The sequence below is a fragment of the Streptomyces sp. NPDC101132 genome (assembly GCF_044759225.1).
In the GTDB taxonomy this organism is placed as follows: domain Bacteria; phylum Actinomycetota; class Actinomycetes; order Streptomycetales; family Streptomycetaceae; genus Streptomyces.
The window spans coordinates 419,963-475,772 of record NZ_JBIVYX010000004.1; the positions used below are offsets into that span (position 1 = coordinate 419,963).

Annotated in this window: 51 protein-coding genes; 25 read left to right on the top strand and 26 right to left on the bottom strand. The window is 73.4% G+C overall.

The genetic code is table 11. The features are described 5' to 3' along the window. The first annotated feature begins 155 nt into the window (after positions 1-155). Positions 156-614: a hypothetical protein gene (locus ACIQUR_RS12310; protein WP_403662376.1), complete on the top strand. Its 459-nt coding sequence runs from the start codon at positions 156-158 to the stop codon at positions 612-614. A 414-nt stretch (positions 615-1,028) separates the two neighbouring features. Here the strand turns inward: ACIQUR_RS12310 and ACIQUR_RS12315 are convergent, their stop codons facing one another. Then, positions 1,029-1,742, bottom strand: coding sequence for a TetR/AcrR family transcriptional regulator (locus tag ACIQUR_RS12315; protein ID WP_403662379.1), 714 nt, complete (start codon positions 1,740-1,742; stop codon positions 1,029-1,031). A 504-nt stretch (positions 1,743-2,246) separates the two neighbouring features. Here ACIQUR_RS12315 and surE point away from each other — a divergent pair. From surE to ACIQUR_RS12340, 5 genes are all read left to right on the top strand, one after another. Continuing rightward, positions 2,247-3,311 (top strand): 5'/3'-nucleotidase SurE, encoded by a 1,065-nt coding sequence (gene surE, locus ACIQUR_RS12320; RefSeq protein WP_403662382.1) that lies wholly within the window; start codon positions 2,247-2,249, stop codon positions 3,309-3,311. 234 nt (positions 3,312-3,545) lie between these two features. After that, positions 3,546-4,214, top strand: coding sequence for a spermidine synthase (locus tag ACIQUR_RS12325; RefSeq protein ID WP_403662385.1), 669 nt, complete (start codon positions 3,546-3,548; stop codon positions 4,212-4,214). A 76-nt stretch (positions 4,215-4,290) separates the two neighbouring features. Beyond that, on the top strand, positions 4,291-5,028 hold the full coding sequence (locus tag ACIQUR_RS12330; RefSeq protein ID WP_403662388.1) for a response regulator transcription factor: 738 nt from the start codon (positions 4,291-4,293) through the stop codon (positions 5,026-5,028). Continuing rightward, the gene (locus tag ACIQUR_RS12335) at positions 5,025-6,089 is read left to right on the top strand and encodes an ATP-binding protein (protein ID WP_403662391.1); all 1,065 of its coding nucleotides are present in this window, start codon (positions 5,025-5,027) and stop codon (positions 6,087-6,089) included. The genes ACIQUR_RS12330 and ACIQUR_RS12335 overlap by 4 nt, the downstream gene beginning before the upstream one ends. Positions 6,090-6,349: 260 nt before the next feature. Next, the gene (locus ACIQUR_RS12340) at positions 6,350-10,234 is read left to right on the top strand and encodes a multifunctional oxoglutarate decarboxylase/oxoglutarate dehydrogenase thiamine pyrophosphate-binding subunit/dihydrolipoyllysine-residue succinyltransferase subunit (protein ID WP_403662394.1); all 3,885 of its coding nucleotides are present in this window, start codon (positions 6,350-6,352) and stop codon (positions 10,232-10,234) included. A gap of 79 nt (positions 10,235-10,313) precedes the next feature. Here ACIQUR_RS12340 and fxsT read toward each other — a convergent pair whose 3' ends face one another. The 8 genes from fxsT to ACIQUR_RS12380 all read right to left on the bottom strand — a co-directional run bounded on the left by fxsT (position 10,314) and on the right by ACIQUR_RS12380 (position 24,349). Beyond that, positions 10,314-13,307, bottom strand: a complete 2,994-nt coding sequence (fxsT, locus tag ACIQUR_RS12345; protein WP_403662396.1) for an FxSxx-COOH system tetratricopeptide repeat protein — start codon at positions 13,305-13,307, stop codon at positions 10,314-10,316. 86 nt (positions 13,308-13,393) lie between these two features. Further along, entirely contained in the window at positions 13,394-14,647 is a 1,254-nt protein-coding gene (locus ACIQUR_RS12350) for an HEXXH motif domain-containing protein (RefSeq protein WP_403662399.1), read from the bottom strand. Further along, entirely contained in the window at positions 14,644-15,855 is a 1,212-nt protein-coding gene (locus ACIQUR_RS12355) for an FxsB family cyclophane-forming radical SAM/SPASM peptide maturase (RefSeq protein WP_403662402.1), read from the bottom strand. Before ACIQUR_RS12355 ends, ACIQUR_RS12350 begins: the two co-directional genes overlap by 4 nt. A gap of 541 nt (positions 15,856-16,396) precedes the next feature. Further along, positions 16,397-16,585 (bottom strand): FxSxx-COOH cyclophane-containing RiPP peptide, encoded by a 189-nt coding sequence (gene fxsA, locus ACIQUR_RS12360; protein WP_403662405.1) that lies wholly within the window; start codon positions 16,583-16,585, stop codon positions 16,397-16,399. A gap of 83 nt (positions 16,586-16,668) precedes the next feature. Then, a complete protein-coding gene (locus tag ACIQUR_RS12365; protein ID WP_403662409.1) occupies positions 16,669-19,980 on the bottom strand; it encodes an SAV_2336 N-terminal domain-related protein in 3,312 nt (1,103 codons plus the stop codon). A gap of 6 nt (positions 19,981-19,986) precedes the next feature. After that, positions 19,987-20,976: an AAA family ATPase gene (locus ACIQUR_RS12370; protein WP_403662412.1), complete on the bottom strand. Its 990-nt coding sequence runs from the start codon at positions 20,974-20,976 to the stop codon at positions 19,987-19,989. Between the two features lie 575 nt (positions 20,977-21,551). Continuing rightward, positions 21,552-23,855, bottom strand: a complete 2,304-nt coding sequence (locus ACIQUR_RS12375) for a trypsin-like peptidase domain-containing protein (protein WP_403662415.1) — start codon at positions 23,853-23,855, stop codon at positions 21,552-21,554. Next, positions 23,852-24,349 (bottom strand): CU044_2847 family protein, encoded by a 498-nt coding sequence (locus tag ACIQUR_RS12380; RefSeq protein ID WP_403662418.1) that lies wholly within the window; start codon positions 24,347-24,349, stop codon positions 23,852-23,854. Before ACIQUR_RS12380 ends, ACIQUR_RS12375 begins: the two co-directional genes overlap by 4 nt. Positions 24,350-24,500: 151 nt before the next feature. On the opposite strand from ACIQUR_RS12380, the gene ACIQUR_RS12385 reads away from it, so the two are divergent. Next, positions 24,501-24,683, top strand: a complete 183-nt coding sequence (locus ACIQUR_RS12385; protein ID WP_014176503.1) for a DUF6104 family protein — start codon at positions 24,501-24,503, stop codon at positions 24,681-24,683. Positions 24,684-24,914: 231 nt separating this feature from the next. Here the strand turns inward: ACIQUR_RS12385 and sodN are convergent, their stop codons facing one another. Beyond that, positions 24,915-25,310 carry a superoxide dismutase, Ni gene (sodN, locus tag ACIQUR_RS12390; RefSeq protein WP_030209807.1) on the bottom strand — a complete coding sequence of 132 codons (396 nt, stop codon included), beginning with the start codon at positions 25,308-25,310 and terminating at the stop codon, positions 24,915-24,917. Between the two features lie 231 nt (positions 25,311-25,541). On the opposite strand from sodN, the gene sodX reads away from it, so the two are divergent. Further along, positions 25,542-25,982 carry a nickel-type superoxide dismutase maturation protease gene (sodX, locus tag ACIQUR_RS12395; RefSeq protein ID WP_403662702.1) on the top strand — a complete coding sequence of 147 codons (441 nt, stop codon included), beginning with the start codon at positions 25,542-25,544 and terminating at the stop codon, positions 25,980-25,982. Here the strand turns inward: sodX and ACIQUR_RS12400 are convergent. Then, the gene (locus ACIQUR_RS12400) at positions 25,886-26,515 is read right to left on the bottom strand and encodes a CGNR zinc finger domain-containing protein (RefSeq protein WP_403662422.1); all 630 of its coding nucleotides are present in this window, start codon (positions 26,513-26,515) and stop codon (positions 25,886-25,888) included. The genes sodX and ACIQUR_RS12400 overlap by 97 nt on opposite strands. Positions 26,516-26,595: 80 nt before the next feature. Here ACIQUR_RS12400 and ACIQUR_RS12405 point away from each other — a divergent pair, with 80 nt between their 5' ends. Next, a complete protein-coding gene (locus ACIQUR_RS12405; protein WP_403662425.1) occupies positions 26,596-27,357 on the top strand; it encodes a class I SAM-dependent methyltransferase in 762 nt (253 codons plus the stop codon). A gap of 117 nt (positions 27,358-27,474) precedes the next feature. Here the strand turns inward: ACIQUR_RS12405 and ACIQUR_RS12410 are convergent, their stop codons facing one another. Genes ACIQUR_RS12410 through ACIQUR_RS12420 form a run of 3 tightly spaced genes read right to left on the bottom strand, consistent with a single transcriptional unit; the run spans position 27,475 to position 30,169 of the window. Beyond that, a complete protein-coding gene (locus tag ACIQUR_RS12410) occupies positions 27,475-28,242 on the bottom strand; it encodes an amino acid ABC transporter ATP-binding protein (RefSeq protein ID WP_403662428.1) in 768 nt (255 codons plus the stop codon). Beyond that, the gene (locus ACIQUR_RS12415; protein ID WP_403662431.1) at positions 28,239-29,186 is read right to left on the bottom strand and encodes an amino acid ABC transporter permease; all 948 of its coding nucleotides are present in this window, start codon (positions 29,184-29,186) and stop codon (positions 28,239-28,241) included. The genes ACIQUR_RS12410 and ACIQUR_RS12415 overlap by 4 nt, the downstream gene beginning before the upstream one ends. Positions 29,187-29,215: 29 nt before the next feature. Then, complete coding sequence (locus ACIQUR_RS12420; protein WP_403662434.1) at positions 29,216-30,169, bottom strand: ABC transporter substrate-binding protein; 954 nt, start codon at positions 30,167-30,169, stop codon at positions 29,216-29,218. 529 nt (positions 30,170-30,698) lie between these two features. On the opposite strand from ACIQUR_RS12420, the gene ACIQUR_RS12425 reads away from it, so the two are divergent. The 4 genes from ACIQUR_RS12425 (at position 30,699) to ACIQUR_RS12440 (ending at position 33,843) form a co-directional block, all read left to right on the top strand. Beyond that, entirely contained in the window at positions 30,699-31,898 is a 1,200-nt protein-coding gene (locus ACIQUR_RS12425) for an NADP-dependent malic enzyme (protein ID WP_403662437.1), read from the top strand. A gap of 174 nt (positions 31,899-32,072) precedes the next feature. Then, positions 32,073-33,035 (top strand): zinc-binding dehydrogenase, encoded by a 963-nt coding sequence (locus ACIQUR_RS12430; protein WP_403662440.1) that lies wholly within the window; start codon positions 32,073-32,075, stop codon positions 33,033-33,035. Between the two features lie 71 nt (positions 33,036-33,106). Further along, on the top strand, positions 33,107-33,316 hold the full coding sequence (locus tag ACIQUR_RS12435; protein ID WP_037851906.1) for a helix-turn-helix domain-containing protein: 210 nt from the start codon (positions 33,107-33,109) through the stop codon (positions 33,314-33,316). Next, the gene (locus tag ACIQUR_RS12440) at positions 33,316-33,843 is read left to right on the top strand and encodes a Clp protease N-terminal domain-containing protein (protein ID WP_403662444.1); all 528 of its coding nucleotides are present in this window, start codon (positions 33,316-33,318) and stop codon (positions 33,841-33,843) included. The genes ACIQUR_RS12435 and ACIQUR_RS12440 overlap by 1 nt, the downstream gene beginning before the upstream one ends. 72 nt (positions 33,844-33,915) lie before the next feature. Here ACIQUR_RS12440 and ACIQUR_RS12445 read toward each other — a convergent pair whose 3' ends face one another. Both ACIQUR_RS12445 and ACIQUR_RS12450 read right to left on the bottom strand, forming a co-directional pair. Next, positions 33,916-34,878, bottom strand: coding sequence for a helix-turn-helix transcriptional regulator (locus ACIQUR_RS12445; protein ID WP_403662447.1), 963 nt, complete (start codon positions 34,876-34,878; stop codon positions 33,916-33,918). 1 nt (position 34,879) lies between these two features. Next, positions 34,880-35,767, bottom strand: coding sequence for a DUF4097 family beta strand repeat-containing protein (locus tag ACIQUR_RS12450; RefSeq protein WP_403662450.1), 888 nt, complete (start codon positions 35,765-35,767; stop codon positions 34,880-34,882). Between the two features lie 131 nt (positions 35,768-35,898). Between ACIQUR_RS12450 and ACIQUR_RS12455 the strand changes: the two genes are divergently transcribed. Beyond that, entirely contained in the window at positions 35,899-36,675 is a 777-nt protein-coding gene (locus ACIQUR_RS12455; protein ID WP_403662453.1) for a hypothetical protein, read from the top strand. Between the two features lie 18 nt (positions 36,676-36,693). Here ACIQUR_RS12455 and ACIQUR_RS12460 read toward each other — a convergent pair whose 3' ends face one another. After that, positions 36,694-37,629: a LysR family transcriptional regulator gene (locus ACIQUR_RS12460; protein WP_403662456.1), complete on the bottom strand. Its 936-nt coding sequence runs from the start codon at positions 37,627-37,629 to the stop codon at positions 36,694-36,696. Between the two features lie 239 nt (positions 37,630-37,868). Between ACIQUR_RS12460 and snpA the strand changes: the two genes are divergently transcribed. Next, a complete protein-coding gene (snpA, locus tag ACIQUR_RS12465; protein ID WP_403662459.1) occupies positions 37,869-38,528 on the top strand; it encodes a snapalysin in 660 nt (219 codons plus the stop codon). Between the two features lie 61 nt (positions 38,529-38,589). Here snpA and ACIQUR_RS12470 read toward each other — a convergent pair whose 3' ends face one another. The 5 genes from ACIQUR_RS12470 to ACIQUR_RS12490 all read right to left on the bottom strand — a co-directional run bounded on the left by ACIQUR_RS12470 (position 38,590) and on the right by ACIQUR_RS12490 (position 42,774). Further along, on the bottom strand, positions 38,590-38,802 hold the full coding sequence (locus ACIQUR_RS12470; protein WP_403662462.1) for a hypothetical protein: 213 nt from the start codon (positions 38,800-38,802) through the stop codon (positions 38,590-38,592). Positions 38,803-38,842: 40 nt separating this feature from the next. Continuing rightward, on the bottom strand, positions 38,843-39,427 hold the full coding sequence (locus ACIQUR_RS12475) for a dihydrofolate reductase family protein (RefSeq protein WP_403662465.1): 585 nt from the start codon (positions 39,425-39,427) through the stop codon (positions 38,843-38,845). Positions 39,428-39,538: 111 nt separating this feature from the next. After that, on the bottom strand, positions 39,539-40,132 hold the full coding sequence (locus tag ACIQUR_RS12480; protein WP_403662468.1) for a GNAT family N-acetyltransferase: 594 nt from the start codon (positions 40,130-40,132) through the stop codon (positions 39,539-39,541). Between the two features lie 168 nt (positions 40,133-40,300). Beyond that, positions 40,301-41,338, bottom strand: coding sequence for a family 2 encapsulin nanocompartment cargo protein polyprenyl transferase (locus ACIQUR_RS12485; RefSeq protein WP_403662471.1), 1,038 nt, complete (start codon positions 41,336-41,338; stop codon positions 40,301-40,303). Positions 41,339-41,361: 23 nt separating this feature from the next. Further along, positions 41,362-42,774 (bottom strand): family 2B encapsulin nanocompartment shell protein, encoded by a 1,413-nt coding sequence (locus ACIQUR_RS12490; protein ID WP_403662474.1) that lies wholly within the window; start codon positions 42,772-42,774, stop codon positions 41,362-41,364. A 272-nt stretch (positions 42,775-43,046) separates the two neighbouring features. Here ACIQUR_RS12490 and ACIQUR_RS12495 point away from each other — a divergent pair, with 272 nt between their 5' ends. From ACIQUR_RS12495 to ACIQUR_RS12510, 4 genes are all read left to right on the top strand, one after another. Further along, positions 43,047-43,508, top strand: coding sequence for an RrF2 family transcriptional regulator (locus ACIQUR_RS12495; protein WP_403662477.1), 462 nt, complete (start codon positions 43,047-43,049; stop codon positions 43,506-43,508). A gap of 144 nt (positions 43,509-43,652) precedes the next feature. Continuing rightward, a complete protein-coding gene (locus ACIQUR_RS12500) occupies positions 43,653-44,852 on the top strand; it encodes a globin domain-containing protein (protein WP_403662480.1) in 1,200 nt (399 codons plus the stop codon). A gap of 172 nt (positions 44,853-45,024) precedes the next feature. After that, a complete protein-coding gene (locus tag ACIQUR_RS12505; RefSeq protein ID WP_403662483.1) occupies positions 45,025-45,615 on the top strand; it encodes an N-acetylmuramoyl-L-alanine amidase in 591 nt (196 codons plus the stop codon). 22 nt (positions 45,616-45,637) lie between these two features. Beyond that, entirely contained in the window at positions 45,638-46,552 is a 915-nt protein-coding gene (locus tag ACIQUR_RS12510) for a 1-aminocyclopropane-1-carboxylate deaminase/D-cysteine desulfhydrase (RefSeq protein WP_403662486.1), read from the top strand. Positions 46,553-46,644: 92 nt separating this feature from the next. Here ACIQUR_RS12510 and ACIQUR_RS12515 read toward each other — a convergent pair whose 3' ends face one another. Then, positions 46,645-48,249, bottom strand: coding sequence for a Na+/H+ antiporter (locus ACIQUR_RS12515; RefSeq protein ID WP_403662489.1), 1,605 nt, complete (start codon positions 48,247-48,249; stop codon positions 46,645-46,647). Between the two features lie 62 nt (positions 48,250-48,311). Between ACIQUR_RS12515 and ACIQUR_RS12520 the strand changes: the two genes are divergently transcribed. From ACIQUR_RS12520 to ACIQUR_RS12530, 3 genes are all read left to right on the top strand, one after another. Next, positions 48,312-48,572, top strand: a complete 261-nt coding sequence (locus tag ACIQUR_RS12520) for a UBP-type zinc finger domain-containing protein (protein WP_403662492.1) — start codon at positions 48,312-48,314, stop codon at positions 48,570-48,572. A 189-nt stretch (positions 48,573-48,761) separates the two neighbouring features. Further along, positions 48,762-49,175 carry an anti-sigma regulatory factor gene (locus ACIQUR_RS12525; RefSeq protein WP_399945296.1) on the top strand — a complete coding sequence of 138 codons (414 nt, stop codon included), beginning with the start codon at positions 48,762-48,764 and terminating at the stop codon, positions 49,173-49,175. 26 nt (positions 49,176-49,201) lie between these two features. Beyond that, on the top strand, positions 49,202-50,143 hold the full coding sequence (locus ACIQUR_RS12530) for an RNA polymerase sigma factor SigF (RefSeq protein ID WP_403662705.1): 942 nt from the start codon (positions 49,202-49,204) through the stop codon (positions 50,141-50,143). Between the two features lie 64 nt (positions 50,144-50,207). Here ACIQUR_RS12530 and ACIQUR_RS12535 read toward each other — a convergent pair whose 3' ends face one another. Continuing rightward, positions 50,208-50,651, bottom strand: a complete 444-nt coding sequence (locus ACIQUR_RS12535) for a hypothetical protein (protein WP_403662495.1) — start codon at positions 50,649-50,651, stop codon at positions 50,208-50,210. 75 nt (positions 50,652-50,726) lie between these two features. Here ACIQUR_RS12535 and ACIQUR_RS12540 point away from each other — a divergent pair, with 75 nt between their 5' ends. Next, on the top strand, positions 50,727-51,695 hold the full coding sequence (locus ACIQUR_RS12540; RefSeq protein ID WP_403662498.1) for a diacylglycerol/lipid kinase family protein: 969 nt from the start codon (positions 50,727-50,729) through the stop codon (positions 51,693-51,695). 316 nt (positions 51,696-52,011) lie between these two features. After that, on the top strand, positions 52,012-52,269 hold the full coding sequence (locus tag ACIQUR_RS12545; RefSeq protein WP_003953983.1) for a WhiB family transcriptional regulator: 258 nt from the start codon (positions 52,012-52,014) through the stop codon (positions 52,267-52,269). Between the two features lie 197 nt (positions 52,270-52,466). On the opposite strand, the gene ACIQUR_RS12550 is transcribed toward ACIQUR_RS12545, so the two are convergent. Together ACIQUR_RS12550 and ACIQUR_RS12555 are read right to left on the bottom strand one after the other, a co-directional pair. After that, positions 52,467-53,936: a sensor histidine kinase gene (locus ACIQUR_RS12550; RefSeq protein ID WP_403662708.1), complete on the bottom strand. Its 1,470-nt coding sequence runs from the start codon at positions 53,934-53,936 to the stop codon at positions 52,467-52,469. A 409-nt stretch (positions 53,937-54,345) separates the two neighbouring features. Continuing rightward, complete coding sequence (locus tag ACIQUR_RS12555; protein ID WP_403662501.1) at positions 54,346-54,936, bottom strand: TetR/AcrR family transcriptional regulator; 591 nt, start codon at positions 54,934-54,936, stop codon at positions 54,346-54,348. Between the two features lie 80 nt (positions 54,937-55,016). Between ACIQUR_RS12555 and ACIQUR_RS12560 the strand changes: the two genes are divergently transcribed. Beyond that, positions 55,017-55,778, top strand: coding sequence for an SDR family oxidoreductase (locus ACIQUR_RS12560; RefSeq protein ID WP_403662504.1), 762 nt, complete (start codon positions 55,017-55,019; stop codon positions 55,776-55,778). Positions 55,779-55,810 lie beyond the last annotated feature (32 nt).

Genomic DNA, 55,810 nt, shown 5'->3' on the forward strand with positions numbered 1-55,810 from the left:
TTCTGGGTGGGGGGCTTGTTCCCTGGTGGGGGGGGGGGGGGTGGCGGGGGGGGGGGGGGGGGGGGCGGGTTGGGGGTGGGGGGGGGGGGGGCCCGGCGGGGGCGGGGGGGGGCGGGGGGGTGGGCGGGTGCGGGCCCGGGGACCAGGGTGCCGCCATGTCCCCTTCCGCGTCGGCCGGTTCGGGCGGCTCGCCCTCCGCGGACGCCTCCCGGCCGCCGTCCGGGCCGTCGTCCGCGGCACCGTCCGGGTCGCCGTCCGGTGAGCCGTCCGCCTCCCCGGCCGAGGCCGCCGAGCGGCTGGTGTCCGTCACCCGTACCGGGGGGTTCGCGGGCGTGCACGAGAGCGTGCTGGTGAAGGAGGACGGGTCCTACCAGCGGCTCGCCAGGGCCAAGGCCACCGGCGGGGGCCGGATGACGCCCGCCGCGCTCGCCCGCCTGCGGGCCGCCCTCGCGGCGGCCGACTTCCCCCGCCAGGAGCGCGTCCAGTTCCCGGAACAGCCGGTGCGGGACGGGTTCACGTACCAGATCGTGCACGGCGGGTACGAGATCGGCGCCGCCGACCCGCTGTCGCCGTCCCTGACCCGAGTGGTCGAGGCCCTCCCCCCGTTCTCCTGACACCCGCCCCATCGCGCCGGCGCCCCATGCGGCGGCCCCGCCCCCACGTCCCGTCCGCACGCCGCCCGACGCCCCCCGGGGGTCTGCCGGGGGGAGGTCGCCCGAAGCGGTCACCCGGACCCGGTCTCCTCGGCGCCCGCGCGCCGGGGCGCTGCGGCGGGGCGGGCCACCCGGACGCGGTCGCCCGACGGGCCGCTCGGGTGGAGTTGCCGGGCGGGCCGCTCGGGTGGGGTCTCCCGGCGGCGGTCGCCGGGACGGGCTTCCGGGGCGCGGGACCCGCCGCCCGCACGCCGCCCGCTCGGCGCGTGAGGCCCCGGCCGCTGCCCGGATTCCCGGATTCCCGCGTCGGCCCCGTACCCGTGACCCCGCGCCACGGCCCCCGCCCGCGGCCCCGGACCGCCGCGGCGCGGCGCCTCAGGTCGGGGGGAGTCCCGTACCGGTCGCGGAGATCGACCGGAGTCGGAGGTCGAGGTACGACCGGAGGCGCTGCGGCATGTCGGGGAGGGCGGCCGGATCCAGGATCCACTGGATCTGGAGGCCGTCCATCATCGCGAGCAGCTCGCGGCCGACGCCCTCGCAGTCCGTGTCGGGGCGCAGCTCACCGCTCGCGATCCCGGACTCCAGCAGCTCGACGGTGTCGCCGAGCACCCGCGCGTACCGCTGCCTGAAGTAGTCGTGGGCCGGGTGGGCGGGGTCGCCCGACTCCCCCACGAGGTTGTTGAACATCCGGACGATGCCGGGGCGCCGGGTGTTGTCGCCGGCCAGCTCGACCACCCGGAGGAAGTGCTCGGCGACGGAGGCGGGCGGTTCCGTGAACAGCCGCTCGACGTCGTGCTGTTCACTCAGCTCCAGCACGGACAGCAGCAGGTCCTCCTTGCCGCGGAAGTGGTGCAGCAGCCCGCCCTGGGTGATCCCGCAGTCGCTCGCGATGCGCGCCAGGGACGAGGCGTGGAACCCGTAGCGCGCGAAGTGCTCCACCGCGGTGTCGAGGATCTTCCGGCGGCGGGCGTCGCCCACCGCGTAGGTCCCCCGGCCCCCGCCCGCCGCGCCCGCCCCGGCTGGCCGGGCCTTCGCGGCCGGCGTCGCCGTCCGGGCCGTGCGCGGCGTCCGCCCCTTGTCCTGTGCCATGCGCGACACCTTAAGCGGTGCCGGAAACGCCCCTCACCCATACCTATTCACCCGATTCACGGCGTGACTTGGATCACTTTTCCAAAACCTAGCACCTACTCGGTTTTCGCCCTTAGCCTGTGGCCCCGGTCGATCCGCCCGGCCGCTCCGGCACCCCCGGCACCCCCGGCACCCCAGACCGTCCCGGCACCCCCGGTCACCCCGGCACCCTCCGGACCCGGGCCACCCCCGCCGCGTCCGCCGCCTCCGCCACCCCGCCGCGCCCTCACCCCCGCCGCGCCCGCCGCCCCGCCAGCCCAGGAGGTACGCCCATGACCACCCCCGCCCACCGGGACGTCCCCGTCGACCGGCGCGTCGAGGACCTGCCCTCCCGCATGACGCCGGAGACACCGCGGACCCGGGCTTCCCCCACGGCCACGGCCTCCGCCCCTGACCGCCCCAGCCCAGCCCAGCCCAGCCGCAGCGTCCCACCCCACCCACACCTCCCGAAGGGACCGCCATCCCATGCCCACCAGAACCACCGCCCTCACCGCCGCCGCCGCACTGATCGCCGGACTCGGCACCACCGCCTACGCGACCCCGCCCTCCCCCACCCCTCCCGCCCCCGCAGCCGCCCGCCCCCTCGCCGGCATGCGCATCCTGATCTCGAACGACGACTCCATGCAGGCCGCCAAGGCCTCGAACTCCGACGGCCTCGGCCTCTACGAGCTCCGCCGCGCCATCTGCGCCGCGGGCGCGGACGTGGTCGTGATGGCGCCCTGGCAGGTGCAGAGCGGCCGCGGCACCGCCGTCACCAACGGCGGCGTCCTCCACGTCCAGCAGCGCACCGAGCTGCCCGCCGCCTACCGCGGCGACTGCTCGGGCGCCCCCTCGGGCGGCAGGGTCTACGGCGTCTGCCTCGCCGACGGGCCCTGCGGGCCGGACACCCCGAGCGCCACCCCCGCCGACACCGTCAAGCTGGCGCTGCGCGGCGGTCTGGCGGCCAAGGCCGGCTGGACCGAGGGCCCCGACCTCGTCCTGACGGGCATCAACTCGGGCTGGAACGTCAGCGCGTCGGTCAACGACTCCGGCACCGTCGGCGCGGCCGTGGCCGCCATCGACGCGGGCGTCCCGGCCGTGGCCTTCAGCTCCTCCGGCGACCGGGACTTCACCTCCTTCCCCCTGGTCAACTACCGCGCGCACGCCGAGTTCGGCGCCCGCTTCGTGGCGGGACTGAAGGAGAAGGGGCTGCTCACGGACGAGTTCGCGGTCAAGGTCGACTACCCCGATGTCAGCGAGGGGCAGCGGGCCAGGCCGCCGGTGTGGACCCGCGTCGGCGACGGGGCCGTCGCCTTCCACGCGTACGAGCAGCAGGGGGCCGGCGACGCCTTCCGGATCGTGCTCGGGCTGTGCGACGGCACCGGCGAGTGCGCCGAGACCCGGCGGGACGCGGACTCCACCTGGGTGCAGCGCGGCCACATCACCGTCGCGCCGCTCACCTGGGACCGCACCTACGGCACCTCCGTCGAGGGCCGCGGGGAACTGAGGCGCCTGGAGCGGTACGTCGAACGGGACGCCCCGCGCTCCTGACCCGGCCGGGGCACGCACCGCGCCGGTGCCCCCGCCACCCGCACGACGCCACCCGCCACCCCACCACCCGCACGACGCGCCCCCGCCACCCGCCACCCGCGCCCGCGGCCCCGCCGCCGGAACCCCCGGCGGCGGGGCCGCGTTGTGCCTGGTGTGCCTGGTTCCGGCCCGGGAGGACGAGGGAGCCCGCCGGGCCGGTCCGGACGAGGACCCAGCCCACACGGAGGAGCAGACATGACGACGGCGGTGACGCTGGACCGGCGCGAGGGCCCGTACGGGGAGGTCGTCCTGCGCAGACACGACGGCCGGTACGAGATCATCGCGAACGGCTGCTTCCTCATGGACACCTCCGACGGCCGCTCGGAGCGCCTGCTGGTGGACGCCGCCCTGACCGGGCTCGGCCCGTCCGTGACCGACCCCGCGGTGCTGATCGGAGGGCTCGGCGTCGGCTTCTCCCTGGTCCACGCCGCCGGCCAGGAGCGCTGGGGGCGGATCGCCGTCGCCGAGCGGGAGGCCGCGATCATCGACTGGCACCGCGCCGGCCCCCTCGCCGAGCTGACCGCGGGGGCGCTCGCCGACCCCCGTGTCGTGATCCTGCACACGGACCTGGTGGCCCACCTGCACACCTCCGCCGACCGGTACGACGCACTCTGCCTGGACATCGACAACGGGCCGGACTGGACGGTCACCGACGACAACCAGAGCCTCTACGGCCCCGCGGGACTGGCGGCCTGCCGGGCCCGGCTGAACCCCGGGGGGGTACTGGCGGTGTGGTCGGCCCAGCCGTCCCCCGCCTTCGAGGAAGCCTTGCGGAATGCCGGATTCCAGCAGGTACGGACGGAAGAGGTGCCGGTTGCCCGAGGCGTCCCGGACGTGGTGCATCTCGGACGCAACCCCGCATAGCCCCAGGCCGACGGGTCCTCTACGCTGCTCACCGAACACGCCGGATCATTGCTAGGCAACTCCCAGGGGCGGGGCGATGGAACACACACAGACCACCCAGAACGGCGTTGCGGCGACTCCCGGCGCCCAGCGGCGCGTCCTGGTCGTCGAGGACGACCAGACGATCGCCGACGCGATCGCGGCCCGGCTGCGGGCCGAGGGTTTCCAGGTGCAGACGGCCGGTGACGGCCCGGCCGCCGTCACGGCCGCCGAGAGCTGGCAGCCCGACCTGCTGGTCCTCGACGTGATGCTGCCCGGCTTCGACGGGCTGGAGGTCTGCCGCCGCGTGCAGGCCCAGCGCCCGCTGCCGGTCCTCATGCTCACGGCGCGCGACGACGAGACCGACATGCTGGTCGGCCTCGGCGTCGGCGCCGACGACTACATGACCAAGCCGTTCTCCATGCGCGAGCTGGCCGCCCGGGTGCACGTCCTGCTGCGCCGCGTCGAGCGGGCCACGCTGGCCGCCCACACGCCGAGAGGCGGCACGCTCCGCCTGGGCGACCTGGAGATCGACCACGCCCAGCGCCGGGTGCGGGTCTCCGCCGAGGACGTCCACCTCACCCCCACCGAGTTCGACCTGCTGGTCTGCCTGGCCGGCACCCCACGCGCGGTCCTCTCGCGTGAGCAGCTGCTCGCCGAGGTGTGGGACTGGGCCGACGCCTCCGGCACGCGGACCGTGGACAGCCACATCAAGGCCCTGCGCCGGAAGATCGGCGCCGAGCGGATCCGCACGGTGCACGGCGTGGGCTACGCCCTGGAGACCCCGGCGTCATGACGCCCCGGCCCGGGGCGGGGCTCCGCCCCTTCTCGATCAAGACCAAGCTCGGCACCCTCGTGGTCGTCTCGGTCTTCATCACCACGGGCCTGCTGATGGTGGCCCTGCGCACCGAGACCGAGCTGCGGTTCATCACCGTCTTCTCGGTGATCGCCTCGATGCTGATCACCCAGTTCGTGGCGCACGGCCTCACCGCGCCCCTGGACGAGATGAACACGGTCGCCCGGGCCATCTCCCACGGCGACTACACCCGCCGGGTCAGCGGAGCGGGCCGCCGCGACGAGCTGGGCGACCTGGCCGTGACGATCAACAGCATGGCGGACGACCTGGAGGCGGTGGACCGGCACCGCAAGGAGCTGGTCGCGAACGTCTCCCACGAGCTGCGCACCCCGATCGCCGCCCTGCGCGCGGTGCTGGAGAACGTGGTGGACGGCGTCTCCGCGGCCGATCCCGAGACCATGCGGACGGCGCTGAAGCAGACCGAGCGGCTGGGCGGCCTGGTCGAGACCCTGCTGGACCTGTCCCGGCTGGACAACGGGGTCGTCCCGCTGCGGGCCCGCCGCTTCGAGGTGTGGCCGTACCTGTCCGGCGTGCTGAAGGAGGCGGGGCTGGCCGCCGGGCGGCGCGCGCTGGCGTCGGGCTCCGGGAACCACGCGCGGGCCGACGTACACCTGCACCTGGACGTGTTCCCGCCCGAGCTGACCGCGCACGCGGACGCCGAGCGGCTGCACCAGGTGGTGGCGAACCTGGTCGACAACGCGATCAAGCACAGCCCCCCGCACGGCCGGGTCACCGTCCGGGCCCGGCGCGGCGAGCGGCCCGGCAGCCTGACGCTGGAGGTGCTGGACGAGGGCCCCGGCATCCCCGAGTCCGAGCGGCACCGGGTTTTCGAGAGGTTCAACCGGGGCAGCGCCACGGGCAGCGACGGGGGCACGGGGCTGGGTCTGGCGATCGCCCGCTGGGCGGTCGGGCTGCACGGTGGTGACATAGGCGTGGCCGAGAGCTCGCGCGGATGCCGGATCCGGGTCACCCTTCCGGGAGTACCCAAAGCCGCAGGTTGACGTAGGGTTCGAACAGGGAAGCTCATGATCTCGGCCACATCGTGCCGGGGATCAGGTCAAGGGTGCGGCCAGATGGCCGCAACCTCGATCGCGCGTACGCAAACCAGGCTTGTTTCCCGCCATTTCCAGCGGTGAAACCCGCCGTTCGATGTGACTTGCACGACGTAAGTCCCGCCCGGCCTGCATGACCCCGCGGGGGAGGCGTAGCCTTTATTCCCGCTGTCCACCACCTTGTGAAGCGGAAGAGGGCGGTTGCCGCCGTGTCGCCACAGTCCCCGAGTAACCCGAGCACCACGTCCGAACCAGAGGGCGGGAAGAACCCCGCCTCGGGCTTCGGCGCGAATGAGTGGCTCGTCGACGAGATCTACCAGCAGTACCTCCAGGACCCGAATTCGGTCGACCGTGCCTGGTGGGACTTCTTCGCCGATTACAAGCCCGGTGGGGGCGCCTCCGCACAGGCCGCTCCCGCGCAGGCTGCACCCGCCCCCGCTGCGGGCACCGGCTCCACCGGACCGGCCGGCACCGCGCCCCTGGACGGCGCCGCCGCCACGGGGCCGGCCGGCGCCGTGACCACGACGGTGACCTCCCAGGAGCCCGCGTCCGTGCCGGCCCCTGCTTCTGTTTCAGCTCCTGCCTCTGCTCCTGCCACCCCCTCTGGTGCTCCCGCTGTGACTGTCACGTCTCAGGCCCCGGCCGCCGCACCGGCCGCGCCTGCCCAGGCCACCCCTGCTCCCGCCGCCGCCCCGAAGGCCGCGCCCGCCACCGAGGCCCCCGCAGGCCCCGAACTGGTGACGCTCCGCGGCCCGGCCGCGGCCGTGGCGAAGAACATGAACGCCTCCCTGGAGGTGCCGACGGCCACGTCCGTCCGCGCCGTCCCGGTCAAGCTGCTGTTCGACAACCGGATCGTCATCAACAACCACCTCAAGCGCGCCCGGGGCGGGAAGATCTCCTTCACGCACCTGATCGGCTACGCGATGGTGCAGGCGATCAAGGCCATGCCGTCGATGAACTACTCCTTCCAGGAGAAGGACGGCAAGCCGACCCTGGTCAAGCCGGAGCACGTGAACTTCGGCCTGGCGATCGACCTGGTGAAGCCGAACGGCGACCGCCAGCTCGTCGTCGCCGGCATCAAGAAGGCCGAGACCCTGAACTTCTTCGAGTTCTGGCAGGCCTACGAGGACATCGTCCGCCGCGCCCGCGTCGGCAAGCTGACGATGGACGACTTCACCGGCGTGACGGTCTCCCTGACCAACCCCGGCGGCCTCGGCACCGTCCACTCCGTGCCCCGCCTGATGCCCGGTCAGTCGGTCATCATGGGCGTCGGCTCCATGGACTACCCCGCCGAGTTCCAGGGCACCTCCCAGGACACCCTGAACAAGCTGGGCATCTCCAAGGTCATGACCCTGACCTCGACCTACGACCACCGGGTCATCCAGGGCGCGGCCTCCGGCGAGTTCCTCCGCATCGTCGCCAACCTCCTGCTCGGCGAGGACGGCTTCTACGACGGCATCTTCGAGTCGCTGCGCATCCCGTACGAGCCGGTCCGCTGGCTCCGGGACATCGACGCCTCGCACGACGACGACGTCACGAAGGCCGCCCGCGTCTTCGAGCTGATCCACTCCTACCGGGTCCGCGGCCACGTCATGGCCGACACCGACCCGCTGGAGTACAAGCAGCGCAAGCACCCCGACCTGGACATCACCGAGCACGGCCTCACCCTGTGGGACCTGGAGCGCGAGTTCGCGGTCGGCGGCTTCGCCGGCAAGTCGATGATGAAGCTGCGCGACATCCTCGGCGTGCTGCGCGACTCGTACTGCCGCACCACCGGCGTCGAGTTCATGCACATCCAGGACCCCAAGCAGCGCAAGTGGATCCAGGACCGCATCGAGCGCCCGCACACCAAGCCGGAGCGCGAGGAGCAGCTGCGCATCCTGCGCCGCCTGAACGCCGCCGAGGCCTTCGAGACCTTCCTGCAGACGAAGTACGTCGGCCAGAAGCGCTTCTCCCTGGAGGGCGGCGAGTCCGTCATCCCGCTGCTGGACGCGGTCATCGACTCCGCGGCCGAGGCCCGCCTCGACGAGGTCGCCATCGGCATGGCCCACCGCGGCCGCCTGAACGTGCTGGCGAACATCGTCGGCAAGTCGTACGCGCAGATCTTCCGCGAGTTCGAGGGCAACCTCGACCCGAAGTCGATGCACGGCTCCGGCGACGTGAAGTACCACCTGGGCGCCGAGGGCACCTTCACGGGCCTCGACGGCGAGCAGATCAAGGTCTCGCTGGTCGCCAACCCCTCCCACCTGGAGGCCGTCGACCCGGTCCTGGAGGGTGTCGTCCGCGCCAAGCAGGACGTCATCGGCAAGGCCGGCACGGACTTCACCGTCCTGCCCGTCGCCCTGCACGGCGACGCCGCGTTCGCGGGCCAGGGCGTGGTCGCCGAGACGCTGAACATGTCGCAGCTGCGCGGCTACCGCACCGGCGGCACGGTCCACATCGTCATCAACAACCAGGTCGGCTTCACCGCCGCCCCGACGTCCTCGCGCTCCTCGATGTACGCCACCGACGTGGCCCGCATGATCGAGGCGCCGATCTTCCACGTCAACGGCGACGACCCGGAGGCCGTGGTCCGCGTCGCGCGGCTCGCCTTCGAGTTCCGCCAGGCGTTCAACAAGGACGTCGTCATCGACCTCATCTGCTACCGCCGCCGCGGTCACAACGAGGCCGACAACCCGTCCTTCACGCAGCCGCTGATGTACGACCTGATCGACAAGAAGCGCTCGGTGCGCAAGCTCTACACCGAGTCCCTGATCGGTCGCGGCGACATCACGCTGGAAGAGGCCGAGCAGGCGCTCCAGGACTTCCAGGGCCAGCTGGAGAAGGTGTTCGCGGAGGTCCGCGAGGCCGCCGCCAACCCGGCCGTCGCAGCGCCGCTGCCGGTCACCCAGCCGGAGTTCCCGACCGCGGTGCCCACCGCGATCTCCCAGGAGGTCGTGAAGCGGATCGCGGAGTCGCAGGTCAACATCCCGGACCGGATCACCGTCCACCCGCGTCTGCTGCCGCAGATCCAGCGCCGTGCGGCCATGATCGACGAGGGCACGATCGACTGGGCGATGGGCGAGACGCTGGCCTTCGGTTCGCTGCTGCTGGAGGGCACCCCGGTCCGGCTGTCCGGCCAGGACTCCCGCCGCGGCACCTTCGGCCAGCGCCACGCGGTGCTGGTGGACCGGGAGACCGGCGAGGACTACACCCCGCTGCTCTACCTCTCCGAGGACCAGGCGCGGTACAACGTCTACGACTCGCTGCTCTCCGAGTACGCGGCCATGGGCTTCGAGTACGGCTACTCGCTGGCCCGCCCCGAGGCGCTGGTCCTCTGGGAGGCGCAGTTCGGTGACTTCGTCAACGGCGCGCAGACCGTCGTGGACGAGTTCATCTCCTCGGCCGAGCAGAAGTGGGGCCAGACCTCCGGCGTCACGCTGCTCCTGCCGCACGGCTACGAGGGCCAGGGCCCGGACCACTCGTCCGCCCGCCCGGAGCGCTTCCTCCAGCTCTGCGCGCAGAACAACATGACGGTCGCGATGCCGACCCTGCCGTCGAACTACTTCCACCTGCTGCGCTGGCAGGTGCACAACCCGCACCACAAGCCGCTCATCGTCTTCACCCCGAAGTCGATGCTGCGTCTGAAGGCCGCGGCGTCGAAGGCGGAGGAGTTCACCTCGGGTTCGTTCCGTCCGGTCATCGGCGACTCCTCGGTGGACCCGAACGCGGTCCGCAAGGTCGTCTTCACCTCCGGCAAGGTCTACTACGACCTGGAGGCCGAGCGGCAGAAGCGCGGCGTCACGGACACCGCGATCATCCGCCTCGAGCGCCTGTACCCGCTGCCGGGTGCGGAGCTCCAGGCCGAGATCGCGAAGTACCCGAACGCCGAGAAGTACATCTGGGCGCAGGAGGAGCCGGCGAACCAGGGTGCGTGGCCGTTCATCGCGCTGAACCTGATCGACCACCTCGACCTGGCGGTCGGCGCGGACATCCCGGCCGGCGAGCGGCTGCGGCGCGTCTCGCGTCCGCACTCCTCGTCCCCGGCCGTCGGTTCCGCCAAGCGTCACCAGGCGGAGCAGGCGCAGCTGGTCGCCGAGGTCTTCGAGGCCTAGGCAGTACGTGCGGAAGGCCCGGTCCCCCGAGGGGGCCGGGCCTTCCGGCGTTTCCGGACCGGGCCGGAGGGGGGCCGGCCTACGGCTGCGGTTCGAAGTCCCAGTACGGACGCACCCGCTGGCGGGCGGAGACGGTGTGGACGTGCTGGGTGCCCAGCGTCCGCGTCAGCATCCGCAGCGCGTCGTCCTCGTGCTTGCCGGCCTCCTCCATGCGGCCGAGCAGGCGCAGGTCGGCGGCGAGGGCGATCTGGGCGCTGAGCACCATGGGGTGTTCGCTGCCGAGTACGGATTCGGCGGTGCGCAGGGTGTCGCGGCTGAGGTCGAGGGCGTCCTCCAGGCGGCCGGTGATGTTGCGGCAGCCGGCGGCGTTGATGGCGCAGCCCAGGGTCCACGGGTGGCGTTCGCCGAGGGCGCCCCGCATGCCGACGAGGGCCTGTTCGCTGAGGCTGAGGGCCTCTTCGCGCTCGCCCTGGGCGCGCAGCACGAGTCCGAGGTTGCCGACGGTGCCGATGCTGAACGGGTGGGCGAGGCCGAGTTGGCTCTGGTAGCCGCGTACGACGTCCTCGGAGATCCGCCGGGCCTCCTCGACGTCCCCGTACTCGCGCAGGTAGGTGGCGTAGTCGGAGGCGACCATCAGGGTCCACGGGTAGTCGGAGCCGAACACCCGGGTGGAGCGTTCGAGGACGCTCCTGAGGCGGGCCCCGGCCCCGGCGATGTCGCCGGAACGGCGCAGGCACAGGCCGAGGTTGTGCTCGGCGCGCAGGGTCTGGGGGTGGTTGGAGCCGAGGACCTGGACGTTGAGGCGCAGTCCCTGTTCCAGGCGGCTGAGGGCCTCGCGGTAGCGCCCGGTGAGGCGCAGGTTCATGGCGCAGGCGATGCCGGAGCTGAGGGTGGCGATGTGCCGTGGCTTCAGGACGCGTTCGCGGCGGCGCAGGGTGTCGAGGTCGAGGTCGTAGGCCTCCTGGTAGCGGCCCAGGAGGCGCAGGGCGGAGGCCAGGTTGCTCTGTTCGTTGAGGGTGGTGGAGTCGTCCTCGCCGAGGAGTTCGCGGTAGGTGTCGAGGATGCCGGCGAAGAGTTCGCGGGCCTTCTCGTACCGGGCCATGCGCAGCATCACGGCACCGTGGGAGCTGAGGGCGCGCAGGGTCTCCAGGTCGCGGTCGCCGCGTTCGGCGGTGAGGTGCTCGACGCGGGCGCGGCTGAGGGCCTCGGCCCGCTTGACGTGGCCGAGCATGCGCAGGGCGCCGCCGTAGTGGTAGCTGAGTTCGCGGACCTGGTCGTGTTCGTCGCCGAGCATCGCCCGCCAGACGCCGTCGGCGAGTTCGGACAGGCGCAGGCAGGTGCGGTACTCGCCGGCGAGGAGCAGGTAGCGCAGGCAGTGCAGGAAGAAGGTCTGGATCCGCGGGTTGGTGCTGCTGATGACGCCGGAGGGTTCGAGGTGCGGGATGAGTTCGGCGTACCGGGGCCAGCGGCGGGAGTCGGAGGGCCGGCCGGGGTCGGCGGCGGCCAGCACCTGGCGCACGGCGCGGGAGAGGGGTACGGACTCCTCCTCGCCGAGGTTCTCGCGGACGATCGTGTGGACCATGCGGTGCAGCTGGACGCTCTCCAGGCCGCCGCCGCCCTCGTCGACGGCGAGGTCGGAGTATTCGAGGCGGACCACGGAGAACTGCACGAGCTTGTTGAGGGCGGCGTTCCAGCGGATCTGGTCGTTGATGAGGCCGGAGAGCTCTTCGGGGACGTCGTCGGCGGTGAACTCGCGCAGCAGGCGCAGGGGCACCGGGCCGGGGGCGAAGAAGACGAAGAGCCGGAGCAGGGCGAGGGCGTCCGGGTAGTTCTCGCGGACGTTGTTGAGGAGTATGGCCAGCGCCGTGGGGAACGGCAGCGGGTAGTCCTCGGAGAGGGTGACGGCCTCGGGCGAGTCCAGGCGCCGCTGGAGGAGGGTGAGGTAGTCCCCGACGGTGAGCGGTGAGGCGGCGAGCCAGCCGGCGGTCTGGTCGAGGGCGAGGGGGTAGTCCTCCAGGGCCTCGGCGAGCTGGTCGGCCTCGTCCGGGCTGAGGCGCTGGGCGCGGCGGCGGATGAAGGTGATGGACTCGGGCCGGGCGTAGAGGGGGACCTCGACGAGGCTGGTGTGCCGGGCGGCCCAGTCGCGGTTGCGCGAGGTGATGATGACGTGGCCGGGGCCGCTGGGCAGCAGGTCGGTGAGGTCGTCGGGGTTGTCGCAGCCGTCGAAGACGATGAGCCAGCGGCCGTACGGGCTGCCGCGGCGGAGTGCTTCGAGGGTGGCGCGGATCTGCTCGCCGTAGCTGCCGGTGCCGAGCGGCAGGTCGAGGGCGGGGGCGAGGTCGGCGAGGCGTTCGCGGAGGGTGGGGCGGTCCTCGGCGGGGACCCACCAGACGATGTCGTACTCGGAGGCGAAGCGGTAGGCGTACTCGGTGGCGACCTGGGTCTTGCCGACGCCGGAGAGGCCGAGGAGGGTGACGGCGGCGGCGCCGGACGGGGCCTGGACGAGGGCGTTGCGGAGGTTGCCGATGACGTCGTTGCGGCCGGTGAAGCGGGGGTTGCGGCGCGGGACGCGGCCCCAGACCTCGGGCGGGTCGTTGGGGAAGCGGGGGCCGCGGCGGCCGGACTCGGTGCCGATGCGGTCGGTCGGCAGGTCGAGGCGGCGCAGGACGCGGTACTCGGCCTCGTAGGCGTCGATGCCCCAGAGTTCGACGTGTTCGAGGGCCGCGGTGGCGGCGGGGAGCTGGGCGTCGGTGAGGCTGACGGCGGCGAAGCGGTCGGGGTGGTTGCCGGTGACGGTGCGCAGGGCGGCGTTCCACTCCTCGACGGTGTGGGTGCCGACGGAGAAGTAGCGCTCGCTGAGCACGATCAGGACGCGGCCGCTGGCGCGGGCGAGGTCTTCGAGGGCCTCGGTGAGTCCGGGGCTGCGCTGCGGGTCCCAGCGCTGGAGGGTCGCGCGGTGGCCGTGTTCCTCCAGCCGGTGGGCGATCCACGCGGCCCAGGGGCGGTTGAAGCCCGCGAAGCTGATGACGAAGTGCTGGGGTGCGCCTTCGCGGTCCTGCCGACTACCAGTCATGCGACCGTCTCCAAGTGGGGTTCCCCCGGACGGTGGTGCGGGGGAGGGGCCTGGACGGGGGGAAAGATACCGCAGGTCACGGGAGGTCAACCCGGTGTGACGGCGGCGAGTTGGGGGTGGGCGTCCGCCCACCCCCGTCGCTCGCGGGCGAGGGCGGCGCGGGCTGTGGCGTACTGGTCGCCCGGGGGCGGCAGCTCGTCCATGGCGGCCTCGGCCTCGGCCATGGCGCGGGTGAACTCGCGTCCGGCGGGCGTGAGTTGCGGGGAGCGCTGGAGTCCGGGGAGGACTGCGGCCACCTGGGCGCGGTGGCGGGCGTGGGCGGCCCAGGCGCCGCGGGCGCCGTAGAGGGCGGCGCGCTGCCAGTAGCGGGCCAGGGCCAGGTGGGCGTACGTGCCGTGCAGAAGTCCCTCGAACGGGCGGGGATCGCTGCGCCAGGGGGCCCAGTGGCGGGGGGTGCGGTCGGCGGTGTGCAGGGTGACCAGGTCGCCGAGGGCGGTGAGTTTCCCGTGCTGGAGTTCGTGGACCAGCGTGGCGGCGAGGGCGGGCGGCGACTGGACCCGGACGAGGACGGTGCCGGGCGCGGCGGGCAGGGTGGCGCCGCTGGAGCGGGAGGCGCCGGCGAGCGGCACGATCGAGCGGAGCAGTCCGGCGGCCTCGGCGGCCCGGGCGGGGTCGTACCGGTCGAGGAGGGTGAGGGCGGCGGACCACTGGGTGTCCCAGCGGCGGTGGCCGCGGGGGGTGAGCCGGCGGGCGGGCTGGGTGGCGTGGTGCCCGGCGGGCGCCCGGTACGGGTCGAGGTCGTCCAGGACGGTCCGGCCGCCCGGCAGTGCGTGCAGGGGCAGGGCGGCGGGGTCCTGCGGGTCCCAGGAGCGTTCGGTGAGGGCGAGGGTGCCGGGGCGGGGCGGGCGCAGGAGGCCGAGGGTGGGCAGGGCGAGGCGGCCCTGGACGGGGCGCAGGGCGGTCTTGAAGGAGACGCCGGCGCGCAGGGCGGCGGCCACGGCGAGGGCGCCGAGGTGGCCGAGGTCGGGCGGGGGCGCGTCGCCCTCGGGGGCGTGCAGGCGGCGCAGGGTCTCCTCGGCCCAGACGCCGGTGGAGGGGTAGTGCAGGACGTCGTGGACGGCCGTGGGGTCGTGGCGTTCGGCCTCTTCGAGGAGGGCCCAGTGGTCGGCCGCCTCGGGCCCGGGCGCGGCGTCGAGCACGGCGCGCAGCAGCAGGAGGCGCTTGCTGTGGCGGGCGTGGCGCAGCAGCCGGGCGCCCTCGGCGGAGGGTTCGGTGCTGGCCAGTTCGCGCAGGACGGGGCCGTCGGCGCTGAGGGGTGCGGGCAGGGACGTGCCGGTCACGAGGCGAGCTCCTGGGCGGGTTCCGCGGTGGCGGCCGCGTGGAGGGCGCCGGCGATGTGCCGGATGAGGACCTGGAGGTCGGCGCAGTACACCGAGGGGTGCCGGAAGCCGGCGCGGGCGCGGTAGCGGTGCGGGTAGAGGCCGCCGCCGCAGACGGCGAGGAGTTCGCAGCCGCGGCACTCGGGGGCGAGTGCGGCGCTGCCGAGCTGGCGGGCGGCGAGGCCGGGGTGGTCGAGGAGGTCGTCGAAGCTGTGGGTGTCGAGCCGCATGCCGGTGTCGGCGGCGCCCTCGTAGGCCGATTTGAGGGTGTCGGCCTGTTCGAGGCTGCCGTCGGTCTCGATGACCGCGGTGGCGGCGGGTGCGAGACCGAGGGCCTCGCTGGCGCTGGGCAGGCCGAGCAGCAGGGCGATGACCTCCTCGAAGAGCCGGACGCGGGTGCGCCGTACCTCGCCCTGCCACCACTGGTCGAAGACGGCCGTGAGCCAGTCGCCGTACGGGGTGCGGCCGGGGGCGGCGCCCGGGGGCGGGGTGCTCCAGTTGGCCAGGGGCAGCAGCAGGCCGATGGCGGGCGGGCCGAAGGCGAGCAGGGAGCGGTACGTCTCCACCGGGTCCTGGCGCAGGTCGACGACGCAGAGCAGTCCGGCGTAGCTCTCGGGGTGCCGGGCCAGCAGGCGCAGGCCCCGGGCGACGGCGGCGAAGGCGGGCCGGCCGGAGTGGTCGACGCGGCGGGCGTTGTGGCCGGGCAGGCCGCCGTCGAGGCTGACGCCGACCCGGATCCCGGCGGCGGCGAGGGCGTCGAGGCGGCGGGGGGTGAGGAGGGTGGCGTTGGTCTGCACGGTGGCGGTGAGCCGGGTCCCGGGGTCGAGGGCGGCGCGCACCCGGTCGACGGGGCCGGTGAGTTCGGCGGCGGGGGCGAGGAGGGGTTCGCCGCCGTGCAGGACGAGGTCCACGCGGGTGAGGCGGTGGGCGCGGGCGTGCTCGGCGATCCGGCGGGCGGCGAGGTCCTGGACGGCGGGGGCCATCACGGCGGGCCGGGCGCGCCAGGACTGGTCGGCCATCGTGTAGACGTAGCAGTAGGTGCAGGCGAGGTTGCACCGGCTGTGGGTCTTGAGGACGAACTGCCGCAGGGGGTGGGGCCGGTGGCCGGCCGCCCGCAGGGCGGGGACGTCGAGCCGCGCATAGGGCCACGCGGCGTGCCGCCGATGCACGTCGCCCACCCCCACGCCACGAGCACTGGTTCCCGCCGCGCCGCCACCGTCCGGGACCGCGCCCGTCACCGCACCGCCCGCAGTCTCCGTCACCGCACCGCCCGCGGCCGCCCCGCCCCCGGCCCGCGCCACCACGCCGCCACCGGCCCGCCCAGCGGCGCCCGGGGCCCGGCCGGCCGGCTCCGCCGTGGCCCGCACACCGCGGCCACCTCCCGCGAGCCCCTCCACGACCCCTCGCACCCCCGCCCCGCCGCCACCGCGCCAGGAGGCGCCGGCCGGCTCGCCCGCCGGGGCGTCCTCGTCCGGGCCTGCTTGCGCGGGGGGCCCGGGGGGCCTGCCGGTCGGGGGTGTGGCCGTCCCGGCGGGGGCGGGGGGCCGAGGGGGGCCGGCGGCGGGGGGTGTCGCCGGGGCGGCGTCCGGCCGCGCGCCGCGGCCCGCTTCCGCGCTGGTCCTCATCGGCTGTCCCTCCCCCCGCGGACGTTCCATCCCTGCCCTGCGCCCCCGGCCCCCTAACGGCGGAAAGCGGTCAACTGCCCCCGGGTCAGGAGGCCTTCTGGTCGTAGTCGCAGAGCACCTCGGCGGGGTGGCTGACCCGCTCCACCATGCCCTCGATCACCTCCGCCAGGACCGCGTGGTCGATGCCGCGCAGCGTGGCCAGATCCAGCCCGGAGAGATCGGGCAGCAGCCCGCGGCCCGCTCGCCCGGCCGGTTCATGACGGGTTGTCACCATCAGCTCCTTCTCCCCCTGTTGAATCGACCGTCTGTACGGTCCAGTCCACTTTCCCAAGCTCCGGCCCCCGGAAACAGCGGCGCTCAGGAGGCGGTTCCCAGCGCACGGACCCGCGCACGGACCGCCGCCCGGCGCTCCGCGTCCGGCCTCGTCGCGGTGCCGGCCGGGTCGAGCCGCTGCCACAGCTCCAGCGCCGCGCGGTACGCGTCGAGCGCGGCCCGGGGCCGGCCGAGCCGCTCCAGGACCTCCCCGCGCAGCTCCTGCACGCGCGCCGCGAGGGCCTGGGCGGTGCCGCGGCGCTCACCCGGGCCGGTCTCCAGGGCGGCGCGCCAGGCCCGGCGGTACGAGTCGGCGGCCCGCTCCAGGCGGTCCGCGGACCGGGTGTGGGCGTGGATCTCCTGCTGGAGGTCGCCGTGCTCGCGCCAGGCCCCCGCCTCCTCCAGGGGGCTCCGGCTCTGCCGTACGGCCAGCTCCAGCAGGTATTCGGCCTCCCGCAGGTCGACCAGGTCCCCCTCGTACGCGTGGCGCAGCCGCAGGCCCGCGGCCAGCCGCGACAGCCGCCGGGCGGCGCGGGCGTCGGACTGGGGCACGGCGGCGCGGCTCTCGCGCAGCACCCGTACGGCGGCGGAGACGAACCGGCGCCCGTCCGCGGCCCGGGCCCGCTCCAGCAGCACGTCGCCCCATTCGGGCAGCAGCTCGCCGTACGCCTCGGCGTCCCGCGGGATCAGCCTGCGGGCCCTGGCGTACGCGTCGGCCGCCTCCTCCAGCGCCCCGGGCACCCCGTCCCTCGCGTACCGGGCCCGGTGCACCCGCGCCAGGCACACCAGCCCGGCCAGCCGCAGCTCCGGCTCGCCCTCCGCCTCGTCCAGCGCCTCGGCCAGCAGCCCGGGGGCTTCGTCGAGCCGCCCGGGCAGGTGCCTCAGGACGGTGGCCAGGTCGAGCCGGGCCCGCGCCCGCTCCAGCCGCTCCGCCGCCCCCGGACCACCCTCCCGCCCGGCCCCGGGGTCACCGCCCCGGCCGGGCACCGCTCCGGGCAGCGCCGCGAGCCCCGCCTCCAGCCGCACCGCGGCCCGGCCGGCCAGCTCCTCCCGCTCGGCGTCGTCCCCGGCACGGTCGGCGAGCCCGAGCAGCACCCGCCCCAGCACCAGGTCGAGCCCCGCGTCGGGCCCACCGCCCAGGGCCCGCTCCGCCCGCTCGTACTCCTCCAGCGCGGCCTGCGCCTCCCGCAGGGCCTCCGGGTCGTCCCGCAGCCCGCCCAGCCGGCCCAGCGCCTCGGCCCGCCGCAGCACGCAGTCCCGCCGCAGCTCCCGCTCGACGCCCGGCACCGCGCCGACGGCCGCGAACTCCCGGTCGGCGGCGGCCAGCAGCTCCGCGGCGGCCCCGGGGTCCCCGGCCGCCCCGGCGGCGGGGTCGGTGGCCCGCTCGTACAGCACCCGGCCCAGCACCGCCCGCGCCCGGACCATGCCGGGCAGGTGGGCCACGGTACGGGTGACCCGCTCGGCCTCGGCGAGGAGTTCGGGGTCGCGCTGGGCGCCCCACAGGGTCAGCAGCGCGCCGGCCAGTTCCGTCTCGGCCTCCCCCGCGGTGTTCCCGGGCCCGGGCGGCACGGCGGTGGCCCGCCGCAGCACCGTCACGGCCTGGTGCAGGGCGTTGCGGCTGCCGTCCCGGTGGAACACGGCGAGCCGGTCCCGGGCGATGGCCAGCGCCTCCTCCCGGGTCGGGGCGGGGGTGTGCCGGTCCTCGGCCCCCTCGGCCACGGCCGGCGGCTGCGGCACGTACCGGCGCACCACCTTCGCGGACACCTGGGCGAAGGCCTGCGGGAGCCGGGCGGCGGGCAGCCGGGGCGGCTCGGTCCCGCCGTCCGGAGCGGCCGCGGGCACCGGCACCCCGGTCAGCTCGGCGACGGCCAGCGCGGGGAAGTTGCGGACGCCCCGGCCGAAGTGCTGGAGCACGTACTCGGAGCAGTGCTTGAGGACGAGGGCGGCCTCGTCCCGGCCCAGCGGGCCCAGCAGCACGTCCTGGACGCCCTCGACGAACTCGTACCACTCCCCCGGCACCGGACCGCTGCGCCGCAGCAGCCCGCTGAGCAGCACCTCGGCCAGGTCGGAGGGCTCGGAGTCGGGCAGCATCGTGCGCTGGACCAGCCGCATGACCGGCAGGTTCAGGGGAGCGGCGGACAGGTAGACGGCCAGCCGCACGGCCCGGGGCGCGGCCGACGAGCGGAACCGGCGGACCAACTCGCGGGGCGGCCGGGCGGCCCGGGGCGGCGGCAGCGGCACACCCGGGTGGTCGGCCAGGACCCGTCCCACCTCGGCCGGCACCTCGCCCGCGCCGAGCCCCGCGACGAGCCGGGCCCAGGCGCCCAGCGCCGGCGCGCTGGGCGGCAGCACGGGCACGGCCAGGCCGCCGGTGGGACGGCCGTGCGGCGTGGGCCGGTCGGGCACGAAGGACAGCGGGCCCGCCGGGTCCTCGGTACGGGCGAGCCGGCCCCGCTCGGTGGGCAGCCAGGTGCGGCTCCACAGGCGCTGGGGCAGCGGCTGGACGATGACGGACGGCGTGCACTCGGTCCACCGGTGCAGCAGGCGCTGCGCCTCGCCCTCCCGCCACACGGGCCCGGCGCAGTCGCTGACCAGCATGGTGAGGCCGCGCCCGGTGGGGTCGCGCAGCCGGTCCCCCGACCAGACCCGGGTGCCGGGTCCGGGCGCGCGGCCGACGGCGGCGGTGCCCTCGGGCAGCCGGTGCAGGTAATGGACCTGTACGTCGCGGAAGGCGCCCAGCCGCTCGCAGACCGCCCGCAGGTCGTCGAACATGTCCCGCCAGACGGCCATGGACGGGGAGGCGTCCATGACCAGCCGCAGCGTGGTCTCCCGTCGGGTCTCGGGCCGCATCACGGGGATGGCCAGGCCCAGGGCGCGGGCGCTGGCCTCGGCGGTGGCCTCCTCGTCGAGCACCAGGCGGACGGGCGGGGCGGGGGGCCTGCGGCGCTGCAGGGAGCGCAGGGCCCGCTGGATGTCCTGGATGCGGGGCAGGGCCCCGGCCGCGGGAACCCGTACGGGGACGGCGGTCCGCGGCACGACCGGTGCCCCGGACGGCACCGGGGCGGGCACGGAGCGGTCCTCCGGATACAGGGTGACGACCCCGTCCGCCCCGGGCACCGGCGGCGTCACGGGCGGCCTGGCGGGCACCGGGACGGCGTCCTCCCGCCCGGACTCCCCCGGCTCGGCTCCGGGGCCGCCCTCACCGGCCGGCGGGACGTCCCCGGCGGGCCGGCCGGTCCGCCGGGCCGCCAGCCAGAGGGCGTCGGCGAGTTCCTCCGCCGACGGGTCGAGCCCGGCGGCGCGCAGCAGCCGGGCGAGCCTGCGGAGTTCGGGCGCCGGGTCGGCGGACGCGGTCACGGGGGGTCACCTCGAACGGTCGAGGCGCTGGATGAGCAGGTCGGCGAGGTCCTCCCGGGTGGGCGGGGCGGCGTGGTGGGTGAGGTAGATCGCGTTCAGCAGCTGGTCGGCGGCGACCAGTTCGGTCTGGGCGCGGCCGAGGAACTCCCGGATCAGGTCCGCGCCGAGCCGGGCGGCCTCCTCACCGAGGTGGGCCGTGACCATGGTGGCCAGCCGCTTCTCGCCGGGCGGGCCGAGCTTGAGCTGGATGCAGCGGCGCAGCAGGGCGGCGGGGAACTCCCGCTCGCCGTTGCTGGTCAGGATGATGAACGGGAAGGCCCGGCAGCGGACCCGGCCGTCCCGGACGGTGACCTTGGCACCGTCGTCGGTCAGCACCTGCACCTCGGGCTCGATGTCGGCCACCCGCTCCAGCTCGGGTATCGCGAACTCCCCTTCCTCCAGGACGTTGAGGAGGTCGTTCGGCAGGTCGATGTCGCTCTTGTCCAGCTCGTCGATGAGCAGCACGCGCGGCCGCTCGGTGGGCAGCAGGGCCGTCCCGAGGGGCCCGAGCCGGATGTACCTGCCGATCCCCGGCGCACCGCCGAGCTGTACGTCCTGGAGCCGCGCGATGGCGTCGTACCGGTACAGCCCCTCCTGGAGCACGGTCCGCGACACCACGGGCCAGCGCAGCACCCGGCCGAGCTTCAGCTCGTGGGCGACCGCGTGGGCGAGCGTCGACTTGCCGGTACCGGGATGCCCGGTGACGAGCAACGGCCGCCGCAGGTAGAGAGCAGCGTTGATGGCCTCCAACTCCTCCGGCTCGGGCCGGTGCAACTCGGCGGCGTGCCGGTGCGCCCCGAGCCGCCGCGTGGCGGCCGTCGCGGACTCCTCGGAACCGGGCCCCGCCTCGACGGGAGGCCCCCCGTCGAAGTCCCGCCAGGGCGGCGGCGGTGGCAGTTCGTCGATCCGGTCGTGCGGCTCGCCGACTCCGCGGTAGATGAGCCATTCCTCACTCACGTGCGCCTCCTGACGCCGTCACCGTGTAGCCCCCGCATCTGCCCCCGCCAGGCCCCGAAACACACCCACCCCGCCGGATACCGCCTCCCCAACCCCACTCCCCCGCACGACCCTTGGCCGCCCAGGTGGGTCGTGTGGTGTGTGGGGCAGGTGCTCGACCCGTCGTGGCAGGCCGGCCCGGGGGCAGGCACGGGCCTGGGGCAGCCGAAAGCCAAGGCGAAGCGCTCCAGCCCCCCGCCGGGGCAATACCGGCGTGGCCGCGCCCACTCCACCCCCGCACAACCCTTGGCCGCCCAGGTGGGTCGTGTGGTGTGTGGGGCAGGTGCTTGAGGCGTCGTGGCAGGCTGGACCGGAGGCAGGCCCGGGCCTGGGGTGGCCGAAGGCCAGGGCGAAGCCCCAAAGCCCCAGGGGTGGGCCTGCCGCTGGGCCTGCAGGCCACGACGGGTCAAGCACCGAGGGGACCCACACACCACACGACCCACCCGCCGAAGCTCCGGGGGGCGGCGGCACCGGCACATCGGCTGAGCCCGCCAGGGAACCCACGGCATCCCGAACCCAGAACCAGTTCTGGCCGCTCACAAGTCCCCCTGCAACGGCTCGTCATCCGGCAGCGGGCGCGCCGGGTCGTCCCAGACCAGCCCCATCCCCGTGGCCCAGTACGCGTCAGGGTCCCGCCCGTGGGCCCGCACCCGCAGCGCCTGCAACCGCAGGGGCAGCGTGTCGCCGCGCACCGCCTCGGCCAGCTCCTCGCGCACCCCGCGGTGGAAGGGCGCGCACGAGGCCCCGCCGGCCGGCGGGCGCCGGCACAGCAGCACCCCGTACCCGGCACGCTGCACGGCGTGCAGGGAACCCATCCGGCAGTGCACGGCCACCGTGTGCTCGGGCAGGGCGGTCAGCCAGCCGAAGGGCGGAGTACGCGCCCGCCCGCCCCGGCAGTCCGCACGCCCCTCCTGCACCGGACCGGCCATCACCCGGGCCCACCGCTCGGCCCGCCGCCGAAACGCATCGCCGACCTCCCCCAGCCCCTCACCCGCCCCAAACCCAGCCCCAAACCCAGCCCCAACCCCAAACCCAGCCCCGGCCCCAGCCCCAGCCCCAGCCCCAGCCCCAAACCCATTCCCAGCCCCAACCTCAGACACAACCCCCAGCCCACCCCCACCCCCACCCCCACCCGGATACCGGAACACCACCGGCCGCTGCACCCCCAGCGGCACCCCGCCGGACACCGTCCACTCGTCGACGTCCAGGGTGAACAGCTCCGGCGCCACGGCCACCTCCAGGAGCGCGGCCGCGTCGGCGGTGTCACACCGCCGGAAGCCCTCCGCGAGCGGCGCCCGCAGCGCGTCCGGCAGACCGCGCAGGGTGGCCCGTACACCCGAGTCGACCGGCGCCACGTGCTCCGGCCCCAGCAGCACCGAGACCCGCCAGTCGTACATGTCCTCCCAGCCGTGCGCCCACGCCTCCAGCAGCACGCTGGGGCCGGCCGGCAGGCCGGTGCCGTACGGAGAGGGCGGGGCGGCACCGGCGGCCGGCACGTGGCCGCGGGCGGGACGGGTGCGCAGCCCGGCCTCGTGGCGGTCGCCGAGTTCCTTCCGCAGCCCGCGCCAGAAGCGGCCGCCGGCGGTCTCGTACACCCAGTCCCACAGGTCCTCGTCGGCACCGGGCGCGACCGGCTCGCGGTGCTCGGCGAGGGACACCTCGGTGGCGTAGCGCAGCATGGCCGCGGCCTCGCCGCCCGCGCCGGGCGGGTCGTAGAGCATGCCCAGGCCGTCCCGCCAGCTCAGCGGCGCCGGGGTCAGGCCGGTCCACTCCTCGCCGCGTACGACGTCGACCAGGCTCTGGACGGCCTCGGAGGAGGCGGGCGGCGGGAGTTCGGCGAGCAGACCGGTCAGCGTGACGCGTTCGGCCGCGGTCAGCCTGGATCCGCCGCCCACGCCACCTCCACCCAGCCCACCCAGCCCGCCCAGCGCACCCCCACCCAGCCCACCCGGACCCGCGCCCACACCCAAACCCGCGCCCAGACCCACACCCAAACCCGCGCCCCCACCTCCACCCCCGCCCTCCATCTGGAGCCTGAGCTGCGCGTCGGTCCAGGTGGGGCGGGTGTTCTGGTCGCTCTGGTGCTGGTCGGAGTGGTACCGGTCATGGGCCCGCATGACCCGGCGGTACAGCCCCATCCGGCTCTTCGCGGACATCGGGAGGGTACGGAGCTGGGTGACGGCGACGGCCAGCCCGCCGCCGAGGTCGTTGCGGCGGGCCTTGACGACGCCGATGACCTCGCCGCGCTCCAGGTCGACCACCGGGCCGCCGGACATCCCCGGTTCGATCTCGTCCTCGGCGCCGAGCCGGAGCAGGGCCCCGCGCCCGGCCTCGCCGCGCAGCCGGGTGGGGCGCCCGGTGATGTCGGGGACGCCGGTGTCGTCCGTGCATCCGAAGTAGGCCACGTCGGCGAAGCGGTTGACCCGGGGCCGGTCGGTGAGCCAGACGCAGGTGTGGTCGACGGGATCGAGGACGCGGACGAGCGCGAGGTCGGGCGCGGGCCACATCCCTGCCGGCCGCCGCTCGCCGGCCGTCTCGGGCAGGACGCACTCGACGCGGCCGGCCACGGTGCCGGTGGCGCCGCCGTCGCCCGAGGCGAAGGTGATGCCGATCTCCCGCCCGACGATCCGCACCGCGCCACCCCCTCCCTCCCCGACGACGTGCGCGCACGTCAGGACCCAGCCGGGGGCGATGAAGAAGCCGCTCCCCCAGGTGTCGTCGGTCCTGGGTTCCCCATACCCGTCGGGCGGGGCGTGGACGCGTACGGTCGCGGCCAGGACCAGGGGATCGAGGATCTCGAAGGCGGCGCGCCCGGAGTCGCCCGTGCGCCCGTACGTCACGCGCGTGCCCCCTCGCCCCGCTCCCCGCCCGTCCCACGTACCTCCGCCGCAGGCCCGTCCACCACAGGCCCGTCCGCCGCGCGCCCCTCCACCGCACCCACAGGCCCGTCCGCCGCACGTCCCTCCACCACACCCGCAGGCCCGTCCGCGGGCTCGTCGGGGCGCCAGGTGAGGGTGATCGTGAGGGCGGCCTTCCCCTCGCCGTCGGCGAGCAGGGAGACGATCTTCCCGCTCTTGACGGTCAGCTCGATGCCGAAGGCGACGCTGACTTCCTGGGGTTCGAGGCCTTCGGTGGCGTGGCGCACGCTGCCGGCGACGCCGCGGATGAGGTCGTCGAGTCCGGCGACCTGGAGGGCCACCCGTTCGGAGAGCCTGCCGGTGTCGGTGTACTTGCCCTGGCCCGGCACCGCGGGCAGCTGGTCGGCGCCGTCGACGCGCACGAACACGGTCCGGCCGTCCAGCTCGATGCTGGTCAGCCCGTCGGACGTTCCCAATTCCCGCCCCCGCCCCCCGTGGACCAACCTGCCTCCGGCCCAAGCGTGTTGAAGCAGTTCAGGCTAGCGCCGCCCGGGGGCGCGCGCGAGGCCACCGGGAAATGCGGATTATCCTGGCCGGGAATGACCCCCACTCGACACGGAGCCTGTTGTGTACTTCACCGATCGCGGCATCGAGGAGCTGGAGAAGCGGCGCGGCGAGGAGGAGATCACCTTCGAGTGGCTCGCCGAACAGCTCCGCACCTTCGTCGACCTCAACCCGGACTTCGAGGTGCCGGTGGAGCGCCTGGCGACCTGGCTGGCCCGCCTGGACGACGAGGACGAGGACGAGTAGCGCGGAACGGCGAGCAGCGCGGAACGAGGGACAGCCCCGACCCGAACGGGGCGCGGGGCACAACCCCGACCCGAACAGGGCGCACCTCAGGGCGCACCTCAGGGCGCACCCCCGGCCCGCATCGCCCGCACCGCCCGCATCGCCCGCACCCCCGCCCCCCAGACACACGAGAGGCCCGGCCGGAGCGTACTCCGGCCGGGCCTTCGCGTGGCGGGTCAGCCGCGGGCCTGGTCAGGCCTGCTTGGTCTCCCAGAAGATGCGGTCGATCTCGGCGATCAGCTCGAGCGCCTTCTCACCGGTCTTCGGGTCGTTCGACGCCTTCGCGGCCGAGAGGGCCTTCAGGGTGTCGTTGACCAGCGTGTGCAGCTGCGGGTACTTCTCGAAGTGCGGGGGCTTGAAGTAGTCGCTCCACAGCACCGAGACGTGGTGCTTCGCGAGCTCCGCGCGCTGCTCCTTGATGACAATGGCGCGGGCGCGGAAGTCGGCGTCCTCGTTGGCCTGGTACTTCTCCTGGACGGCCTTGACCGACTCGGCCTCGATCCGGGCCTGGGCCGGGTCGTAGACACCGCAGGGCAGGTCGCAGTGGGCGCTGACCTTCACCTTGGGGGCAAACAGGCGGGAAAGCATTGAGCTTGTCCTCCTCGTGATCGTCTTCTCAGGTGGGAGATTACTCCGTGAGAAAGCCGATTTCGCGGCCGCCCCCATGGGCTTAGGACAAAAGTCCAGGGTCAGGATGGGACCGGTGAGCGAACGTACGGGATTCGCCGTGGGCGTGCCGGGAGGTGTCACGTGCCGATGGAGTGGCCGAAGGGGTGGCCGCGGGACTGGGTGCCGAGGGACTGGGTGCCGAGGGACTGGATGTCGAGGGAGTGGGTGTCGAAGGTGCCGCTGCGGTTGCCCCTCCGCGTGCCGTTCCGGACCGTGGAGGTGTCCGGACCCTCGATGGTGCCGACCCTGTACGACGGCGACTGGCTGCTCGTGCGGTACGGGGCGGCCGTGCGCCCCGGGCAGGTGGTGATCCTGCGCCACCCCTTCCAGCAGGACCTGCTGGTGGTCAAGCGGGCCGCCGAACGGCGGGACGGCGGCTGGTGGGTGCTGGGCGACAACGCGTTCGCGGGCGGTGACAGCACCGACTACGGCACGGTCCCCGAGGAACTGGTCCTGGCGACCGTGCGGCTGCGCTTCCGCCCGCGGCGGCCCGATCAGACCTCGCTCCCGGCCCGGCTCTCCTGGGCGCTGTCGGCGCTGCGGCCGGTGCTCTCCGACCGCTCGGCCTCCAGGCGCTTGCGGGCGCGGTAGGCGGCGACGTTCGCACGGGTGGCGCAGCGGTCGGAGCAGTAGCGGCGCGACCGGTTGGTCGAGGTGTCGAGGTAGGCGTTGCGGCAGGGCGCGGCCTGGCAGAGACCGAGGCGGTCGGCGCCGTACTCGGTGAGGTGGAAGGCCAGGCCCATGGAGGCGATGGCCGCGTACCCCGCGGTGGCGTTGGAGGGGTGGTCGGCGAGGTGCATGTGCCAGCGCGGCCGGCCCTCCTCGTCGAGGTGGTCGTGCCCGGAGATCTGCGGGCTGACGGGGAACTCCAGCAGCAGCGAGTTGAGCAGGTCCACCGCGAGGGTCTGGTCGCCGGTGTCGGCGGCCTCGAAGATCGCGCGGAGCCGGGCGCGGACCGACCGGAAGCGGGTGACGTCGGCGTCCGTGGCCCGCCGGGCCGCCGGGGAGCTGTCACCGAAGAGGGCGCGGACCGCCTCCACCGAGGTGAGCGTGTCCTTGTTGCGGGCCGGCTCCTCGCTGTTGACCAGGCGCACGGCGTAGTCCGAGTAATAGGCCAGTTCCACTTGTAGTCCTTAACGGCGGCAGTCTAGGTTCAGTAACGACTGATAGTGCTTCGAGGGTATTACGTACAGAGGGGTTCGGGATGGGCGAGACGACGACCGGTACCGACTGGCAGGCCTGGCAGGAGAGCTGGGACCGCCAGCAGGAGTGGTACATGCCGGACCGCGAGGAGCGCTTCCGGGTCATGCTGGACATGGTCGAGGCCCTGGTGGGCCCCGCACCGCGCATCCTCGATCTGGCGTGCGGTACGGGAAGTATCACGGATCGGGCCCTCAAGCGGTTCCCGGATGCCGTGAGCACCGGAGTGGATCTGGACCCCGCCCTGCTCGCCATCGCCGAGGGACACTTCGCGGGGGACCCGCGGGTCACCTTCGTCACCGCGGACCTCAAGGACCCCGACTGGGCGGCGCGGCTTCCGTACGACTCCTACGACGCCGTGCTGACCGCCACCGCCCTGCACTGGCTGCACAGCGAGCCCCTCGCGGCGCTGTACCGCCGGCTGGCCCCGCTCGTACGCGAGGGCGGCGTCTTCATGAACGCCGACCACATGAAGGACGAGGGCACCCCGCGGATCAACGCCGCCGAGCGCGCCCACCGGCACGCCGGCATGGAGCGGGCCCGGGCGGCGGGCGCGCTGGACTGGGCGGACTGGTGGGCGCTGGCCGCGAAGGACCCGGTGCTGGCCGGGCCGACCGCGCGCCGGTTCGAGATCTACGGCGAGCACGCGGACGGCGACACCCCGTCCGCGGAATGGCACGTGCGGACGCTGCGCGAGGCCGGCTTCGCCGAGGCCCGCACGGTCTGGCGCTCGCCGTCCGACGCGCTGGTCCTCGGCCTGAAGTAGGAAACCGGACGGGAAACCGGACGGGAAACCGGACAGCAGACCGGAATCGTTCCGCGGGAAAACGCCGCAGGGGCGGTACGGAGACCCGTACCGCCCCTGCGGCGCAAACGATCCTGCTTACAGCACCTTGGACAGGAACGCCTTGGTGCGGTCGTGCTGCGGGTTGCCCAGCACGTCGCGCGGGTGGCCGGACTCGACCACGACGCCGCCGTCCATGAAGACGAGGGAGTCGCCGACCTCGCGGGCGAAGCCCATCTCGTGGGTCACCACGATCATGGTCATGCCCGACTCGGCCAGGTCCCGCATGACGTCGAGGACGTCGCCCACCAGCTCCGGGTCGAGCGCCGAGGTGGGCTCGTCGAAGAGCATCAGCTTGGGCTCCATGGCCAGCGCGCGGGCGATGGCCACGCGCTGCTGCTGGCCGCCGGAGAGCTGCGAGGGGTAGTTCCCGCCCTTGTCGCCCAGGCCGACGCGGTCGAGGAGGCGTACGGCGCGCTCACGCGCCGTGGCCTTGCTCTCGCCCTTGACCATGACCGGGGCTTCCATGACGTTCTCGATCGCCGTCATGTGCGGGAAGAGGTTGAAGCGCTGGAAGACCATGCCGATGTCCCGGCGCTGGGCCGCGACCTCGCTGTCCTTCAGCTCGTAGATCTTGTCGCCCTTCTGCTTGTAGCCCACCAGCTGGCCGTCGACCGACAGGCGGCCGCCGTTGATCCGCTCCAGGTGGTTGATGCAGCGCAGGAAGGTGGACTTGCCGGAGCCGGACGGGCCGACCAGGCAGAAGACCTCGCGCGGGGCGACTTCCAGATCGATGCCGCGCAGGATGTGGGCGGCGCCGTAGGACTTGTGGACGCCTTCGGCCTTGACCATGGGCTCGCCGGTCATCGGGCCACCTCCGTACGGCGGAACATGTTCAGGTTGGCCTTGACGCGCTGCCACGGGGTGGGCGGCAGGTTGCGCGTCGAGCCGCGGGCGAATCGGCGCTCCAGGTAGTACTGGCCGACGCTGAACACGCTCGTGAGGGCGAGGTACCAGATGGAGGCCACGAAGAGCATCTCCATGACGGCGCCGGCCGTGTTGCCGATGTTGGACGAGGCGCGCAGCAGCTCGGTGTACTGGACCGCCGAGACCAGCGACGAGGTCTTGAGCATGTTGATGAACTCGTTGCCCGTCGGGGGCACGATCACGCGCATGGCCTGCGGCAGGACGATCCGCCGCATGGTCTTGGTCTGCGACATGCCGAGGGCGTGCGCCGCCTCGGTCTGGCCCTCGTCGACGGACTGGATGCCCGCGCGGACGATCTCCGCCATGTACGCGCCCTCGTTCAGGCCGAGGCCCAGGAGCGCGACCATGAACGGGGTCATGACCTCGACCATCTCGTTCTTGTAGATCGGCCCGAGGTTGAGGTACTCGAAGATCAGCGAGAGGTTGAACCAGACGAGGAGCTGCACGTACACCGGGGTGCCGCGGAAGAACCAGATGTAGAGCCAGGCGACGGCCCCGGTGACCGGGTTCTTCGAGAGGCGCATCACCGCGAAGAGGATGCCGAGCGCCAGGCCGAGGGCCATGGCGGCGACGCTGATCAGCACGGTGTTCCACAGTCCGTTCAGGACCGCGGGGTCGAACAGCTTGTCCCAGACCGTGTCCCAGATGATGTTGCCCTGGGAGAAGGCGTAGACGAGCCAGCCGAGCAGCGCGACGACCACGACGGCGCTGATCCAGCGGCCGTAGTGCCTCACGGGGATGGCCTTGATCGCCTCGTACGGAGTACCCGAGGCGCCGGGCCCGGCCGGTGCGGCGGCCGGACCCTTGTCGATCTTGTCAGTCACAATGACTGCCCTTCAGTGGAGCGCTGAGATCACTTGCCGGCGTTGATGGTGGCCGACTGGACGGCGCTGTCCTTGACGTCCCACTTCTCCAGGACCTTGGCGTAGGAGCCGTCCTTGATGATGGCGTCGAGGGCTTCCTTGACGGCGTCACGGAGCTGGGGGTTGTCCTTGGAGACGCCGATGCCGAAGAGGCCGACGTCGCTCTGGCTGCCGGCGACCTCGAAGTCGTTGCCGCCGCCGGAGGTCTTCGCGATGTACGCGGCGACCGGGTAGTCGTTCAGGTCGGCCACGGCGCCGCCGGCCTTGACGCGGGTCTGCGCCTCGGCGTCGGTGTCGAAGGCCTGGATGGTGAGCTTCTTGTCACCGCACTTGGCGGCCTGGGCCTTGAAGGTGTCCTCGTAGATCGTGCCGCGCTGGACGGCGACGGTCTTGCCGCAGAGGTCGTCCAGGGACTTGATGTTCTGCGGGTTGCCCTTCTTGACGAGGAGCGAGACGCCGGAGCTGAAGTAGTCGACGAAGTCGATGCCCTTGCCGATCTTCTTGCCCGAGTCGTCCAGGCCCTCCTGACGCTTCTTGTTGTCCGTCATCGAGGACATGATCAGGTCCTGGCGGCCGGTGTAGATCGAGGTGATCAGACCGTCGAAGGTGCCGGACACGAACTCGAACTTGACGCCGAGCTGCTTGGCCAGGGCCTGACCGAGGTCGGGGTCGACGCCGACGATCTTGCCACCCTCGACGAACTCCATCGGGGCGTACGCGGCGTCGGTGCCGACCTTGATGACGCCCGCGTCCTGGATCTTCTTGGGGAGCTTGGCGAACAGCGGCGCGCTGCTGGAGTTCGGGGACTCCTTGGTGCTGCCGGAGCCGCTGTCGGTCTGGTCGCCACAGGCGGTCAGCAGGAGGCTGCCTGCGACCGCGATGGCGCCGACCGCGGCGATCCGGGACCGGGCGGCGGTCGTACGACGGGTGGTGCTTGCGGTCATGAGCTTGTTCCTCCGGCAGGGATGGAAAGCGGCCGAAATGAGGGTCGGGCACGCACCTTCGAGTGTCGCGACCTCGTGTGATTCCGCATCTTGCCATTCGGACTGCGGGAATCAGACGGCCAGCCAGGTCAAAATCGGATAACGAGAGGCGGGGTTGAGGCAACAGGACTGCGGACAAGGGTGATCGCCACAGAAGTTTCTGGCGCGTAACCCCCGGGACACCGCGGTTTTTGCGGTTCGTCTCGGGTGCTGGACCGGGTCTGCCGAACTTTCCGGGTAAACCGGACAATGCCCGTAGGATCAAGGCGGAATCGACTCGTCTGGGCGAGCCTTCTTCGGGTAGAACAGATCCTTACACCCCTCATCCGGGGGCTCAGGGCGCGTGTGCGGCGCGCCCGCGCGTACGAACCTCCCCTCCGCGGGAAGCCGGCTCACCCGTCGGCGGAACCGGAGCTCGAACGCGGTGCCCGCCCACTCCGCAACCAGGAGTGGCCACCCTCAACCGATAAAGACTTAAGGGGTCAAACAAGTGGCAGCGGAGATCGTCAATCCTCGCAGCGACAGCGTTACGGACAACAATCCGGATGCGGCCTTCGCGCTGCACCGCGGCGGAAAGATGGCCGTGCAGGCCACCGTGCCGGTCCGTGACAAGGACGACCTGTCCCTCGCTTACACGCCCGGCGTGGCCAAGGTGTGCACCGCCATCGCCGAGCAGCCCGAACTCGTTCACGAGTACACCTGGAAGTCCAACGTGGTCGCCGTGGTGACCGACGGCACCGCGGTGCTCGGACTCGGTGACATCGGGCCCGAGGCCTCCCTCCCCGTGATGGAGGGCAAGGCCATCCTCTTCAAGCAGTTCGGCGGCGTCGACGCGGTTCCGATCGCGCTCGCGACCAAGGACACCGAAGAGATCATCGAGACCGTGGTCCGCCTCGCGCCCTCCTTCGGCGGCGTGAACCTGGAGGACATCTCGGCACCGCGGTGCTTCGAGATCGAGCGCCGCCTCCAGGAGCAGCTGGACATCCCGATCTTCCACGACGACCAGCACGGCACGGCCATCGTGACGCTGGCCGCCCTGCGGAACGCGGCCAAGCTGACCGGCCGCACCCTGGGCGACCTGCGCGCGGTCATCTCCGGCGCCGGCGCCGCGGGCATCGCCATCGCCAAGATCCTCGTGGACGCGGGCATCGGCGACGTGTGCGTCACGGACCGCAAGGGCGTCGTCTCCAGCGACCGTGCCGACCTGACGGACGTCAAGGCCGAGATCGCCGGGCTGACCAACAAGACCGGCCTCACCGGCTCGCTGGAGTCCGCCCTCGCGGGCGCCGACGTCTTCATCGGCGTCTCGGGCGGCACCGTGGCCGAGGAGGCGGTGGCCACCATGGCCAAGGACGCCTTCGTCTTCGCCATGGCCAACCCGAACCCGGAGGTCCACCCGGACGTCGCGCACAAGTACGCGGCCGTCGTGGCCACGGGCCGCAGCGACTTCCCGAACCAGATCAACAACGTGCTGGCCTTCCCCGGCATCTTCGCCGGTGCGCTCAAGGTCCGCGCCTCCAGGATCACCGAGGGCATGAAGATCGCCGCCGCCGACGCCATCGCCGGCGTCGTGGGTGACGAGCTCGCCGCCGACTACGTGATCCCCTCGCCCTTCGACGAGCGCGTCGCCGAGGCGGTCACCGCCGCCGTGGCCGCCGCCGCCCGCGAGGAGGGCGTGGCCCGGATCTGATCCGCGGACACCGCTCGCACGAGGGCCGCGCCGGGTCCCCCCAGGGAACCGGACGCGGCCCTTTCCACGTGCCGGGGCCCTACCGCGCGCGCCCCCGGAGTGCGACGAAGAACTCACCCTCCGTCCGCCGGAAGGTCTGGAAGCGGGCGACTACCGGGCGGTAGCGTCCGTGTCATGTTCGCCGCCTATGCCGCCCGCATCGACCGTGACCAGCCGCTGAGCGGCCTTGAGCTGGGCGAGCGCCCGGCCCCCGAGGCCCGTCCCGGCTGGGTGACCGTGAACGTCAAGGCCGCCTCGCTGAACCACCACGACCTGTGGTCGCTGCGCGGGGTGGGCCTCGGCGAGGACAAGCTCCCGATGATCCTCGGCTGCGACGCCGCCGGGATCGACCAGGACGGCAACGAGGTCGTCCTGCACTCCGTGATCGGCCAGAGCGGCCACGGCGTCGGCCCGGACGAGCCCCGCTCCATCCTGACCGAGCGCTACCAGGGCACCTTCGCCGAGCAGGTCACCGTCCCCGCCTGGAACGTCCTCCCCAAGCCCGCCGAGCTGTCCTTCGAGGAGGCCGCCTGCCTCCCGACGGCGTGGCTGACCGCCTACCGGATGCTCTTCACCAACGCCGGGGTGCGCCCCGGCGACTCCGTGCTCGTCCAGGGCGCCGGCGGCGGCGTCGCGACCGCCGCGATCGTCCTGGCCAGGGCGGCGGGGCTGCGCGTCTTCGCGACCAGCCGCGACGAGGCCAAGCGCAAGCGCGCGGTGGAGCTGGGCGCGCTGGAGGCGTACGAGCCCGGCGCGCGGCTTCCGCAGCGCGTGGACGCGGTGATCGAGACGGTCGGCGCGGCCACCTGGTCGCACTCGGTGAAGTCCCTGCGGCCCGGCGGGACGATCGTGATCTCCGGCGCGACCAGCGGCGACCGCCCCTCACACGCGGAGCTGACCCGGATCTTCTTCCTGGAGCTGAAGGTGGTCGGCTCCACGATGGGCTCCAAGGACGAGCTGGAGGACCTGCTCGCCTTCTGCGCCGCCACCGGGGTCCGGCCGGTCATCGACCAGGTGCTGCCGCTGGACCGGGCTCGTGAGGGCTTCGAGCGGATGGCCTCCGGCGACCTCTTCGGCAAGGTCGTGCTCACCGTCTGACCTCCTCCCGCCTCCCACCCGGCCGTCAACCAGGGTTGACATCCGTCATGGCGTCAACCAAAGTTGACGCCATGACGGATGCAACCGATCTCGCCGAGCGGGCCGGTGACCGGGACCCGCGTGTCGGGCTCCGGGCGGTGGCCGCGCTGCGGCGACTGCTGGAGCAGCTGGAGGCCGTCCAGGTCCGCAGCGCGAGGAACCAGGGCTGGTCCTGGCAGGAGATCGCGGCGGAGCTGGGCGTCAGCAGGCAGGCCGTGCACAAGAAGTACGGGAGGCAGTGATGTTCGAGAGGTTCACACGGGAGGCCCGGGAGGCCGTCGAGGGGGCGGTCGGGCACGCCGAGCGCACCGGCTCGGCGGTGGTCTCCGAGGAGCACGTCCTGCTGGCCCTGGCCGAGCGGGCGCCCTTCACCTCCCTCGGGGTGGACACCGGGGCGCTCGCCGCCGCACTCGCCGAGAACCGGCGGCGTGGAGGGCTCAGCAAGGCCGACGAGGAGGCCCTCGCGGGCCTCGGGATCGACCTCACCGAGATCGTCTCCCGCGTCGAGGCGACCCACGGCGCCGGCGCGCTGGCCGGCCCCGCGCCCCGGACCCGGCGCTGGTCGAACCACCGCAGGTTCACGGCCGGGGCCAAGTCGGTGCTGGAGCAGTCGCTGCGGGTCGCGCTGGGCCGGCGCGACCGGCGCATCGGCACCGAGCACCTGCTGCTGGCCCTGATCGCCCGGCCGGGCGCCGTGGGCGACGTACTGGCAGACCACGGGGTGACGTACGAGCGCGTGGAGCACGTCCTGGCGGGCCCGGAGGCCTGACGGCACGACGACCGCACAGGGCCCGGCCCCCGTCACCGCCGGTGACGGGGGCCGGGCCCTTGATGTATCGGCTCAGCGGTCGCGGAGGAGCGCCCCGAGCCGGGCGGCCGCGGTCGAGAGGTGCTCCCGGGCCTCGCGGAGCTGCTCGTCGGTGACCCCGTGGTCCCGGGCCGCGTCCCGCGCGTCGTCGCGGAAGCGGTCCAGCAGGCGGTCGAGGTCGCGTGCCGGGTCACCGGTCGGCGCCAGGTCGGCGGCCCAGTCGGGGGAGCCCTCGGGCGCCCGCTCGACGTCGACGGTCCAGCCCGGAGCGCCCTTGGCGGACGCGTCCGCCGGGTCCGTCTTCAGGAAGGCGTTGGTCGCCTCCCGGGCCAGGTCGCCGAGCTGCGTGGTGAACTCGGAGAAGCCGCCGCGCACCCCGGCCCGCGTGAACTGCTCCTGCAGCTGGCGGGCGATCCGCTGGACGTCCTCGCGGGCCTTCTCCTGGGCCTCCCTGGCCTGGCGGCGGGCCGTCTGGGCCTCCTCGCGGGCCCGGCGGCTCTCGTCCTTGGCGCGGCGGGCCTGCTCCTTCCACTCGTGCTTGGCGCGGCGCAGCTCCTCCTTGGCCTTCAGCCAGGCCTCGCTCTCGGCGAAGCTCTCCTCGCGGCGGTGCTCGGAGGCCGCCGCCGCGGCCTTCATCTCGCGACGCAGGTCACCCGCGGCGCCGCGGACGTCGTCGCGGATCTCCGCGGCCAGCTCGGAGACCGACTCGCGGATCTCCACCTCCAGGTCGGCCAGCTCGCCGCCGCGGCCGGCCAGCTCCTCGCGGCCGGCGTCGGTGATCGAGTAGACCTTGCGGCCGCCCTCGGTGGCGTGCGTGACCAGGCCTTCGGCCTCCAGCTTGGCCAGCCGGGGGTAGACCGTGCCCGCGGAGGGCGCGTACAGGCCCTGGAACCGCTCCTCCAGGAGGCGGATCACCTCGTACCCGTGACGCGGGGCCTCGTCGAGCAGCTTGAGGAGGTACAGGCGCAGACGGCCGTGGGCGAAGACGGGCGGCATGTCAGAGCACCTTCTTGTCGAGAGCGAGGGGCGTGGCGTCGGGGCCGTCCTCGGCGGAGCGCGGGCGGCGCAGCAGCGCGATCGAGCCCGAGACCGTGGAGGCCTTGAGGGTGCCGGTGCCCGCGCCGAGGGTACCCGTGATGCGCTTGGCACCCCACTGGCCGGAGACCCGCAGGTCGTCGAAGGAGGTGGAGACGCTGCCGGTGGCGGTGTTCGCCTCGACGCGGGTGTCGGCGGGGTGCGGCAGACGGATCGCGACCTGGCCGGAGACCGAGGTCAGCGCGATGTCCGCCGGGGTCCCGGACGGGAGGTCGAGCACCATGTCGCCGCTGACGGACTCGCCGCGCACGGACGAGCCGGCGCCGTCCACGACCGTGAGGTCGCCGGAGACCGAGTGGAAGCGCAGCTCGCCGGCCAGGGCCTGGGCCTCGACGTCGCCCGAGACGGTGTCGGCGCGCACCTCGCCGGCCAGGCCCACCAGGGTGCTGTCGCCGCTGACGCCGTGCAGCACGGTGCCGCCGCGGATGCCGGAGACCACGGTCGCCGCGCCGACCGCGGCCAGTTCGACCCGGGCGCCGGCCGGAACGGTGAGCGTGACCACGGCGCTGCGGCGCAGCTCGCTGCGCGCCTTCCGCCATTCCTTGGGGTCGAGCCACTTCTTCAGGCCCTGGCGCGTGAGGTCCTCGTACCCGACGGTCAGGGTGCCTCCGTCCTGCGTGACCAGCAGCGGCGGGCCCTCGACCCCGGCGATCTCCAGCCGGGCCGGGGTGCCGTCGTCGGTGCCGACGACGTTCACCGCGCCGTTGACGACGCGCACGCGGACCTGCGTCACGGGCACGTCGAACGCGAGCTTCTGGGCTTCGGCGACCGTCCACGTCGACTGTGTCATCGTGCTGATCCTCCTCCGTCGGGTCGACGCAACATATCGCGTCCCTCGCCAAACACGATATATCGCGCCCATCAGAAGTCAAGCAAGCCCGAATTGGCAGCATCCACCCCCCTTGCCCGTAATGTGGGCCCATGACGATCACCGGCGGACTCCTCCTCTGCCGCACCGACCCCCGCTCCGTCCGCCCCTCCGCACACCTGCTGCGCGAGCCCCTCCTCCTGGCCCCCGCGGGCCGGGACTGGACCGCGCTGGTGCCGGAGGGAAAGCCGTGGCGGGACGCCGGCGAGCCCCTCGACGACGTGCTGTCCGGCTGGGCCACGGCAATCGCGGTGGGCGCCCCCTGGCCGGCGATCGGCCTGTGGTGGAACGACGGCGAAACCGGCTTCGCGGTCGCCGCGGGCTTCCGCCGCACGGTGACGTACGCCTGGCGGGCCGACGGCACGCCGGCCGGCGCCCCGGACACGATGCGCATCCTGGCCGCACGCTTCGGACTGGATCCCGTACTGGACCTGGAGGACCTGGAGCGCCTGACCAAACCCGACCCGTCCGCGGACGGCCGGGCACGACTCCTGGGCCTGACCGCCCTCCTGGCCCGCGCCGGGCTCGCCCTCCCGCCCGGCCTGACCCCGGGCGGGCCGGCGGGCCGCCTCCGGGAAGCGGCCCGCACGGTGCCCGGCACCGAGACGGTCGACTGGTCGGGCTGGCGCGACGCGGTCGAGAGCGGCCCTCTGGGCCCCTGGCTCCGCGGCCCCCGAGCCCGCGCCCTGGGCGCGGCCCAGCTGGCCGCCGGCCTCCCCCTACTGGCCTGGTCCCTCCACCGCCGCTCCCCCGGCTGGGCCACCGCCGGCGCCGTCCTCACAGCCCACGGCACCCTCTCCCTGGCCTACCCCCACCGTCCCCGTCCCTGACGCCCACCGCGCCCCGCCTCAAGCCACCCCCAACAACGGACTCCCCGCCCGCGCCAACCAAGACCGGTACCCCGCGGACGTGAGGGCCGCCTCGCGGTACGCGGCCAGCAGGTCGGCGTAGACCGCGGGGTCGGCGCCGGGCGGCTGGGCCAGCAGCAGCCGCACGGCCAGGGGGTCGCCCCGTAGCGGCCGGATGGCCATGTCGTCCCGCGGCCCCGACGTCGGCTGGCACGGCGCCACCGCGTCGCCCGTCACGATCAGGGCGGCCGCGGTGTGGTAGTCCGCGTGCAGGTACGGCGGATCGAGCCCGGCGGCGGCCAGCACCCGGCGCAGCCCCGCCCACTCACCGTCCACGGACGGGTCGACCATCCACCGGTCCCCCGCGAGGTCGGCCAGGTCCACCACCTCGTGCCGCGCCGCGGGATGGTCGCGGGCCAGCGACACGAACTGCGGCTCGCGTTCGACGAGCACCCGTACGTCCAGCCCCGACGGGATCCGCAGCGGGGAGCCCTCCACCTCGTGCACGAAGGCCACGTCCAGCCGCCCCGCGGCGACCATCCGCAGCAGGGCGTTCGCCGAGACGTCCACCAGCAGCGAGGTCTCGGTGTCCGGCAGCCGTCGGCGCAGGCGGCGCAGCCACCCCGGCAGGGCACGGCTCGCGGTGGACCCGACCCGCAGCCGGGGCCCGCCGGCGGCGGCCCGCGCCTCGGCGAGCAGGGAGGCCATCCCGTCCAGCAGGGGCCGCGCGCGGCCCAGCACCTCGCGGCCGAAAGGCGTCGGGCGGCATCCGGTCCGGTCGCGCAGGAACAGCTCGCCGTCCAAGGCGCGTTCGATGCGCCGGAGTTGCGCCGTCAGGGAGGGTTGTGTGACGCCGAGCTGACGGGCCGCCTTGTGCAGGCTGCCCGCCTCCGCGATGGCGCACAGGGCACGCAGATGCCTCACCTCGAGCTCCATGCACCGAGCGTAGGGCTGCCCCCTGAGCCGCACCAGCCACCGGTGAACCACCACTTTCCGCCAAATTCACGGAAGTTGACGACCCGGCATACGGCACGAAACGTGCGTCGCCGCCGGGGCACCCGTTGGCGATAACCCCGCACTATCGGCACCCGGCATCATCCGCGGGCACCCGGGACTCCCCCACACTCCGGTACCGGAACGACCACCCCCCGCACCGGAACGAGTAGGAGCCCCCCATGCGCCACCCCCGAAGGACCGCACTCGCCTCCGCGTTGGGCCTCGGCCTGGCACTCACCCTCGGCGCCGTCCCCGCCACCGCCGCCGGCACCCCCAGCACCACCACCGCCGCCGGCACCGCCTCGTACACCGCCTACGAGCGCTCGCAGGAGAACGCGGCCGCCAACCGGGCGTTCTTCAAGGCCGTGATGAAGTCCGTCGCCGCCAAGCGCGCCGCCAACCCCGCGGCCGCCTCGGTCACCGTCTACTACAGCACCCGCAACGCCCCGTCCTTCCGCACCCAGATAGCCCGCAGCACCCAGATCTGGAACGGCTCGGTCGCGAACGTGAAGCTCGCCGAGTCGAGCAGCGGCTACGACTTCGCGTACTACGAGGGCAACGACTCCCGCGGCTCGTACGCGAGCACGGACGGGCACGGCAGGGGCTACATCTTCCTGGACTACCGCCAGAACCAGCAGTACAACTCCACCCGCGTGACCGCCCACGAGACGGGCCACGTGCTCGGGCTGCCGGACCACTACTCGGGTCCGTGCAGCGAGCTGATGTCGGGGGGCGGACCGGGCACGTCCTGCACGAACGCGTACCCGAACTCCGCCGAGCGCTCGCGCGTCGACTACCTGTGGCGGAACGGCCTCGCCGCCACGGCCACCAAGGGCTGACGGGGGTCCCCACCAGGGCCCCGCACAGGGACCCCGTCACCAGGGCCCCATCACGCGCCCCTCACCGCCGCGACCCGGCCTCTCCCCGCGACTCCGGTACGTACGCGGGGCAGTCCGGGTTCCGGCAGGGGCCCGGGCCCCACTCCGGCACGAAGGCGCCCAGCACCTTCCGCCGGTGGACGATCTCCTCGACGTGCCGGCCGCAGACCGGGCAGTGGCGTTCCTGCCCCGGCACGGTCCGCGGTTCGGCCGTCCTGTGTTCTTCGCCGCGCATACCTCCACGGTAGGCCCGTGGGGGCCGGGCGGCCCCTCCGTCACCGCTTCCGGGTGTACGAGCTGATCACGACGCCCATGTCGAGCACCTTCACGCCGGTCAGCTCCAGCCCGCGCGGCGCGAAGCCGGCCCGGGACATCGGGACGCCGTCCCCCGCGAAGACCGGGTACGTCTTGACCACGAACTCGTCGATCTCGTCCGCGAGCTGCCCGGCCAGGTCGGCGCCGCCCGCCAGGTAGATCCCCAGGCCGCCCTCCTCCGCCTTCAGCTCCCGGACCTTGGCCACGACGTCCCCGGCGACCAGCTCGACCGCGGGGTCGGGCGAGGTCTCCAGGGAGCGGGTGACCACGTACTGCCGCAGGTGGGCGAACGGGCTGGTGATGCCGAACCGGTAAGCGGCGTCGTACGTGGTGCGGCCCTGGATGATCGTGTCGAAGCGCTTGGGCTCGAACTCGCCCAGCCCGAGCGGCTCGTGGAGGTGGGTCGGGAGCACCTCGGGGTGCTCGGCCTTGAAGTGCTCCACCAGCTCGGGGAGCACGTACGGGTCGAAGAACTCGACTCCGCCGTCCGGGTCGGCGATGAACCCGTCGACCGTCGTGCCGATGTAGTAGGTCAGCGTGCGCATGCGGATCCTCTGCGGTTCGGCGACCGCCCCCCTGGCGACCACTGCACTCAAAGTAGTGCGGGTGCAGTGGTTACGCAAGGGGGTTGATCACCGGACCGGACCCGATCGCCGTCAGCCGCGCGCCTTCCGCCACATCGGCCACATCAGCGGCCCGTCGGGCAGCCGCACGGGCGTGCCGGTGAACTCGAACCCGAGCCGCTCGTACAGCGGCCGGCTGCGCTCGCTGCTCGCCTCCAGGTACGCCGCGACGCCCTCGCGGTCGCAGCGGTCGAGCACCGGCTGGATCAGGGCCGTGCCCAGCCCCTCGCCCTGCCTGGCCGGGTCGACGGCGATCATCAGCAGGTACTCGTGCTCCTCGTGGGTGGGGTGGATCTCGCCCATCAGGCGGCCCACGAGCTCGCAGCGCTCGTTGTCCGGGTCGGCGGTCTCCCGCATCAGGGCGGGTACGTCGACCTCCTCCTCGTGCACGCCGGCGGGGACCCGCAGCCACAGCGCGGCGGCCGACCCGTCCGCCAGCACGTCGATCCGCCCGCCCTCCAGCGTGACGTCGACGAACACGCCCAGGAACCTGCCGTGCACGGCACGGCGGTGCACGGGGTCGGGGAAGACCCAGCTGCTCACCGGGTCGTTCTGGAACGCCTCGTCGAGCAGCTTCGCCACCGCGTCCCGGTCCGCCGGCCCCGCCTGGCGTATCTCAACTCCCACAGCACTTGCCCTTTCACTCCACGATCACGGTCAACATCGCCCGCCGATCCTAGAGTTGGGGCAACGGAGAAGGCCCGCACGTCTGACCGAAACCGGTCGCACGCACGGGCCTCCGCCCCCTCGGACGTCACCGGACCGGCATCACCGGCCCGCCCCCCGTCCGCCCCGTCACCGTGTCCGCCGCGTCACGAACTCGGCCAGCGCCAGCAGCCCCCCGGCCGCGGCGAGGTCCGGCACGGCCCGCGAGAGCTGCTGCACCGCCCGGCCCATCCGGTCCGCCGCGTGGACCTGGGCCCAGTCCCGGCCTCCCGCGCGTTCCACGGCCAGCGCGGCCCTCGCCACGTCGTCCGGGGCGAGCGGTCCCGCGTACAGGGCGGCCAGCTCTTCGCCCGCCGGGGTGCCCGATGTGAGCGCGGCCACCACGGGCAGGGACTTCTTCCGGGCGAGCAGGTCGGCACCGGCCGGTTTGCCCGTGTGCTCCGGGTCGCCCCAGATGCCGATCAGGTCGTCGATCAGCTGGAAGGCGAGGCCCGCCTCGCGCCCGAAGGCGTCCATGGCCTCGACCTCCTCCGGCCCGGCCCCCGCGTACAGCGCGCCGAGGGCACAGGAGCACCCGAGCAGCGCCCCCGTCTTGGCCATGGCCATGGCCATGCACTCGTCGAGGGACACCTCCGCCCGCTCCTCGAAGGCGCAGTCCGCCTGCTGCCCGGCGCACAGCTCGACCACGCAGGCGGTGAGCCGCGCCGCGGCCGCGGCGGCCGCCGGGTGCGGGTCCTCGGCCAGCCGTTTCAGCGCGAGGGAGAGCATGGCGTCCCCGGTCAGCAGGGCGTCCGGGATGCCGAACACCGTCCAGGCCGTGGGCCTGCCGCGGCGCCGCGCGTCCTCGTCGATGATGTCGTCGTGGAGCAGGGTGAAGTTGTGCGCCAGCTCCACGGCCGCGGCCGCCCGTACCGCGTCGCCGGCGTGACCGCCCACGGCCTGGGCGGCGGCCAGTACCAGGGCGGGCCTGATGGCCTTGCCCGCCGGGCCGGCGGACGGCGTGCCGTCCGCGCGCTCCCAGCCGAAGTGGTACATCGCCACCCGCCGCATCGAGCCCGGCAGCTGCTCGACGGTCCTGCGCAGTTCGGGGTCGACCGCCTCCCTGGTCCGGTCCAGGAGGAACGCGGCCTCCTGACCGTCCACCGTGCCGGCCCCGGTCGTCGCCACGGGACGCCCGCCCGCCGCCGCGCTCAGCGCCACCGGCCGATCTCGACGTTCTCCAGGATGCCGAGGGCGTCCGGTACCAGGACCGCCGCGGAGAAGTACGCGGTGACCAGGTAGGAGATGATCGCCTGCTCGCTGATGCCCATGAAGCGGACCGAGAGGCTGGGCTCGATCTCGTCCGGGATGCCCGGCTGGTGCAGGCCGATGACGCCCTGCTCGTCCTCGCCGGTGCGCATGCACAGGATGGAGGTGGTGCGCGCGTCGCTGACCGGGATCTTGCTGGACGGGAAGATGGGCACGCCCCGCCAGGCCGGCACGTGGTGGCCGTCGATCTCCACGGGCGTGGGGTAGATGCCGCGCTTGTTGCACTCGCGGCCGAAGGCGGCGATGGCCTTGGGGTGGGCGAGGAAGAACTTGGAGCCGCGCCGCATGCTGAGCAGCTGGTCCATGTCGTCGGGGCTGGGCGCGCCGTCGTGCGGCTGGATCCGCTGGTCGTAGTCGGCGTTGTGCAGCAGGCCGAAGCTGCGGTTGTTGAGCATCTCGTGCTCCTGGCGCTCGCGGAGCGCCTCGACCGTGAGCCGCAGCTGCTGCTCGGTCTGGTTCATCGGCTGGTTGTAGAGGTCCGCGACGCGGGTGTGCACGCGCAGCACCGTCTGGGCGATGCTCAGCTCGTACTCGCGGGGCTGGGCGTCGTAGTCGACGAAGGTGCCCGGCAGGACGGCCTCGCCGACGTGGCCCGCGGAGAGGTCGATCGCGGCCTCGCCGTACTTGTTGGTGCGCTGGGCCGGCAGGCTGCGCACGTGCGCCACGTGCTCGCGCAGGGAGTCCACCCGGTCGGCGAGGAGCAGGAAGTCCTGGCGGGTGAGGACCAGGGCGGTGCCGGAGGTGGCGGCGCGGGCGGTGTACTCCCAGATGGCCTCGTCGTCGAGCAGGCTCTGCTCGCCGAAGTACGCGCCGTCGGCGACCGTTTCGAGGACGGCGTCCTCGCCGTACGGGCCGGGGCCGATCTGCTCGACGCGGCCGTGGGCCAGGAGGTAGACCTCCTCGGCGCGGCTGCCGAAGGAGGTGAGCTCGTCACCGGCGGCGAAGTCGAGCTGGCGGCAGCGCTGGGCGAGTTCCCCGAGGACGTCGAGGTCCTCGTAGTCGCGCAGCAGCGGGAGTTCGCCGAGCTCGGCGGGGATCACCTGGACCCGGTCCCCGGTCTTGACGAACGTCACGCGTCCGTCGCCGACCGAGTAGCTCAGCCTGCGGTTCACCCGGTAGGTGCCGCCCTGTACCGAGACCCACGGCAGTTTCTTCAGCAGCCACCGTGAGGTGATCTCCTGCATCTGCGGAGCGGACTTGGTGGTGGTTGCCAAGTTCCGCGCTGCCGCGGTACCGAGGCTGCGCTGCGGCTGAGCCTGGGCGTCACGGTTTTCGGAACCTGCCTGGACCGACATCTCATTCCCTTTCGATCACGCAAACGGCCTGCGAGCAGAAGCCTTTCAGCGCGCTGCGTGATGCGACCATTACACAAAAGGGTGGGACTACTCCGTCCGGGCGTGGGCAACCTGTGGAGTTCGGGAGTCACCCACAAGGACCCCGTGCGTTTCGGCCACTCGTGGCGGCCCCGCCCCGGACCTGCACCGACCCCGGCTCCAGCGCCCGCCCCGCCCCTCCCCACGCCCTTTTAATTTGATTCCTGGATGCAAGTTTCACTACCCTGCGGGCCATGCGGCTGACCCGATTCACCGACCTCGCCCTGCGCGTGCTGATGCGCCTGGCGGTCGAGGGGGACGACCTCCCCACCACCCGGGACGTGGCGGCGACCATGCGGGTCCCGTACACGCACACGGCCAAGGTCGTCGCCCGGCTCCAGCACCTCGGCCTGGTCGAGGCGCGGCGCGGGCGCGGCGGAGGGCTCACCCTCACCGCCGCCGGCCGGGCCGCCTCCGTCGGCGGGGTGGTCCGCGAGCTGGAGGGCGCGGGCGACGTCGTCGAGTGCGAGGGGACCGAGCCCTGCCCGCTGCGCTCCGCATGCCTGCTGCGCGGGGCGCTCCGCCGGGCACAGGAGGCCTTCTTCGGCACGCTGGACCCGCTCACCGTCGAGGATCTGGTGGGCGCCCCGACGGGGCCGCTGCTGCTGGGGATCACGGGCACGTCGGGAGGAGTGCCCGAAAGGCCCGGCCCCTGAGGGCCCCATGGCCGATATCGATCCGCCGGACGCCCTGCCTACCATCCACCGACCCACCCACCCGGACACACGTGCGCACCGCGGCGCACCTGCGCCCACCGTTTAATGCGCATCTCAAATTCCAATTATCGCGAGGAGCCCGCCATGCTTTCCGAGAAGTCGACCGCGACCGTACGCGCCACCCTCCCCGCCGTCGGAGCGGCCATCGGTGACATCACGGAGCTCTTCTACCGCAAGCTCTTCGAGGCCCACCCGGAGCTGCTGCGCGACCTGTTCAACCGCGGCAACCAGGCCGCCGGGCTCCAGAAGCAGGCACTCGCCGGCTCCATCGCCGCCTTCGCCACGCACCTCGTCGAGCACCCCGACACCCGCCCCGACGTGATGCTGGGGCGCATCGCGCACAAGCACGCCTCCCTCGGCGTCACCCGCGAGCAGTACCCGGTCGTGCACCGGTACCTGTTCGCGGCCATCGCCGAGGTGCTCGGCGACGCGGTCACCCCGGAGGTCGCCGAGGCCTGGGACGAGGTCTACTGGCTGATGGCCAACGCCCTCGTCGCGATCGAGGAGCGCCTCTACGCCGGGCACCGGATCGCCGCCGGCGACGTCTGGCGGGAGTGGACCGTCACCGCCCGCATCGAGGAGACCGCCGACTGCGCCACCTTCCAGCTGGTCCCCGCCGACGGCGGCCCGGCCCCGGCCCACCTCCCCGGCCAGTACGTGTCCGTGCAGGTCACCCTGGCCGACGGCGCCCGCCAGATCCGCCAGTACAGCCTCTCCACCGCCCCCGGCTCGGCCGTGCGCGCCATCACCGTCAAGCGGGTCCACGGCGGCCCCACCCCCGACGGAGAGGTCTCCCACCACCTGCACGCCCACGTGCGCGCCGGCGACACCCTCCGCGTCTCCGCCCCGTACGGCGACCTGGTCCTGCACGACGCCGCCGCGCCGGTGCTGCTCGCCTCCGCGGGCATCGGCTGCACCCCGATGGTCGCGATGCTGGAGCACCTGGCCGAGACCGGCCACACCGCTCCGGTCACCGTCGTGCACGCCGACCGCTCCCCCGCCGACCACGCCCTGCGCGCCGACCACCGCCGCCTCACCGGCAAACTCGCCGACGCCGCAGCGCACTTCTGGTACGAGGACGGTGCCGAGGAGTCCGAGGGCGACCGCACCGGGCTGGTCGACCTGACCGCGCTGCCGGAGCCGGCCCCGGGCACCCGGGCGTACCTCTGCGGACCGCTCCCCTTCATGCGGGCCGTGCGCGAGCAGTTGCTCGCCCGCGGCGTCCCGGCCGCCGACATCCACTACGAGGTGTTCGGCCCCGACCTCTGGCTCGCCACCGCCTGACGCACCATCGGGCCCACCGGCCCCGTACGCCCCCGGCACCCCCGTCACGGTCCGTGTCCGAATCGGCTCGCACACGGACCGAACGGGGTTTGCCGGAAGGGGGTGTTCCGGTACATCCCGGGTACGAGGCGGAGCGCGACCGGCGCCCGTCGCGTCGGCGAAGGAGGCCGCGATGGCCCGTCCGATGTCCGCGGAAGAGTTCAGGACCGCCCTGGTCGGCGAGGGTCTGACCGTAGTAGGGGTCGGCAACTGGCGTACCCACAACCGGAACCACCGGGGCCCGTGGGGACCGGTGCACGGCGTCATGATCCACCACACCGTCACCCGCGGCACCGCGGCCACCGTCCGTATCTGCCGCGACGGCCGCAGCGACCTCCCGGGCCCGCTCTGCCACGGCGTGATCGCCAAGGACGGCCACGTCCACCTCGTCGGGTACGGGCGCACCAACCACGCGGGCTCCGGTGACCCCGACGTACTGGCCGCGGTGATCGCGGAGAAGGCCCTGCCGCCGGACAACGAGCGCGGCACCGACGGCAACCGGCACTTCTACGGCTTCGAGTGCGAGAACCTCGGCGACGGCAAGGACCCCTGGCCCCCGGTGCAGCTCGACGCGATCGTGCGTGCCGCCGCGGCCGTCTGCCGGCACCACGGCTGGACGGCGCGCTCGGTGATCGGCCACCGCGAGTGGCAGCCCGGCAAGGTCGACCCGGTGGGCTTCACCATGGCCTCGCTGCGCGACCGGGTGCACGAGCGGCTGAAGTGAGCCCGGCCCCGACAATGGGGGCATGACCAGGCAAGCGCTCGACCTGACGGCCCTGCGGCCGCGGCTGCCGTCGCCGCTGACCGCACTCCCGACCGAGGACGAGCGCTTCGCCCGCCACGGGGTCACGCTGCTGCTCAAGCGGGACGACCTGATCCACCCGGAGCTTCCGGGCAACAAGTGGCGAAAGCTTTCGCTGAACCTGGCGGCCGCGCGCGAGCAGGGGCACACGACGCTGGTGACCTTCGGGGGCGCGTACTCCAACCACCTGCGGGCCACCGCGGCCGCGGGCCGGCTGCTCGGCTTCCGGACGGTCGGGATCGTACGGGGCGACGAGCTGGCCGGCCGCCCCCTCAACCCCTCGCTGGCCCGCTGCGCGGCCGACGGCATGCGGCTGCACTTCGTGGGCCGCGGGCCGTACCGGGAGAAGGGCTCCCCGGAGGGGCTGGCCCGGCTGCTGGCCGGGGCGGACGCGGAGGACGCGTACGTCGTCCCGGAGGGCGGCAGCAACGCGCTCGCCGTGCACGGGTGCGTGGAGCTGGGCCGGGAGCTGCGGGGCGCGGCGGACGTGGTGGCGGTGGCGTGCGGGACCGGCGGCACCCTGGCCGGCCTGGCGGCGGGGCTGGCGCCGGGGCAGCGGGCGGTGGGGGTGCCGGTGCTGAAGGGGGGCTTCCTGGAGCGGGAGGTCGCGGCGCTCCAGACGGCCGCGTTCGGGGGGCCGCGGGGTGCGTGGGCCCTGGCGGAGGGCTTCGACGGCGGCGGTTACGCCCGTGTCCCCCCTCACCTGGAGGCGTTCGCGGCGGACTTCGAGGCGCGGCACGGCCTTGGCGTGGAGCGGGTGTACGTGGCGAAGCTGTTGTACGCGGCGCTGACCCTGACGGAATCCGGCACCTTCCCGCGGGGCACGGTCCTGGCCGCCGTGGTGACGGGCACCCCGTAGCCCTCCGGGGCCCCGTCCCCTGCCCGCCCTTCCTCCGTTCCGCCCCCGGCCACCGCCGGGAGGTGCCCTTGGGGGCTCCCGCGGGAGGGGACTCAGTCCGCGGACTCGCGGAAGGCGGCGGCTTCCTCCAGGTCCAGCCGCCGCAACAGCGTCCGCAGCATCTCGTCGTCGATCCGCCGCTCGTCCCGCAGGGCGACGAAGACCTCCCGCTCGGCCGAGATCATCTCCCGCGACAGCCGCCGGTACGTGTCGTCCGCCGACTCCCCGGTCTCCTCGTTCACCGCCCCCAGCCGCTCCCACACCGAGTTCCGCCGCCGCTCCATCACGGTCCGCAGCCGGTCCGCCAGCGGCGCCGGCAACGCGTTGCGCCGGTCCTCCAGCAGTTCCTCCAGCCGGGCCTCCGCGGCCGCCGAGGCCGCGTTCTGGGCCTGCGCCTCCGCCAGCGTCTCGGCCTGCACGTCCCGCGGCGGCAGCCGGAGCATCCGGATCAGCGGCGGCAGCGTCAGCCCCTGGACCACCAGCGTGCCGATCACCGTGGTGAAGGTGAGGAACAGGATGAGGTTCCGCGCCGGGAAGGGCTCACCGGCCTCGCCGCCCTCCAGCGTCATCGGGATCGAGAAGGCGATGGCCAGGGAGACGACGCCCCGCATGCCGGCCCAGCCGACGATCACCGGAGCCTTCCAGTTGGTCTCCGGCTCCCGCGCCCGCACCCGCGCCGAGAGCCGCGGCAGGAAGGTCGCCGGGAAGACCCACACGAAGCGGGCCGCCACCACCGCGAGGAACACCGCCACCGCGTACCAGGCCGCGTGCACGCCCTCGTACTCGCCCAGCCCCTCCAGGACCACCGGAAGCTGGAGGCCGATCAGCATGAAGACCACCGACTCCAGCACGAAGGCGATCATCCTCCACACCGCCTCCTCCTGGAGCCGGGTGGCGAAGTCGACCTGCCAGTTCCGGTGCCCGAGGTACAGCGCGACCACCACCACGGCCAGCACGCCCGAGGCGTGCACCCGCTCCGCCGCCGCGTACGCCACGAAGGGGATCAGCAGCGAGAGCGTGTTCTGCAGCAGCGGCTCCCGCAGGTGCGTCCGCAGCCAGTGGATCGGCACCATCAGCAGCAGGCCGACGCCCACCCCGCCCACCGAGGCCAGCAGGAACTCCGCGATGCCGCCCGCCCAGCCCGCGCCCTCGCCGACCACGGCGGCCAGCGCCACCTTGTAGGCGGTGATCGCGGTGGCGTCGTTCACCAGCGACTCGCCCTGGAGGATGGTCGTGATGCGCGGCGGCAGCCCGAGCCGCCGGGCGATCGCGGTGGCCGCCACCGCGTCCGGCGGCGCGATCACCGCGCCCAGCACCAGGGCCGCGGTCAGCGGCAGGCCCGGCACCACCAGGTACGCCGCGTACCCCACCGCCAGCGTCGCGAAGAGCACGTACCCGACCGACAGCAGGGCCACCGGCCGGATGTTGGCCCGCAGGTCCAGGTACGAGCTGTCGACGGCGGCGGTGTACAGCAGCGGCGGCAGCACCAGCGGGAGCACGATGTGCGGGTCCAGGGCGTACTCGGGGACGCCGGGCAGGTACGCGGCGAGCAGTCCGGCCGCGACGAGCAGCAGCGGCGCCGGCACCGGCGTCCTGCGTGCGATCCCCGCGACGGCGGCACTCACCGCCACCAGTGCCACCAGCGGCACTACCTCCATCGTGGCCTTCCCTCGCTCTTCACCGGCCGTGACCGGGCCGGCGCCGACGTAACCTGGCCATCATGAGCGAGTGCACGCACGTTCCCGAACTGCCGCGCCCCGAGCCCGTACCGCGTGGGATGACCTGCCCGGATTGTCTGACGCTCGGCAGCCACCCGGTGCAGCTCCGCATGTGCCTGTGGTGCGGCCACGTGGCGTGCTGCGACTCGTCCCCCCACCGGCACGCCACCGCGCACTACCAGGAGACGGGCCACCCGGTGATGCGCAGCTACGAACCGGGCGAGACGTGGCGGTGGTGTTTCGTCGATTCCTCGATCGTGTGAGGGCCCCTGCGGCAGGGTAGGTCAACCCTTCGCCGGTTCCCCTGAATTGGGCCCGCAGACCCCTAGCCACTGTGCGTACCCGTGGGCTTACCATCAGTCACGGCCGCGGGATGGGGGCGCCGCGACACGACCGCTCGGATCGCGATAGCGTCACCGGCGAACAGAGCTCGTACCACCTTGGAGGTGAGGGTGTCCCAGATCGCAGGCGAGCCCGGGACGCAGGACTTCGTGGAAGTCCGGCTGCCGGCCGCGGGTGCCTACCTGTCGGTGCTGCGCACGGCCACGGCCGGCCTCGCGGCACGTTTGGACTTCACCCTCGACGAGATCGAGGACCTGCGCATCGCGGTCGACGAGGCGTGCGCGATCCTGCTGCAGCAGGCCGTGCCGGGCTCCGTCCTCAGCTGTGTGTTCCGGCTGGTGGACGATTCGCTCGAGGTGACCGTCTCGGCCCCGACCACGGACGGGCGGGCGCCGGAGCGCGACACGTTCGCGTGGACGGTGCTGTCCGCCCTGGCGGGCAAGGTCGAGTCCACGGTCGCGGAGGACCGTACGGTCAGCATCAGCCTCTACAAACAGCGCGGCGCGGGACCCGGTCCGGCGTGAGCGGCGAGGACGTCCCGGTGCGGGGCATGGGTGTCCCCCCGGAGGAGGTCCGGGGGGTGTCCCGGGCGGCGCACGCCGGCGGTGGCATCCCGGAGCAGCAGCACGCCCGGCCACACCCGGCGGAAGACGGCTTTTTGGACTCGGCGGAGCGACGGGCGGGCCCTATGAGCGAGAACGAGCGGCAGGACAACCACACGGCGGAAGAGCAGGACCCCCGCGACCGCAGCGGCGCGCGGGCCCTCTTCGTCCAGCTGCGGGGGCTCCCCGAGGGCTCCCCGGAGCGGGCGGAACTGCGCAACCGGCTGGTGCGCATGCACCTGCCCCTCGTCGAGCACCTGGCCCGCCGGTTCCGCAACCGCGGCGAGCCGCTGGACGACCTGACGCAGGTCGCGACCATCGGCCTGATCAAGTCGGTGGACCGGTTCGATCCGGACCGGGGCGTCGAGTTCTCGACGTACGCGACCCCCACGGTGGTCGGCGAGATCAAGCGCCACTTCCGTGACAAGGGGTGGGCGGTACGCGTCCCCCGGCGCCTCCAGGAGCTGCGTCTGGCGCTGACCACGGCGACGGCCGAGCTGTCGCAGCAGCACGGCCGGTCCCCCACGGTGCACGAGCTGGCCGAGCGGCTGGGGATCTCCGAGGAGGAGGTGCTGGAGGGGCTGGAATCGGCCAATGCCTACAGCACGCTCTCCCTGGACGTGCCGGACACGGACGACGAGTCCCCGGCCGTCGCGGACACGCTGGGCGCGGAGGACGAGGCGCTGGAGGGGGTCGAGTACCGCGAGTCCCTCAAGCCGCTGCTGGAGGGGCTGCCGCCGCGGGAGAAGCGGATCCTGCTGCTGCGGTTCTTCGGGAACATGACCCAGTCGCAGATCGCGCAGGAGGTCGGCATCTCGCAGATGCACGTGTCCCGGCTGCTGGCCAGGACCCTGGCGCAGCTGCGGGACAAGCTCCTCGTGGAGGAGTAGGACGGGAAGCGGAGGGGCGCTGCGGTCCGTACGGGACCGCCGCGCCCCTCCGTCGTTCCCGCGGCTATTCGCCGGCGGTGCGGGGGCCCGCGCCCAGGGCCTCGGTCGCCGTGGGGTTCACCAGGAGGACGACGACGGCGACGGCGGCCAGGGCCAGCGCGGCCGCGGCGGCGATCATCGCGCCGCCCGTGTTGTACAGGGTCCAGGCGACCGGCATCGCCATCAGCTGGGTCATCAGGGCGGGGCCCCGGCTCCAGCGGCGGCGCAGCCGCAGCCCGCGGGCGGCGACCAGCGGCAGGGCGGCGAGCGCGAGCAGCGTGACGCCGCCGGTCTCGGCCTGCTGCGGGGAGTCCGGGTCGCCCAGGACGCCCACCAGCAGCATGTAGACGCCGAGGCCGGCCAGGGCCAGGCCCTCCAGCGCGGTGAGCGCTGCGGCGGCGGTCAGCCGGGCGGGCACGGGACCGGAGGCGGCCGGTCCGGCGGGGGCGGGGGTCTGCTTCGTACTCACCCCAGCAGGGTAGCCGCGGCCCTTCCGGGGTGACCCGTATGGGCGGCCCCGGAACGGGTGGGTAATCTGGCGCTCATGCGTGCACTCCTCGTGGTCAATCCGGCGGCTACCACCACCAGTGCACGCGTGCGCGACGTGCTGATCCACGCCCTGGCCAGCGAGATGAAGCTGGAGGCGGTGACCACCGAGTACCGGGGGCACGCGCGGGACCTCGGCCGCAAGGCGGCGTACGGGGAGGACATCGACCTGGTGGTCGCCCTGGGCGGCGACGGCACGGTCAACGAGGTGGTCAACGGTCTGCTGCACGACGGGCCGGACCCGGAGCGGCTGCCCGGCCTGGCCGTGGTGCCCGGCGGCTCGACCAACGTGTTTGCCCGGGCCCTGGGCCTGCCGAACGACCCCGTGGAGGCGACCGGCGCGATCCTCGACGCGCTGCGCGAGCGCCGGGAGCGGACCGTGGGCCTGGGCCTGGCCTCGGGTACCCCGGGGACGGAGGACGAGGCGGTGCCGTCCCGCTGGTTCACGTTCTGCGCGGGCTTCGGCTTCGACGCGGGTGTCGTGGGGCGGGTCGAACAGCAGCGGGAACGCGGCAAGCGTTCGACGCACGCCCTCTACGTCCGACAGCTCGTACGCCAGTTCCTGGAGGAGCCGAACCGGCGGAGCGGGACGATCACGCTGGAGCGGCCGGACGCGGAGCCGGTCCGTGACCTGGTGCTGTCGATAGTGTGCAACACGTCACCGTGGACGTTCCTGGGGAACCGGCCGCTCTACGCCTCCCCCGAGGCGTCCTTCGACACCGCGCTTGACGTGCTGGGACTGGACCGTTTGTCAACTCCGGCGATCGCGCGCTACGCGACACAGCTCCTGACCTCGACTCCTGAGCGCGGCCCGCAGGGCAAGCATGCGGTCACTCTGCACGATCTGACCGACTTCACCTTGCATTCGAAGGTGCCGCTTCCTTTCCAGATGGACGGCGACCACCTCGGACTGCGTACGAGCGTGCGGTTCACAGGCGTACGCCGTGCACTGCGTGTGATTGTGTGAGTAGAAGACCCCAAAGTCCTTGCACTCGAACGTTTAGGCGCGGGTCCACCCCATAGAAGTACGGCTGTGACCTAGTCGACACCGACGAATCAAAAAAAACTTTCCGGAAGGGGTTGTATCCCCGTCCGAGGTTTGCGAATCTCTACATGGCGATCGGGACAGCCCGCAGAACCGGCCCCCATGACCGCCAGAACCCCTCCACGAATCGGACCGCACCGGGAAAACCCCTGGGCGTCGGCCCTTCCCTCGCGAAGGGATTCGTGAAAGCGTTCACATTCACAAGCAACGTGCAAGTCACACAAGAGAGGTAGCAGCCATGGACTGGCGTCACAACGCCGTTTGTCGTGAGGAAGACCCCGAGCTGTTCTTCCCCATCGGCAACACCGGTCCTGCGCTGCTGCAGATCGAGGAAGCCAAGGCCGTCTGCCGCCGCTGCCCCGTGATGGAGCAGTGCCTGCAGTGGGCGCTCGAGTCCGGCCAGGACTCCGGCGTCTGGGGCGGCCTCAGCGAGGACGAGCGCCGCGCGATGAAGCGCCGCGCCGCTCGCAACCGGGCGCGCAACGCCAGCGCCTGACATCGACTTTCGAGCCTCGAGCCGCAGCGCGTAGCACCACCCATATAGCGCTCAGCAACGTGCTCTTGAGCCCCGGACCGGGAAATCGGTCCGGGGCTCAGTGCTTTTCGCCGAGGATTCCGTCACGTTTCCGCCGGCCCGCCCGCTCCGGACGGGATCACGCTGCGTGACGGGGCCTTCGCTCGGTTTCCGGCGGGCTACTTCTGGGAGACCGCGGGGACGTCCAGCACGACCTTGGTGCCGCCCTCGGGGCGCGGCCGCATGTCGAAGCTGCCGCCGAGCTCGCCCTCGACGAGGGTCCGTACGATCTGCAGGCCGAGGTTCCCGGCGCGCTGCGGGTCGAAGCCCTCGGGCAGGCCCCGGCCGTCGTCCAGCACGGTGATCAGCAGCCGCGCGTCGTCCCGGCCGGTGCCGCTGCGCACCGCGCCGACCTCGACCGTGCCCCGCTCCCCCGGTGCGAAGGCGTGCTCCAGCGCGTTCTGCAGCACCTCGGTCAGCACCATCGACAGCGGGGTGGCGACCTCGGCGTCGAGGATGCCGAAGCGGCCGGTGCGCCGGCAGTCGACCTTCCCGGGCGAGATCTCGGCGACCATCGCGATCACGCGGTCGGCGATCTCGTCGAACTCCACCCGCTCGTCCAGGTTCTGGGACAGCGTCTCGTGGACGATGGCGATCGAACCGACCCGCCGCACCGCCTCGTTGAGCGCCTCGCGGCCCTGGTCGGAGTCCATCCGGCGGGCCTGGAGCCGGAGCAGGGCCGCGACCGTCTGGAGGTTGTTCTTCACCCGGTGGTGGATCTCCCGGATGGTGGCGTCCTTGGTGATCAACTCACGCTCGCGGCGCCGGAGTTCGGTGACGTCGCGGCAGAGCACCAGAGAACCGATCCGGGTCCCCTTGGGCTTGAGCGGAATCGCCCGGAGCTGGATCACCCCGCCGTTGGCCTCGATCTCGGTCTCCCGCGGGGCCCACCCGCTGGCGAGCTTGACCAGGGCCTCGTCCACCGGCCCGCGCGAGGGCGCCAGCTCGGCGGTGATGCTGCCGAGGTGCTGGCCGACCAGGTCCGAGGCGAGCCCGAGGCGGTGGTACGCCGAGAGCGCGTTCGGGGACGCGTACGTGACGGCGCCCTCCGCGTCGAGGCGGATCAGCCCGTCGCCGACGCGCGGCGAGGCATCCATGTCGACCTGCTGGCCGGGGAAGGGGAACGTTCCGGCGGCGATCATCTGGGCCAGGTCGGAGGCCGACTGGAGGTAGGTGAGCTCCAGCCGGCTCGGGGTGCGCACCGTGAGCAGGTTGGTGTTGCGGGCGATCACGCCCAGGACCCGGCCCTCGCGCCGCACGGGGATCGACTCGACCCGTACGGGCACCTCCTCGCGCCACTCCGGGTCGCCCTCGCGCACGATCCGGCCCTCGTCCAGGGCGGCGTCGAGCAGCGGGCGGCGGCCGCGCGGCACCAGGTGGCCGACCATGTCGTCCTGGTAGGAGGTGGGCCCGGTGTTGGGCCGCATCTGGGCGACCGAGACGTACCGCGTGCCGTCGAGGGTGGGGACCCACAGGACCAGGTCCGCGAAGGACAGGTCGGAGAGCAGCTGCCACTCCGAGACCAGCATGTGGAGCCACTCCAGCTCCGTCTCACTGAGCGCGGTGTGCTGGCGTACGAGGTCGTTCATGGAGGGCACGCAGCCGAGGGTACCCGGGCTCTGGGCAGGAGTTTCGCAGCGGGAATACCCAGACGGCCGGGTGGCCGCGTATCTTGGAGGAAGTGACGGGCCTTTGGTCCCTGTCATTGGATGGACAGAACAGAATGGTCTAGTCCACAATGCTGAGGTAAGAAGAGACTTCCGCCCTCCCCGCACAGGAGGACGGAGCGAGGTAAGCCGCGCGTTCTGCCCTGACCGCGCAGGCACCTCCCCACCGGCCGCAGGGACCGCACACCCTTCGGCCGAAGCAACTCCGGGCCATGGTGCCGGACGGGTTGAGGGTCCCGTCCGACACCGTGGCCCTGGGGCTTTTCCGGGGCCGTCCGAGTGGTTCAGCAGGGCCGTCCGGGGGTTTCCCACCCCCGTCCCCCGTCGCCGCCTACTGCGGCCAGGCCAGCAGCGCCCGCTCCGCCAGCGCCTCCAGCTCCTCCCGCGTCGCGCCGTCCCGCGCCTGCTGCGACATGCCCTGGAGCACCGCCCCGCCGAAGCGGGCCAGCGCGGCCGCGTCCGTGCCGGCCGGCAGCAGTCCGGCGGCGACGTCCGCCCGGATCCGGCTCTCGAAGAGGGCGATGTTGGCGTTGCGCCGGTCCCGCAGCGCCGCCTCCACCTCGGGCGTCGCGCAGTTGGTCGCGCTGATGACCAGGCAGCCCGGCGGGTGGGCGGGATCCGTGTACACGACGGCCGCCTCCCGGAGGGTGCGTTCCAGCCCCGCGCGGGCCGTGGGCTCCTCCGAGAAGGCGTGCGCGCCGAAGGCCCCGTACCGGCCCGCGTACACCTCGACCACCTCGTCGAACAGCTTCCGCTTGTCGCCGAAGGCCGCGTACAGGCTGGGCGCGCCGATCCCCATGGCCCGGGTCAGGTCGGAGATCGAGGTGGCTTCGTAGCCGTGGATCCAGAAGGCGCGCATGGCCTCGTCCAGGGCCGCGTCGCGGTCGAAGGAGCGGGGTCTGCCGCGCTGTCCGGTCGCCATGCGCGAATTCTATAGCGGGCGTTACTGAATCTGGTACGGTCCCATTCTGTAGCGACCACTAGAGAAATGGGGGGCGCGTCATGGGCGTGCTCAGCGGCAAGACGGCTGTGGTGACCGGCGGCAGCCGGGGGATCGGGCGGGCCATCTCCGAGCGGCTGGCGCGGGACGGGGCACTCGTGGCCGTCCACTACGGCAGCAACGAGAAGGCGGCCGAGGAGACCGTGGGGGCGATCACGGCGGCCGGCGGCCGGGCCTTCGCCCTGCGCACCGAGTTCGGGACGCCGGGGGCGGCGGAGGCCCTGTGGGCCGCGTACGACGCCCACCCCGAGGCCACGGAGGCCGTGGACGTCCTGGTGAACAACGCGGGCGCGGCGACCTTCGCGACGCTCGCGGACACCGACGAGGAGACGTACGACCGGATCCACGCGGTGAACGCGAAGGCGCCGTTCTTCGTCACCCGGGCCGCGCTGCCGCGGCTGCGCGACGGCGGCCGGATCGTGAACGTCACCGGCACCCCGGAGATCGCGCTGCCCGCGATCCTCGCCACGGTCATGGCCAAGGGCGCGGTGAACGCGCTGACCCGCTCGCTCGCGGCGGAGCTGGCGCCGCGCGGCATCACCGTGAACTCGGTGGGCCCCGGCATCACGGAGACCGACCTCAACGCCGCCTGGCTGGCCGATCCGGCCGCCCGCGCGCACGCCGCCTCCCGCTCGGTCTTCCACCGGATCGGCACGGTGCAGGAGGTGGCGGACGTGGCGGCCTTCCTGGCCTCGCCGGACTCCCGCTGGGTCACGGGCCAGCACCTCGACGCCACCGGCGGGCTCCAGATGGCCCTGCTCTGACCCCCGCGCCGGGCGGCCCCGGCCCCGCGGCC

Coding starts and splice junctions, on each gene's coding strand:
- ACIQUR_RS12405 (WP_403662425.1), top strand. CDS start 26,596: ATGGGCGAGACGACGACCGGTACCGACTGGCAGGCCTGGCAGGAGAGC.
- ACIQUR_RS12475 (WP_403662465.1), bottom strand. CDS start 39,427: ATGCGCACGCTGACCTACTACATCGGCACGACGGTCGACGGGTTCATC.
- ACIQUR_RS12520 (WP_403662492.1), top strand. CDS start 48,312: ATGAGCGAGTGCACGCACGTTCCCGAACTGCCGCGCCCCGAGCCCGTA.
- fxsA (WP_403662405.1), bottom strand. CDS start 16,585: ATGGTGACAACCCGTCATGAACCGGCCGGGCGAGCGGGCCGCGGGCTG.
- ACIQUR_RS12555 (WP_403662501.1), bottom strand. CDS start 54,936: ATGGCGACCGGACAGCGCGGCAGACCCCGCTCCTTCGACCGCGACGCG.
- fxsT (WP_403662396.1), bottom strand. CDS start 13,307: ATGACTGGTAGTCGGCAGGACCGCGAAGGCGCACCCCAGCACTTCGTC.
- ACIQUR_RS12560 (WP_403662504.1), top strand. CDS start 55,017: ATGGGCGTGCTCAGCGGCAAGACGGCTGTGGTGACCGGCGGCAGCCGG.
- ACIQUR_RS12310 (WP_403662376.1), top strand. CDS start 156: ATGTCCCCTTCCGCGTCGGCCGGTTCGGGCGGCTCGCCCTCCGCGGAC.
- sodN (WP_030209807.1), bottom strand. CDS start 25,310: ATGCTTTCCCGCCTGTTTGCCCCCAAGGTGAAGGTCAGCGCCCACTGC.
- ACIQUR_RS12315 (WP_403662379.1), bottom strand. CDS start 1,742: ATGGCACAGGACAAGGGGCGGACGCCGCGCACGGCCCGGACGGCGACG.
- ACIQUR_RS12470 (WP_403662462.1), bottom strand. CDS start 38,802: ATGCGCGGCGAAGAACACAGGACGGCCGAACCGCGGACCGTGCCGGGG.
- ACIQUR_RS12500 (WP_403662480.1), top strand. CDS start 43,653: ATGCTTTCCGAGAAGTCGACCGCGACCGTACGCGCCACCCTCCCCGCC.
- ACIQUR_RS12435 (WP_037851906.1), top strand. CDS start 33,107: ATGACGGATGCAACCGATCTCGCCGAGCGGGCCGGTGACCGGGACCCG.
- ACIQUR_RS12515 (WP_403662489.1), bottom strand. CDS start 48,249: ATGGAGGTAGTGCCGCTGGTGGCACTGGTGGCGGTGAGTGCCGCCGTC.
- snpA (WP_403662459.1), top strand. CDS start 37,869: ATGCGCCACCCCCGAAGGACCGCACTCGCCTCCGCGTTGGGCCTCGGC.
- ACIQUR_RS12490 (WP_403662474.1), bottom strand. CDS start 42,774: ATGTCGGTCCAGGCAGGTTCCGAAAACCGTGACGCCCAGGCTCAGCCG.
- ACIQUR_RS12495 (WP_403662477.1), top strand. CDS start 43,047: ATGCGGCTGACCCGATTCACCGACCTCGCCCTGCGCGTGCTGATGCGC.
- ACIQUR_RS12550 (WP_403662708.1), bottom strand. CDS start 53,936: ATGAACGACCTCGTACGCCAGCACACCGCGCTCAGTGAGACGGAGCTG.
- surE (WP_403662382.1), top strand. CDS start 2,247: ATGCCCACCAGAACCACCGCCCTCACCGCCGCCGCCGCACTGATCGCC.
- ACIQUR_RS12430 (WP_403662440.1), top strand. CDS start 32,073: ATGTTCGCCGCCTATGCCGCCCGCATCGACCGTGACCAGCCGCTGAGC.
- ACIQUR_RS12510 (WP_403662486.1), top strand. CDS start 45,638: ATGACCAGGCAAGCGCTCGACCTGACGGCCCTGCGGCCGCGGCTGCCG.
- ACIQUR_RS12450 (WP_403662450.1), bottom strand. CDS start 35,767: ATGACACAGTCGACGTGGACGGTCGCCGAAGCCCAGAAGCTCGCGTTC.
- ACIQUR_RS12540 (WP_403662498.1), top strand. CDS start 50,727: ATGCGTGCACTCCTCGTGGTCAATCCGGCGGCTACCACCACCAGTGCA.
- ACIQUR_RS12335 (WP_403662391.1), top strand. CDS start 5,025: ATGACGCCCCGGCCCGGGGCGGGGCTCCGCCCCTTCTCGATCAAGACC.
- ACIQUR_RS12410 (WP_403662428.1), bottom strand. CDS start 28,242: ATGACCGGCGAGCCCATGGTCAAGGCCGAAGGCGTCCACAAGTCCTAC.
- ACIQUR_RS12455 (WP_403662453.1), top strand. CDS start 35,899: ATGACGATCACCGGCGGACTCCTCCTCTGCCGCACCGACCCCCGCTCC.
- sodX (WP_403662702.1), top strand. CDS start 25,542: ATGTCGAGGGAGTGGGTGTCGAAGGTGCCGCTGCGGTTGCCCCTCCGC.
- ACIQUR_RS12420 (WP_403662434.1), bottom strand. CDS start 30,169: ATGACCGCAAGCACCACCCGTCGTACGACCGCCGCCCGGTCCCGGATC.
- ACIQUR_RS12440 (WP_403662444.1), top strand. CDS start 33,316: ATGTTCGAGAGGTTCACACGGGAGGCCCGGGAGGCCGTCGAGGGGGCG.
- ACIQUR_RS12330 (WP_403662388.1), top strand. CDS start 4,291: ATGGAACACACACAGACCACCCAGAACGGCGTTGCGGCGACTCCCGGC.
- ACIQUR_RS12530 (WP_403662705.1), top strand. CDS start 49,202: ATGGGTGTCCCCCCGGAGGAGGTCCGGGGGGTGTCCCGGGCGGCGCAC.
- ACIQUR_RS12460 (WP_403662456.1), bottom strand. CDS start 37,629: ATGGAGCTCGAGGTGAGGCATCTGCGTGCCCTGTGCGCCATCGCGGAG.
- ACIQUR_RS12325 (WP_403662385.1), top strand. CDS start 3,546: ATGACGACGGCGGTGACGCTGGACCGGCGCGAGGGCCCGTACGGGGAG.
- ACIQUR_RS12445 (WP_403662447.1), bottom strand. CDS start 34,878: ATGCCGCCCGTCTTCGCCCACGGCCGTCTGCGCCTGTACCTCCTCAAG.
- ACIQUR_RS12505 (WP_403662483.1), top strand. CDS start 45,025: ATGGCCCGTCCGATGTCCGCGGAAGAGTTCAGGACCGCCCTGGTCGGC.
- ACIQUR_RS12545 (WP_003953983.1), top strand. CDS start 52,012: ATGGACTGGCGTCACAACGCCGTTTGTCGTGAGGAAGACCCCGAGCTG.